This window comes from Microbispora sp. H11081 (genome assembly GCF_012999535.1).
Taxonomy (GTDB): domain Bacteria; phylum Actinomycetota; class Actinomycetes; order Streptosporangiales; family Streptosporangiaceae; genus Microbispora.
Genome location: NZ_JABBWV010000020.1, coordinates 1 through 56,519, shown reverse-complemented (window position 1 = coordinate 56,519; position 56,519 = coordinate 1). Strand labels below are relative to the sequence as shown.

Genomic DNA, 56,519 nt, shown 5'->3' with positions numbered 1-56,519 from the left:
GCGAGGTCGTGCCAGGCGGCGACGGCGGACCGTTCGCCGATCCAGTCGGAGCGCGCCCCCACGGCGGCGGCGACCGCGTTCAGCCCGTAGAACGCGAACGCGAGCTCACCGAACGTGGTGAGCACGCCGGACACGCGGCCCTTCCCCGCCTCGTGGCGGCGGCCGAAGTACCACTTGACCATGTAGGCGACGATCATCGCGACCAGGGAGATCTTCGGGTCCAGGCTGACGAGCCCGGCCATCACGCCGCTGTCCTGACCAGTGCCCGCCTCGATGAAGATGAGGTCCGGCTGCCTCATCAGGTCGATGTCGGCGAAGTCGCGGGCGTCGGCGGCGACGAACCCCCAGGTCATGTAGATACCGGCGAAGACGAGCGCGGTCCGGTTGAGCGCGTTCAGCAGGCTCTCCTTGGCCTCGCCGCCCGCGCGCCGCGCCCGCGTCTCCAGCAGCGCCTCGCGGACGACATACAGCATGCCCACGGTCGTGGCGAGCGACGTCATCACGACGAGCGTGAAGAGGAACATCACCAGGATCAGCCGGGCCTGGTACCACGAGCCGTGCGAGACGGTCGCGGCCAGCAGGAGCAGCGCCCACCGGACGAGCCGTCCGGCCGAGAACCAGAAGATCAGCGGGAGGGCGCACTTCGCGAGGATCCGCAGGGCGTTCAGCGGCAGCGCGTACGGCGACAGCGTCCAGGGGACCCGGCGCGGTGCGACATCCTGGCGAGGGGTGGCAAGTGCGGACGTTCCGGACACCTGCCGCATGTTATCGGCTCCCGCCCCTCCCTACGGCGCGATGAGCTCGACTGTGGGGAAGTAGGTCTCATACCGGGCGGTGTCACGGGTGAGCAGCCGATATTTCCGCACCGCAGCGTGCGCGCCGATGAAGAAGTCGGGCAGCGGCGACCTTTTCCCGCCCCCACGCCTGCGATAGGCGAGAAAGGCCTTGCCGGCCAGGAAAGCCGCCTCGAAGGGAAGATCCTCACGCTCGTAGTCCTCGGGTGGCAAAGCCTCGTCAAGGCTCTCGATGCTCTCGTAGCCGACCGACACCTCGGAGTACACGACCGGATTGACGATCAGCCGTCCTTCGTCCAGCACCCGAGCCAAAGCGTCGGCGGACCAGGCCCCCCATTCGGGATCATCGGTGGCGATGTCGAGCAGAACGCAGGAGTCCACGAGAGTGACCTGCTCGCGGACGACACGCAAGGTGCTACTCGTCACGCAGCAGTCCCATGATCTCGTCGGTGGTCATGGACGTCGTCGCACTGCCTCGGAGTCGCTGCGCGGCGCGCTGCCCCCGCGTGCTGCTGCTCTCCCGGCGCACGATCCGCAGGGTGTCGCCCACTTCGATCACGTCGACCTCGTCGCCGGGGTGCAGGCCGTACTTCTCGCGGATCTCGGCGGGAATGGTCACCTGTCCCTTGCTGTTCAGTCGCATCGCGCCCGTTCCCATCACGTATTACGTGTAGCACGTAATACTAGCCGTCCACAGGAAAACGCAGAAGGCCGGCGCGTCCGCGGGACGCGCCGGCCTTTGTGCCTCGGTGGGTCAGACAGCGACCGAGAGCTGGGCGACCTCGCCGAGCTTGGCCTCGACGGGGACGTCCTTGGTGACGCCGCCGCCGGCGATGATGCGGACCGTCCACTGACCGGGAGCGGCGAAGAACCGGAACACGCCCTCGTCGGAGACGACGACCTCGCCGGTGAACTCGCCGCTGTGGTCCAGCAGGCGGGCGTACGCGGTGCCGGCGCCGGACACGACACCCTGGATCACGGCCTGGTTGGACAGGTCGACACCGGCCGGTAGCGCGATGGTCTGCTCAGGAGCAGCGCAACCCTGTGTGGTCATCAGCGGGCCTCTCCCAGCTCGATCGGCACGCCCACGAGCGAGCCGTACTCGGTCCACGAACCGTCGTAGTTCTTGACGTTGGGCTGGTCGAGCAGCTCGTGCAGCACGAACCACGTGTGCGCGGAGCGCTCGCCGATGCGGCAGTAGGCGATGGTGTCCTTGCCGAGGTCCACGCCGGCGCCGGAGTAGAGCTCGCGGAGCTCGTCGTCGGAGCGGAAGGTGCCGTCGTCGTTGGCCGCCTTCGACCACGGGATGTTGCGGGCGGTCGGCACGTGGCCGCCGCGCAGCGCCTGCTCCTGCGGCAGGTGGGCCGGGGCGAGCAGCTTGCCGGTGAACTCGTCGGGCGAGCGCACGTCGACCAGGTTCTGCTTGCCGATCGCGGCGACGACCTCGTCGCGGAAGGCGCGGATGTCGTTGTTGGGCTCCTTGGCCACGTACTGCGTGGCCGGCCGCGCGGCGACGTCCTCGACCAGCTCGCGGGACTCGAGCTCCCACTTCTTGCGTCCGCCGTCGAGCAGCTTGACGTTCTCGTGGCCGTAGACCTTGAAGTACCAGTAGGCGTAGGCGGCGAACCAGTTGTTGTTGCCGCCGTAGAGGATGACCGTGTCGTCGTTGGCGATGCCGCGGGACGACAGCAGCGCCTCGAAGCCGGCCTTGTCGACGAAGTCGCGGCGGACCGGGTCCTGCAGGTCGGCTCGCCAGTCGATCTTCACGGCACCGCGGATGTGGCCCTTGTCGTAGGCGCTGGTGTCCTCGTCGACCTCGACGAGCACGACACCAGGGGTGTCGAGGTTGGCCTCGACCCAGTCGGCGTCCACCAGAACGGCGGAACGGCTCATTGGATTCTCCCAGGTTGTAGACGGCGAATTAGCAGGTACGTTTCGCAGCCCAGGCAGAAGCCGAACGCTGCGTTGAGGAAGGCGGCCAGCAGTGCCGCTGCTGTCGCACCCAAGGCCAGAGCGGTGATCCCCGCCGCGAACCCGATCAGTCCCATCACCGCGAAACCCAGACCGACCGCCTGCGCGAACCGCGGCGGCGCCGCGTCCTCGGTCTCGGCCGGCCGCCCCAGCCTCGGCCGCACGAACCGGCGGAAGACCAGCGTGTACGGCGACGCGTCAGCGGCGCCGAGCGCGAAGACGACCGCCTGGGCGGCGAGGACCCAGGGATTCCGCGTGACCAGTGCGACCGCCAGGACCACGCTGGTCACGGCCGCGCCGAAACGGGGGCCACGGGAGTCGATCTGCATCGTGGGGATGCTCCTGAAGGATTCTCGGAATGCGGCACGACGCCGCAGGAATCATCCTCAGGCCATGCGACAGAGCGAAGTCGCGACGCGGCAGAAGTCGACCGCGCGCCGCTTCGTCAGCAGCTCTGTCGTGGGAGTCATGGCCATGACAGTACCTTCCGTCTCGGCATCTGTCACACCTTGTCCGATGGATGAGATGGCCCGTGAGACGCGCCGTCCACGGCCGCGCCGATGGCCGCGATCACGTCGGCCTTGCGCGGCTGGCCGGACGCCCGCTTCACCACGGCGCCCGCCTCGTCGAGCACGAGCACCGTGGGAGTGCGCAGCACGTCGAAGCGCCTGACCAGGTCGAGGCGCGACTCCGCGTCGATCTCCACGTGCCGGACGCCGGGCACCACGGCGGCCACCTCGCCCAGAATCCGGCGGGTCGCCCGGCACGGCTGGCAGAACGCGGTCGAGAACTGCACCAGCGTGGCGCGCTCGCCGAGTTCTGCGCCGAGATCCGCGCTCGTCACCGGGGCGTGTTCCACGGCCCGCATCCTTCCGTCGCGCCGTCTCAGGGCAAGTCCGATCGCCACGCCCAGCACGAGCGTGACCACGAGCACCGAGACACCTGCCATCACGGGGTGCAACCGTACGCCCCGTGCGGCCGATTCCCGGCGCCGGGTAACGCGAAGGTCACACCTTGGCGGTCACCAGGACGTGGCCGCCCGAGTCGGTGAGCTCGATCCGGTCGATCTCGCCGGGACGCGACGCCGTCGAGCCTTCGAGGACCATCTTCTGCCCGCCGAACTCCCCCGCGCCCACCGTCCAGCTCCCGAGCACCGAGACCGCGCCGTCCTTCGCGACCGCGCGCAGGGTGCAGACCGTGCCCGCCGGGACTCCCGCGACCCTGGCGACGACCTGCGTCCCGCCGTCGTGCGGGACGAGCCGTACGGCGATGCGCGCGTCGCCGACGCGCCCGCGCGCCTCGTGCGGCGCCGTGGCGGTCGCCTTCACTCGCGGGTTCTGCGCTGCCGGGTCCTGGGCTGCCGGGTCCTGGGCTGCCGGGTCCTGCGCTGGCGGGTCCTGCACCTTCTTCGCCACTGCGCCCGGGGACGGCGCCTGTGACGGCGCGGCGGACTCCCGCAGTTCGAAAAGCTGCGGCTCCTGCGGCGTGTCCTGCTCCGCCGCGGGGGCCTGGCCCGCGGCGGCCGCGTCCGCGGCCGAGTCCTCGGCGCTCCGCGTGGCCGGCGCCGCGGCGACCGACGTCATTTCGTCCGAGGCGGTCCGCGCTCCCGAGACCCACGCCGTGCCGCCCACCGCCGCGACGACGACGGACGCGGCGAGCGCCAGAAGCACCTGGGACCTGCGCCCGCGCCGGGCGGTGCGGGCCGTCGCCACCGCACCGGTTTCAGCGCCCGCGCCCGCGCCGGCACCCGCACCGACGCCCGCGACGACGCCGTCGAGCACGGCGCGCGGCGGCGCGGCGGCGCGCTCGATGTCCTCGGCCGTCACGCGGGCCAGCAGCGGCGGCAGGCCGGACAGGTCGGCCAGCTCCGCCCGGCACGCCGCGCAGGTGTCCAGGTGGGCCTCGACCTCGGTGGTCTCCTCGGCGTCGAGCGCCCCCAGCACGTAGACGCCGAGCGAGATCCGCACCTCCTCGCAGGTCATGGCGCCAGCCCCCGTTCCTCCAGGGCGAGTTTCAGCGCCCGGAGCGCGTAGTAGGTCCGCGACTTCACCGTTCCCGGCGGGATGCCGAGGATCTCCGACGCCTCCTTCACCGATCTCCCCCGGTAGTACGTCTCCAGGAGCACCTCGCGATGCTCCGCCCTGAGCGAGGCCAGCGCCTCGGCCACCCCCCAGGACTCGACGGCGCGCTCGAGCTCGTCGTCGGCAGGCAGCACGGCGAGCGCCTCGTCGCCCGCCTCCTGCGGCCTGGACTTGCGGGCCCGGTGCTGGTCGACGACGAGGTTGCGTGCGACGGTGAAAAGCCAGGCGCGAACCGGGCGTCCCTGGAGCCCGGAGGGATTCCGCCAGGCCCGGAGCAACGTCTCCTGCACCACGTCCTCCGCCCTGCCAGGGTCACCGGTCAGCCGCAGCACGTAGCCGTACAGCGGCCCACCGTGATCCTCCCAAAGTGCGCGTATGAGCTCCTCGTCGGCGGTTCCGGCTGGACTCACATCCTCATCACGTACGCCAGGACCCGGCGGTTCAGCGGTGTGACGATCGTCACGCCGGCCCTCAGCGGAGGAGGACATCGGACGCGGTGCCCTGGACCGCGAGCCCTTCGCTGGTCGAGGTCACGCGGGTGACCCTGAGGTTGAGCGGCAGGTCCTTCACCGGCACGGTGAACGAGATGAGCCGCTCGGCGTTCGGCACGGGGATACTCCCGGCGAGCTTCACGTTGGTCGGGGTGAGCCGGATCGCGCCCTGCACCACCTGGATCTTCATGTCGGCGGTGACCGGCACCTGGTTGCCGAGCACGGACACGTTGCCCGAGACGCGGACCGCGTCGTCTCCTGTGCCCTCGACCTTGATGCCGCGCGGCGCGCGGGCCGACAGGGTCTCCCGCGAGATGATCACGGTGCCCGTCACGCGCTCGGCCCTGATCTCGGTGGCGGCGGCGTTCTGGACCAGATCGGACAGCGGGGCGGTGACACCGTGCAGCGTGGCGTCGATGCGTTCGAGCCGGATGCCCTCCCGCTCCACCTCGCCGATGCCGATGGCGATCTCCTCGTATCTGCCCGAGACGGCCTGGGTGAGGAAGGGAATGCCTTTCACCTGCACCGACGGCGCCTGCGCCAGGTCGTACGTCGCCTCGATCTGCCGGGCGATCTCACGCTGCACCCCGACCACGGCGACCCGGTCGAGCACGACGAGCAGGATGGCCAGCAGGGCCACGGCCACGACCAACTTGCGCATCCGACTCCTCCGAAGGCGCCTTTGTGATCAGAGTAGTGCCTTGACCGGCGAGACTCCCCCGGGACCGGTGGCGGCGCTCCGGACGGCACGGGGGACGGGGATCAACGGGAGAGGCACGTGCAGCTCATCCCCCGGCGAAGGGGGGTAAAACCTCGACCACGGCACCCTCGTGCAGGTCGATCGTCGCCGGGTCGCGCGTCCCCACAGGGGCGCCGTCCACGAGGAAGGAGCACCGGCGCAGCACGCGCTCGACGGCCGGGTCGCGCGAGACCCACGCGAGCAGATCCCCCAGCGTCCCGGCGTCGAACGCCTCCTCCGGCACGCCCGCCGCCTCCTTCGCCGCCGCCCAGTAGCGGATCGTTCCTCTGGCCATGACGCGTCTCTCCCCTCGACCCTCCGCCCCCGCCGGGACTCTCCGTCACCGTCACGTTACGGGGATAAACCACGTGACGTGTTGTTCACACGGGTGACGCACATTGGACGCAAACTTCGTGTGGGCTACCCTACGAATTAATGGACTCGGGCGATGGGGCCCCCGGGTCCTTACGTGTTTGGATGGCTGTCGCGGTTTCCAGTGCTGCAAACGGCGCCGAGCCGACATGGTACGAGGAGGCTCATGTGAGCAATCTGCTCCTGCTGACCAACGCTCTGGAGCCGTCGGCGGAGGTGCTCCCGGCACTCGGACTGCTGCTTCACTCGGTGCGGGTCGCGCCCGCCGAGGCCTCCGCGTTGATCGACATACCACCGGCCGAGGCCATCCTGGTGGACGCGCGCCGCGAGCTCGTGCAGGCCAAGAGCCTGTGCCGGCTGCTGCGTACGACCGGCGTCACCTGCCCGCTGATGGTGATCGTGACCGAGGGCGGCCTGGCGGCGATGTCGGCGGAGTGGGGTGTCGACGACGTGCTCCTCGACACCGCGGGACCGGCGGAGGTCGAGGCCCGGCTGCGCATGTCCGTCGGGCGGCTGGCGCTGGCCGCCGTCGAGGAGGTCCCCGACGAGATCCGCAGCGGCGACCTGACGATCGACGAGGCGACCTACACCGCCCGGCTGCGCGGGCGTGCGCTGGACCTCACGTTCAAGGAGTTCGAGCTGCTGAAGTACCTCGCTCAGCACCCTGGCCGGGTCTTCACCCGGGCCCAGCTGCTGCAGGAGGTCTGGGGCTACGACTACTTCGGCGGCACCCGGACCGTGGACGTGCACGTACGGCGTCTGCGGGCCAAGCTGGGCGCCGAGTACGAGGCGCTGATCGGAACGGTCCGCAACGTCGGCTACCGCTTCGTCCCCGACCGCGGCGGCGAGCAGCAGGCCGAGGCGGAGCCGGCTCGGCGCTGAACGGCACGCACCGCAGTCCCCTGTCCGGGCTGACGGGTCCTCGTGTGCGGCGGCGGCGCGGGCGCGCATGCGTTCGGGGATCCGTCGAACGGCTGTCCGGCAGGATGAACACATGGCTGTGCAGACCCGCAGGCGATGGAACCACAACATCCATTACCACCCCCGCGTCCTGCGCGCGATCCCCGATGGCGCCAAGCACGCCCTCGACGTGGGTTGCGGCGAGGGCATGCTCGCCCGCGAACTGCGACGGACCGTGCCGCGCGTCACCGCCATCGACCTCGACGCGCCCAGCATCGCCCAAGCCCGCGAACACCCGGATGACGTCGGCTACATCGTGGGCGATTTCCTCACCCACCCCTTCGAGCCCGCATCGTTCGACGTCGTCACATCCGTGGCCACCCTTCACCACATGGACGCCGCCGCCGGGCTGGCCCGCATGCGCGAACTGCTGCGCCCCGGCGGGGTCCTGGCCATCGTCGGCCTCGCCCGTGGCACCATGCCCAACGACCTGCCGTACGAGCTGGCCGGCGTCGTCGTCGGCAACCTCTATCGCCTGGTGAAGGGGCACTGGGAGCATCCGTCCCCCACGGTTTGGCCGCCGCCGGTGACGTACCCGCAGATGCGAGCGTTGGCCGCCCAGACCCTGCCCGGCGCCCGGTATCGCCGTCACGTCCTGTGGCGCTACAGCATCATCTGGCGCAAGCCGCAGAACTGACTCAGTACGCCAGCTCTGGGGCACATAGCTGGTACAGGTGCGCCACAGAGGCCGCGTATGGCAGCGGGCCGCGCACGTGCTCGGGGGTGAGCCGCACGCCGGTGCAACGCTCGGCGAGCGCGAGCGCGGCCTCGACGAACTGTTCCGAACGCTCCATCCACTCCTCGTCCCACTCCCCGTCGTCATCGATCTCGTAAAGCAGGCCGAGGTCCTCCAGGTCCTCCAGCAACCAGTCCGGCTCGGCGCCCCATCGCGGCTCGTCGGGAAACATCGGGTCCAGACCGGTGATCAATTTTCCGTCGACGGCGTAGATGAACTTGGCGTGCGAGTCGATGTTGTTGTGCACGGTGGCCAGCCTGGTGCCGCGCGACAGCTCACTGACCACATCCCGCGTGATCCCGGCGTAGCCCGCGATGTCGACGATGACCGAACCGCCGTCAGCCGGCCCCACTTCGATGTAACCCCGAGGCTCTGTGATGTCGCCGGGCGCCGCCTTCAAGCGCTGAAGCACTTCGGCGGGCCGCATGTCGGCGACGAAGGTGAAGCAGAACCCGGAGACGGCGATGCCGCCCTCGAACTCCTGCCACCAGGCATAGTCCTGGGCTGTGGCGCTGTTCATCATGACCTCGCGAAGAGTGCCCGTGCATTTGCGGCGAGCAGTGACGATCAGGGATCTACTGATTGTGCTCGACCAGAGACCGGTCCACAGGCTGATCCGCCATCGACCCACCCGCACGCGCCGGGTATGGACGCTGTCGCCGGCCCGATCACGCCCAGCGGAGGCGAGATGTAGACGGCATGCGGCCACTTGGCCCGGGTCGATGGCCAAAGGTGGCGGCCGCTCTCTCTCCGCCACCGAGGTCTACCCTCCGGATGCGAACGCCAGGATGTCGTCCACCGCGTCGCTGAGTGCCCTGGCATAGCCATGATCGGAAATTGAGTGGCGCAGCGTCACCTGGCGGGAGTTCACTGGTGCGACCGTCCGCCAAGGGAGTCTCTTCAGTGATCGCGATTTCAGCCGCTTCCGGTGCGCTCGGCCGCCTCGTCGTCAGCGGTCTGCGCACCAGGGCGGAGGTGGTGGCCGTGGTGCGTGATCCCGAACGGGCTCCCGAAGGCGTTCCGGTACGGCGCGGCGACTACGACGACCCGGCAAGCCTGCGTGAGGCCTTCGACGGGGCCAGTCGTCTCCTTCTGATCTCCTCCCCGGAACTGGATTCCACCCGCAGGATCAGGCAGCACCTGGACGCCGTGGCCGCCGCCAAGGACGTCGGTGTCGGCGCCATCGTCTTCACCAGCTTCCTGGGAGCCGATACCGTCGCCACCGGCATGACCGAGGCCTATCACGCCACCGAACAGGCCGTCCTTGCCAGCGGCCTGCCGTACACGCTGTTGCGTCACCCCTTCTACAGCGACGCGTTCGTCCCACAGGTCTCCAGCGGAGAGATCACCAGCAGCACCGGCGGTCGCAGCCTGAACACGGCATTCCGGTCGGACTTGGCCGAGGCGGCAGCTAACGTACTGACGGGCGAAGGGCACTTGGGCCACGCGTACGACTTCACCGGGCCCCTGTGGAGCTATCCCGAGGTGGCCAGGGCGCTGGGAGTGACCTACCGCGAGGTGCCGGACGCCGGCCCAGGTCCCATGAGCTGGATCTCTGCCCAGGTGCGCGCGGGCGCGTTGGAACGACAGACCCCTGATCTGGAGCGAGTGCTCGGAAGACCCGCCAGAACGGTCATCTCTCATGTCCTGGACAGTCACTCGCCGCAGGCCCTCTAGGGCGCGTATCGGGTTGTGATCAATCCCCGGCGCCGCCTTCCGTGGGAGGGATCGCGGGAGGTCGCCCACAGGACCACAGCCCCCAGGCCGAGTAGGAGGCCCCAGCGGACATGCGCGGGACCCAAGTCCTGGGGCCGCAGGGTGAACATGGCGAGCGGGCCGGGCAGTGCGAAGATCACCAGCCAGCCTCCGACGACGGCCGTGGACGTCACCGTCCCCGGCTCGCTCTGGCCGTACCACCTCGCCATCAGGGCGGCCACCGACAGTCCGGCGGCGAACAGCGCGGCGAACTCCAGACTCGACCACAGCAGCCACACGGGGGCGATCCACGGAGCCATGACGAGAAGGGAGACGCCCCAGACCGGAACCGCCCAGGCGAGACTCAGCCCTAACCGGAAGAGCATCCGTGCGCGGAGCGTGGTGGGGGACGACGCGACAATCTCGGCCGCCGCGTCGTCCAGCGCGAAGCCGCCCCCCAGTGTCAGCAGGACCGCGATGGCTCGCAGGGACCAGACGCCGAGCTTCCAGGAGGCGTCGGCGTCCCACGGCCAGGCGAGCAGCAGCGCCACGATCACCGTGGCCCCCGCGGCCGGCTGCCACCGCGTCAGCCGCCCGCTCATCCGGGCCAACTGCAGGAACTGTGCGAACCGGGGCCCGCGAGAGGCGGGCGAAATCGACACGTTCACGGCATCGTCAGCGTTCCGGCGACGGCGGCGATCACCGCGGCCACCGCACCGACGGCCAGCCACAGCCACCGGCGGGAGGGGCGGGCGAGCATCGCCAGGGCGCCGGCTCCCAGGCACATGGCGAGCAGGTATACCGCGTGCCAGGCGGCGGATCCGGGGTTGAACCCGCTGGGCGCGAGATGGGGATAGGGCCCCCAGCGCGCGAAGTCGGCATAGAACCCGAGCAGGTGGAGGGGGCCGGCTTCCTCGCCGAGTCTGGCGGCCGTGTTCAGGTGCTGGTTGACGCGGACCAACGCGACCATGACGAGCAGCGGCACGCCCGGCCACGGCAGCCATCTCGCCACCGCGATCCCGAGCAGGCAGGCGCCGAGCAGGTTGATCGGCCCGCTCATCAGCTCCGGAATCGTCGGATACCGCTCCAGCGGGTTGTCCGTCACCACGTAGAGACCCAGCACCATCGCCTGTCCCAGGACACCCGCGAGGAATGGGGCTAAGGCGGCCAGGCACAGCCCGCCCGTCCGGTTGGCCCAGCCCCGGGGAAGCACCCCCAGGAGCTCCTCCGTACCGGCGCGGCGAGAGGCGGAGGTGACGAGATTCGCGGCGAAGAAGAGCGGCACCCCCCAGAACATCGTCATGGGTACGGTGATGGCGGTGAACGCCGGTCGAGGACCGTCCCACCCGCTGGTCGCCACGTCCAGGATCCACAGCACCATGCCCAGCAGGTTCAGCGGGTGGAACAGCAGCCGGCGGCTCTCGTTCAACGCGAGCGTCGGCAGGATCCGTGGGTGAGCACCGCCGCGGACGAGATGCGTCAGAGTGCTCATCGCGTCGCCCCCGCCGGGATGCCGCCGAGCAGCAGCAGATAGCCGTCCTCGATGGTGGGCTCGACCAGGCGGCTTCCGGCGGGCGCGTCGCCGAGATTGCGGAAGAGGCCTTCGCCGGTACGCCACGAGAGCACCCCGGACCTCTCGTCCGACAGCCAGGTGTGGCCATCGGCGAGGGCGCGCAGCTCGGCCGGCGTCCCCTCGAACACCTGACGGCCGCCCTTCAGCACGACCACCCTGGCGCACAGGGCCGTCACGTCCTCGGTCTGATGGGTCGAGAGGATCACCGTACGGTCCTCGCCGATCCGTGAGATGAGTTCCCTGAAACGGAGCCGCTGCTCGGGATCGAGGCCGACCGTCGGCTCGTCCAGGAGGACCAGCGCGGGCTCGCCGAGCAGCGCCTGCGCGATGCCCACCCGTCGCCGCATGCCTCCCGACAGCGCACGGATCTTCTTGTGGCTCACGTCGGAGAGACCGACCTCGGCGAGGACGCGGCGAACCTCGTCATGCCTCGCCCGCCGGTCCACCATCTCCTTCAAAATCGCCACATAGTCGACGAATTCGAAAACCGTGAACGCACGGTGGTAGCCGGTCTCCTGCGGGAGATAGCCGAGCCTGCGGCGGATCGCCGCCTGGTCCCTGGCGGAGTCCATGCCAAGGAGCCGGATCGTCCCCCCGTCGGGCGCCAGTGCGGTAGCCAGCATTCGGATCAGCGTGGTCTTTCCCGCGCCGTTGGGGCCGAGCAGTCCGGTAACGCCCTGGTACGCGCTGAAGGACAGCCCGTCCAACGCACGGCTCCGGCCGTAGGCCTTCGTCAAACCTTCCACGACAACGCTCATGAGAACTCCTCGCGCCCCAGGAACAGGAGCCCTCCGGAAACGACAGTGATGATCAGGTACGCGAGTTGCTCGGCGCCGCCGAACATCGCCAGGCTCGGCGCGTGCAGATTGGTCCAGAGGACCCCGGCGAGCCAGAGTGCCGACACGCCGCCCGCGGCGTGCACCGGCTCGAACCATCTGGACAGCAGAAGCGACAGGGAGGTGAGCGCGAGCGCGGGCAGCAGCCAGCCGACCACCGTCCACGTCTGCCCCAGCAAGGCGACCCCGATGACGAGCGCCGGAACCACCGAGGTGATCAGCACGGCGGCCGCGCGCAGCAGCATCACCTTGAACGCGGAGTATGGAGCCGCTAGCCCGATCTCGTACGTCGGGTCCGCGCCCCGGCCGTAGGCCAGGCTCACCCCGAGGGCCGGCACGATCGGCGCCAGGGCGAGGAACACGATCCCGCCCCACCTCGTCGTCTCCCCGGCGGCGAGCGCCGCGAAGAACAGCGTCAGCGAAGTACCCGCCAGCCACGGCAGGCGGAGAGATTGCGCGGCGGCCAGCAACCGGGCGACGTGATGGCGTACGCCGGCCAGGCGGAGCAGCCGTTCGAATGGTCCAGGCGCGGGGGCGTCCACGACGTCGACGATCTCGTCCCAGATCCGGTCGAGCCGGGGCTGGGCGACCCGGGGCTTGAGCAGTTCCCGGCACCTCGCGCAGGCCAGCAGGTGCGCCTCGACGGACGCGGCCGTGGTGGGGGAGAGCAGGCCCTCGGCGTACATCGCCGTCATGTCGTCGTCCATGTGCCAGCCCGTTTGCATGTACCTGTCCCCGGGCCGATCGGTGTGCTGGTTCATGCCAGTTCCTCCCTCAGCAGGGACTTCGCGCGCATCATGCGCGTCTTTACGGTTCCTGCGGGGATGCCGAGCAGCTTCCCCGCCTCCCGGGTGGTGAGGCCGTCCAACACGGTCGCCTGGACCACGGCCCGCAATTCCGGCGAGAGCGTGTCCAGCGCCCTGCCCAGCTCGCCGTACTCGACCCCGAGCAGAACCTGCTCCTCGGCGGACACCATGGTCGGCTCCAGGGTCGGGGACACGACGTGGGGCCTCTTGCGCAGCAGATCCAGCAGCCGGCGGATGCCGATCCCCCAGATCCAGGCCGCGACCTCGCCCTTGCCGGTCCACGTGCGGGCGGTCCGCCAGATCGCCACGAAGGTGTCCTGCACCGCCTCGTCCACGACGGCCTGATCGGCGCACCGCCTGGTGAGCCGGATGACCAACCACGACGCGTGCCGGGCATAGATCACTTCCAGGGCGCGCCGGTCGCCGTCCGCGATCGCACCCACCAATCGCGGGTCATCCCATCTCTCGTGTTCGTCCATTACTCCTGCCCGGCAACCGGTGTCTCGACAGTCTCTCGGCCACTTGTCGCTGCGACACGCGCAAGCGGTTCATTCCGGGCTCGTGCCTTCGGCACCCGCCCGGATTCGGAGCGCCCGAGCAGGCGGAAGAGAAGGGGAGGACGGCTTCCACGAAGGGCCCGCAGCCGCTCGCCGGGCCGATCACGCAGGTGCTGCCCAGTGCGGCGGCGCGTTCGCGCGTCAAGGCGAGTCCCATCCCCCAGCCTGGGTACGCGAGCAGTCCGTTCAGCGAGCCACCGTACCGGGCGTCGTCCGTACGCGTGCCCGGAGCGACGCCCTGCGGCCATCAGCAGGATGAGACATCACCCCCCGTATCCGCCGCGTCCGTGATGACGCGCCCGGCTTGACGGCCCGCCACTAGCGCAGATGCCGGGCGAAGAACCCGGCCGCGTCCTCCCCAGCAAACTGCGGGACGCCCGTGTGCCCGCCCATGTTGGCGTGCAGTGTTTTCTCCTTGGAGCCGAAGGCGTCGAACAGGTCCAGGGCCGCCTGTCGGTCGTTCCCTTCGTCATCCCACTGCAGCAGGACATGCAGCGGAATGGTGACCTGTCGGGCCTCCTCGAACATGGTGCGAGGCACGAAACTCCCGGCGAAGAAGCCGGCGGCCACGATGCGCGGCTCGACCACCGCAAGCCGGATGCCGATGGAGATCACTCCGCCGGAGTACCCGACCGGGCCGCCGATCTCGGGCAGCGCCAGGAGGGCGTCCAGGGCGGCCTGCGATTCCGGGACCGCCTTGTCGACGAGCGGGAGGATAAGGGCGTCGATGATCTCGTCGCTGACCGGTTTGCCGGCCTCCATAGCCCCGCGCAGGTCGGCGCGGGCCTGCTCGGCGGCGGCCCAACGGGGCCGGTCCCCGCTCCCGGGGAGCTCGATGGTGGCCGCAGCGAAGCCCTCTGCCGCACAGTGCCGGGCCCGCGCCACCAGCCGGGGGTACATCTTTCGCAGTCCGAGCGGTGGGTGGCCGAGCAGGATCAGCGGGACCGGTGCGGATGCGGATACGGGCGTCCACAGGATGCCGGGGATCTCGCCGAGGGTGAATTGGCGTTCGAGGACGACGTCATCGAGGCGCCGTTCAGAAGTGAATCGCATGGTCGTGCCTTTCGGGAGTGCTCTTGAACGGCGCTCCCGGACGACCTATCGCCCGACCGTGACCCCAGAGGGGAGCACCCATGTCGATACTGCATTCACGGGTACCACCTCCTCGTTCTCTCGCACGGCCACTGGAAAGCTAGCAGTGGTCGCCATGGCCCGCCAACAGGTTTGGTCACCATGCGCACCGCGCGCTCACGAAGCTCTGGGGTACTTCCCTCAGGGCTGGAATCGTGTCGTGAATCTCCCATCAGCCGGCAGATGATGCTGCTTCAGGGCCTCCTGAAACTCGGAGTGGTTCAGGCACGGCCACCGTGTCCCTGACGCTAGCGAGATCGCAAGCGTAGACTCGGAGGATGAGCGCTGGGCATGCGCATGAGGAGCTTCATCACCTGGTTGACCGGCTGTCGCCGGACCAGGCGGGCCGGCTGCTGCGGTTGGTCAAAACAGACCCAGAACTTGCTGAGGCCGCGAACGAAGATCTGTCGGAGCCGGTACGGCGTCGCCGACTGTCGATCGCGGGGATCGGCGCATCCGGAGAGGGCGATCTGTCAGAACGGGTCGAAGATCTGCTGGCGGAGCGATTCAATCGGTCGGTGTGATCGCTACGCTCCTGGACACAGGGCCGCTGATCGCCGTTGTCGATCGCGATGACAAGCACCATGCCTCGTGTGTGGGACTCCTTGAACAGCTGGAAGGGCCGTTGCTTCTTCCCTCAACCGTCCTTATCGAGGCCGGTTGGACGATCAACAGGCACATGGGATCGGCCGTACACGCGCAGTTCCTTGATCTCGTCACGGAAGAGTTCGAGCTGGTCGATCTGCTCGCCGCTGACGTACGACGTATGGCCGAACTCGTCCGGCTTTACGAAGATGCTCGTCTCGACCCTGCCGATGTGTCCGTGGTGGCAATCGCCGAGCGTCTGGGAATCACACAGATCGCGACGATCGACCGGCGCGATTTCGGCCTGATCCGGCCCCGGCATGTGGCGGCGTTCAGGCTCCTCCCGGAGGTGCTCGCTTAGATCTTGGAGCGGGTGACGGGAATCGAACCCGCGCTGTCAGCTTGGGAATAGGCTACTGATCTTGCCCTGCTGAGCTGGGAAAGCAGGGGTGCAGGTCAGTGCGGGCCGAGTGACCGTGAGTCTCCCTGATTCACCGCTGATCGCCGTCCGTTCTGGCACGCATCTGGCACATGATCATGGCTCTGACCTCTTCCTTATCACCGGTAGGGGGCAAGGTGGTCGATGGGTCCCATCAGGGCGGGGCCGGCGTAACGGGAGGAAGACAAGTGGACTCCCGTGGCGCGTTCGGCAAGGGCGAGAGCGCGGGAGATGGGGTTCTCGGGGAATCCAAACTGATCACCGTCGATGTTCATGCCAAGGTCCTCAACATCGCTCTGGAGCCGGTCAGGGTCAGAGCCTTCCCTAAGGGAATAGGAGTACAGGCTGAACGTGGTCACTAACTGATCATTGACGCAGTAGGCGAAGTCTTCGTTCTTGATGGTGGCGAAAACTGCGGCTGCGGACGTGCCCACGGACAGCGGGCCGGCCATGTCGTAGACGATCCCCGCCCAGCCACATTCGATCAGGACGATTCCGCCGTCAGCCGCGTAGGCCGCGATGCCGAATCCGGAGTCGCCCAGCGGCCCAGGGGCGACACCGATCCGCCGCAGGGCCTCTTGAGGGGACAAGTCCCGTACGAAGGTGGCGAAGAGCCACGTGTCATGGGTGTCATCGGTGAACTCCCGGTAGAGCCACTCATAGGTTTCCGCCGTCGCGCCACTCATCCCATGTGCCTTTCGTTGGGGCGTATCGCGGGATCATTGCAGAGGGCACCGACATCTTCGCCTGTGGTCCATGCGCTGTCAGCTTGGAAATAGGCTACTGATCTTGCCGAGCTGAGCTGGGAAAATGTGGGTGCAGGTCAAGGCTGGCCGAGTGACCGTGAGTCCCCGTGGTTCACTGCTGATCAGCGTCCGTTCTGGCACGCATCTGGCACGCGATCCTCGTCTTTACGTCTGCGGCGATAGCGTGCGGCTGTGACATACGAACACCGTTTGTTCGACAACCCTCCTGTAGAGGAGCACGACTTTGCGTCCACGGTGTTGGAAGGGGCGCTGTACAACGCGACACCAGAGGGCGAGGCCGCTGACGTGCTGGTGGGCTTGGCGCTCCATGATGAGGATCCGGCGTTCGTGGAAGGCTGGTGCATGAAGCTCGGCCGACAGCTTGCCCCTGGAAGTCCTCTACTCGGTCTCGTAGGACTCTGTGTCGGCCACCTGGCTCGACGTTTCGGTTACGTGAGCGACGAGGCTGCCTCACTTGCCCTCGACCTCGCGAACCGCTCGAAGGCCGACCCTTCCGATGTAGACGCCCGTGCGGTGGATGGCCTAGATGACGTCATCTTCTTCGGAGGACGGACTGTCTGACCGGGCCTTTCGCCAACCACTCAAAGAGCGAACCAGGGTCTACGGTCAGTCCGGACCTGGCCTTGCAGCATGGAGCGGGTGACGGGAATCGAACCCGCGCTGTCAGCTTGGGAAGCTGATGTTCTGCCATTGAACTACACCCGCGTGACCGGCAGTGAGAGCCGGTCGCTGCCCCTACTGTAGCGGATCCCGGCCGTGCTGCTGCAGTCCCGACGCGAAGATCCCCGATGCCCGCCGGTCAGGGCGCCCACTAGCCTTGCATCCGTGCTGCTTTCCGATCGTGACATCCGTGCCGAGATCGAGTCGGGCAGGGTGAAGCTCGACCCGTACGACCCGGCGATGATCCAGCCTTCCAGCATCGACGTGCGGTTGGACCGCTACTTCCGCGTGTTCGAGAACCATCGCTACCCGCACATCGATCCCGCGATCGAGCAGCCCGATCTCACCCGGCTGGTGGAACCGGACGGCGACGAGCCGTTCATCCTGCATCCTGGCGAGTTCGTGCTGGCGAGCACGTACGAGGTGATCAGCCTGCCAGACGACGTGGCCTCGCGGCTGGAGGGCAAGTCGAGCCTGGGCCGGCTGGGCCTGCTGACGCACTCGACGGCCGGTTTCATCGATCCCGGCTTCGAGGGGCACGTCACGCTCGAACTGTCCAACGTCGCCACGCTGCCGATCAAGCTGTGGCCCGGGATGAAGATCGGACAGCTCTGCATGTTCCGGCTCAGCTCACCCGCCGAGTTCCCGTACGGCTCGGACCGGTACGGTTCGCGTTACCAGGGGCAGAGGGGCCCCACGCCTAGTAGGTCGTTCCTGAACTTCCACCGCACCAAGATCTGAAGCGGCTCAGGCAACAAGTGTGTCACGGGCCACGTTCTGGGCAGCGGGAAGGGGAAGAGTAGGTTACAAGCGGCTTGCATGGCCTGAACTTCGCATTTCCACTGGTAACCCGTACCCTTCTCTGCGGACCGTCCCCGCACATCTGGAGAAACGACGTGCGCCTGCGTCTCACGCCCCGTGAGGACAGCTATTACGACTTGTTCGCCGACTCGGCGAACAACCTCGTCACCGCATCGCGTCTGCTGGTCGAGATCATCAGCGACGGTTCGGACCGGGAGGCCCTGGCCGAGAAGATGCGTGCCTGCGAACACGCGGGTGACGAGCGCACTCACGCGATCATGAACCGGCTCAACGAGAGCTTCATCACGCCGTTCGACCGCGAGGACATCTACCGCCTCGCGTCCAATCTTGACGACGTGATGGACTACATGGAGGCGGCGGCCGACCTGATCGTCCTCTACCAGATCGACCACCTGCCCAAGGAGGTCGTACGTCAGGTGGAGGTCCTGGAAAGGGCCGCCGAGCTCACGGCGGACGCGATGCCGCGCCTGCGCTCGATGCAGCACCTCAACGAGTACTGGATCGAGATCAACCGGCTCGAGAACCAGGCCGACCAGATCTACCGCAGGCTGCTGGCGAAGCTGTTCAGCGGCGAGTACGACGCGCTGACCGTGATGAAGATGCGCGAGGTCATCGAGCAGCTCGAGCTTGCCGCCGACGCCTTCGAGCACGTCGCGAACACGATCGAGTCGATCGCGGTCAAGGAAAGTTAAGTGGAGCTCGCGCTTGTCATCGGCGTAGTCGTCATCGCGCTGGTGTTCGACTACACGAACGGCTTCCACGACGCCGCCAACGCCATCGCCACCTCCGTCTCGACCCGCGCCCTGACGCCGCGGCTGGCGCTGCTCATGGCCGCGGTCATGAACTTCATCGGCGCGCATCTGGGCACGTCGGTCGCCTCGACCGTGGGCAAAGGGATCATCGCCCCACCGGACGGCAAGCACGGCCTGATCATCGTCGGTGCGGCGCTGATCGGCGCCATCGCGTGGAACCTCATCACCTGGTACTTCGGCCTGCCCTCGTCCTCCAGCCACGCGCTCATCGGCGGCCTGATCGGCGCGGCCCTGGCGGCGACCGAGGCCGTGAAATGGGACGGGGTGGTGGAGAAGGTCGTCCTGCCGATGGTGCTGTCCCCGGTCGTGGGATTCCTCCTGGGGGCGCTCATCATGATCGCCATCTTGTGGATCTTCCGCAGAGCCAACCCGCACAAGGCGGGTAAGGGCTTCCGGTACGCCCAGACGCTGTCGGCGGCGGGGATGGCCCTCGGCCACGGCCTGCAGGACGCGCAGAAGACAATGGGTGTGATCTTCCTCGCCCTGGTCGTCGGAGGGTACGTCCCCAAGGACGCGAGCATCCCCGAATGGGTCATCACCTCGTCGGCCCTGGCGATCTCCCTCGGCACGTACGCCGGCGGCTGGCGCATCATGCGCACCCTCGGCCGCAGGATCATCCACCTCGACCCGCCGCAGGGCTTCGCGGCCGAGTCGGCGGCGGCCGGTGTCCTCTACACGGCGGCGATCGGGTTCGGCGCGCCGATCTCGACCACGCACACCATCACGACCGCCATCATGGGCGTCGGCGCCACCAAGCGGATGTCGGCCGTGCGGTGGGGCATCGCCGGCAACATCGTGACCGCGTGGGTTCTGACGATCCCGGCCGCGGCCGTCGTCGCGGCGATCTCCTACTTCGTGCTCAACTTCATCCTCGGGTAGAGAACCCCTCATCGAAAACGGGCCGGTCCTCGGCAGAGGAACCGGCCCGTCGGCGTCACCGCCGGTACATCACGTCGGTCTTCCACCGGCTGAACCCGAGCGACTCGTACAGCCTGACCGCCGCGGCGTTCTCCTCGTCCACGTAGAGCATGACGTGACCGAGGCCGAGCCCGGCCAGATGCGCGAGCCCGGCGAGGGTCAGCGCGCGGCCGAGGCCGGTGCCGCGCTCGCCGGGCGCGACCCCCACCACGTAGACCTCCCCGATCGGCTCGTCGCCGTCGTGCACCTTGGTCCAGTGGAATCCCGCCAGCGTGTCTCCCCGTACGGCGAGGAAGAAGCCGGCGGGGTCGAACCAGGGCTCGCGCTCCCGCAGTTCGAGGTCGTCCAGCGTCCAGGAGCCCTGCTCCGGGTGGGTGGCGAAGGCCACGGCGTTGAGCGCGAGCCACGCCTTCTCGTCACGCCCCGGCTCGAAGGCGCGCAGCCGTACGCCCTCGGGGATCGCGGCGGCGGGCAGGGGCTCGGACAGCGGGCGGCGCATCTGCCACAGCGACCGCACCCGGGCCAGGCCGGCGCTCTCGGCGAGACGCGCGGCGCCGGGCAGGTCGCCGTGCGCCCACAGACGCAGCCCGCCGCCGCTCGCCTCCAGCGCGGCGTCGAGCAGCCGCCGGCCCAGGCCGCGCCGGCGGAAGGCGGGATGCACCACGAGCTCGCCGCTCGGCCCCTCCTCGGGGTCGGCCGGGTCCAGGTGGGCGAAGCCCGCGACGTTCCCGTCCGCGTACAGCAGTACGGCTCTCGCACCCGGCTCGGCGCCGTGGCGCACCTGGAGCATCACATGCTCGTTGAGCGCACCGACACCATCGGTCTCGGCCGCCGCCTCCGCCAGGGCGAGCACCGCCGCCGCCTGCTCGTCATCGAGCCGTTCCGTGATCTCCACGCGTACGTCCATGTCTGGCACGATAGGTGAAGGTCAGGCGACCGGCGCACCGGCCTTCGGCAATAGACGCCATGCGTTCGCCCCTCGAATCGTTATCTCTGGGCAATTTCCCGCTCAGATCCCCGTTCTACTGTCGGGGGTCATGACCCGAGCATCCCTGACGCGACTGGCCGTCGCCGGCGCCGCCGTGGTAGGCGTCGCGGCCCTCACGATGGGCACGGCCGCCGCGGCTCCTCCTCCCCCGCCCGGCAAACCCGACAAGAAGCCCGGCCCCTCGGTTCCCGTACGGTTGCTGACCATCAACGATCTCCACGGCAACCTCGAACCGCCGACCGGGTCCAGCTCCCGGATCCTCGACCCCAATGGCGCGCTCACCGACACCGACGGCTCGCTGACCGGCATCGCCGGCGCCAAGTACTCCATCGCGGGCGGCGCCTCCTACCTGGCCGCCCACCTCAAGCAGCTCCGCGACCCGAACACCCTCATGGTCGCCGCGGGCGACCTCATCGGCGCCTCGCCGCTGCTGTCCGCCGCCTACCACGACGAGCCGACGGTCGCCCTGCTCGACAAGCTCGGCCTGACCGCCTCCTCGGCCGGCAACCACGAGTTCGACGAGGGCATCGACGAGCTCAACCGCATCATGAACGGCGGCTGCCACCCGGTCGACGGCTGCTCCCCGGCCGGCACGTGGAAGGGCACGAAGTTCGACTACCTCGGGGCGAACGTGGTCAAGGAGGGCAAGGGCGACTACGCCCTGCCGCCCTACTTCATCAAGAAGATCAAGGGCGTGGACATCGGCTTCATCGGCCTGGTGACCCAGACCACCCCGAACATCGTCACGGCCGCCGGCATCAAGGGCCTGCAGTTCACCGAGGAGGTCGCGGCGGCCAACAAGGTGTCGAAGGAGCTCGCCAAGCGCGGCGTCAAGGCGCAGATCGTACTGGTCCACGAGGGTGACAACATCACCCCGAACCAGGACCCCAGCTCGTGCCCGGTCGTCCCCGGCAACGGCTCGCGCATCGCCACCGGCCTCGACCCCCAGATCGACCTGGTCATCAGCGGCCACAGCCACCAGGCGTACGTCTGCAAGGTGAAGGACCCGGCCGGTCAGGACCGCGTCTACACCCAGGGCTCGTCGTTCGGCCGCGCGATCACGCAGATCGACTTCCTGGTCGACCACAAGACGAAGGACATCGTCCGCTCCAGCGTCGTCGCCAAGAACAACGTGGTGACGCGCACCATCGCCCCGGACCCCGACACCGAGGCGTACATCAAGACCTGGCAGGAGCGGGTCTCGACCGTCGCCAACAAGCCGATCGGCCAGATCACGGCCAACATCGGGCGCGGCAGCAACGTGGGCGAGACGCCGCTCGGCGACCTCATCGCGGACGCGCAACTCGAGGCGACGAAGGACGGCGGCAACGCGGAGATCGCCCTGATGAACCCGGGCGGCGTACGCACCGACCTGACCTTCGCGCAGAGCGGTTCCGAAGGCGACGGCGTCGTGACGTACGGCGAGGCCTTCCAGGTGCAGCCGTTCAACAACCTCATGCAGGTCGTCACGCTCACCGGGGCCCAGCTCAAGGCGCTGCTGGAGCAGCAGATCTGGACGGTCGACCCGGTGACGGGCGGCATCACGCAGCGGATCCTCCAGCCGTCCGCGTCGCTGACCTACACCTTCGACACGACGAAGGCCGTGGGCTCGCGGGTCTCCGATATCAAGATCAACGGAACCGCGGTGACGGACGCGCAGCAGATCCGGGTGGCCGCCAACAACTTCCTCGTCGGCGGCGGCGACGGCTTCAGCGTCTTCACCCAGGGCACCGACCTGTGGAGCGGCCCGCTGGACATCGACGCGTTCGTCGCCTACATGGGCGCGCACTCGCCGGTGGCCCCGCCCGCGACCGGCCGGATCAACCTCATCCGATGACCATCCAAGTCAGCTGACGAAACGCGCCGGCCCGCCCCTCGGGGCGGGCCGGCCTTGGTCTTCACGATCAGGCCGGGCCTGCTTCCGACACTCGATACCGGAGCACCTGCGCGTCGCGGATCATCGCCATCTGCCCGTCGTCCGGGCCGGATCTCCGGAAGGCGTGGAGCGCCTCCTCGGACTCCCACCGCTCATAGACGTTGACTCGCGCGGCGTCGGCGAGATCGGCGCCGAGCACGAAGTCGAGGCAGCCGGGGGCCTCGCGCGCCTGCTCGACCACACCGAGACAGCCCTGTAGATAGGCGTCCCGGGCGTCGGGGTCCACAGTCAGCCAGCCCGCGATAATGATCACGCGGTCATCGTAGGAGCCGCCACTGACAAAACAGCGCCCGCAGGGCGCTCACTGGTGCGGGCGCACCGCCATCCAGATCGCCACGGTGTTCTCGTCGCCGGGGTTCCGCCAGAAGTGCGCCTGCTGGGTGAGGAAGTGGAGGGCGTCACCCGGCTTGAGCACATGCGTCACGTCGCCCACGCGGAACTCGAGTTCGCCCGACACCACGTAGACGAGTTCCTCGCCGCCATGCCGCAGCGGCTTGCCACCGCTGCTCGCCCCCGGGATCACCGTGGCCACCGCCGCGGCGGCCTGGAACTCGCCGTAAGGCCCGCTGATGCCGTCGAGCGTGATCCCGGCATGTGAGGTGAAGATCGGGCGTCTGCCCTCCGCCGGAGTGAACACCGTCGGGTGCTCGTCGGCGTCCTCTTCCTCCACGAAATAGGAGACGGGCCGCTCAAGGGCCGTGGCGATCTTGAGCAGCGTGGTGATCGTCGGCACCATGCCGGACTGCTCGATCTTGTGGATGGTGGCCGCCGAGACGTCCGCCCGCTCCGCGAGCGACTGCAGCGAATAGCCCTTCCCCGTGCGCAGCGCCTTGATCTTGGGGCCGATGCCGGAGACGACGGCGGCGACGCGTCCGCTCACTTCACGCCTCCGATGCGTAGGCCGGGGTTCGCACGCGACGACGAGTACCCATCCACACCTTGACGGCGACGATCAGCTGCGTCAAGCATAGTGAACGGATGATTTCGCATACTCAATGCTAGCCCCAGCGCCCAAAGCAGGACAAAGGAGCGACATGTCCTCCATGACCGTGACCATCCCCACTCTCCTGGGCGCCCGGATCTCGTGATGGCGAAGGGACCGTCGCGCCACATCGACGCGCACCGCCACATCGGCGTGCTGCCCGCGTTCCCGTTCTACGGCGGCCCCCCGGTCAGCCCGGACGTGAACGCCCGTGCCACGATCGAGGAACTGATCGCCGACATGGACCGGGAGGGCACCGAGCGGGCGTTGGTGATGCCCAACTACGGGGTCCCCGACCCGAGCCATTCGTTCGCGCTCAACGAGATCGTGCTCGACGCGGCGTCCAAGAGCGATCGCATCAGCGCCGCCCTGTGGGTCTCGCCCCGGCCGCAGGACGCCGAGCCGACCGACAGGGCGCTCGCGCTCGCCTCCGAGAGCGCGGTCAAGGCACTCAAGATCAGCTTCCTGCTCGGGGGGTCCGCCGACGACCCCGCGTGCCGCCCCCAACTCGACAAGGTGTTCGCCGCCGCGAAGGCCAACAACCTCGTCGTCCACGTGCACACCTCGCCGGGCGCGGCCTCGGACATCGACAAGGTCGGCCTGCTCGTGGAGCGGTACGCGGACGAGACGCCGATCCACCTCGTCCATTTCGGCGGCGGGGTGAGCGGCCACATCAAGCTCATCGGCAACCGGTTCTTCGACTGGATCGAGGCCGGGAAGAAGGTCTACACCGACCTCACCTGGTCGGTGGGCTTCGCTCCGCACTGGCTCGCCCGCGAGATCGACCGGCGCGGCATCGGCGGCGACCGCGTGCTGTTCGCCTCCGACCAGCCGTGGGGCGAGTTCGCCGGCGAGTACGCCCGGATGGTCGACGCCACGGGCGGCGGAGAGCTGACCGGGCTGGTCTTCCACGACAACTACGAACGGCTCTACGGCTGAACTCAGCGTGATCAGCCCCGAAGCGAACTCGCATCCCCCTGTGAAGTCGAGGTGGAGAAGTCCCGGTGCCCCCACACAGCGTTCATGATCTCGAAGCGCTCGCGCGCCGTCTCCGCGGCCTGCCGGGTGTCACGGCCAAGGCCTCCATCGGAGTGGTCGCCGACGTCTTCGGCGGCGGGGACTGGTGGGCCGGTCCAGGTGACGACGGCGCCGTGGTGCACGACCGTGGCCGCGACCTGATCGCGTGCGGCGAGGCGATGCTGCCCGCCTTCGTCGCCAAGGACCCGTACGGCGCGGGCGTCGCCGCCGTCCTCGCGAACGTGAACGACCTCGCCGCCATGGGAGCCCGGCCCCTGGCGATCGTCGACACCTTCACCGGCCCGCGCGACGTCGCCAAGGCCGTGCTAGAGGGCCTGAAGTGGGCCGCCGACGTGTACGACGTGCCCGTCGTCGGCGGGCACCTCACCGAGACGGACGGCCCGCCCAGCCTGTCGGCGTTCGGGCTCGGCTCCGCCGGCCGGGTGCTCTCCGCGACGCACGCCGAGCCGGGGCAGGCACTCGTCCTCGCCTGCTGCCTCGACGGGAAGATGCGGGACGACTTCCTGTTCTTCCCGTCGTTCGAGGAGCGGAGCGAGCATCTCGCGGGTGACGTGCGCACCCTGGCCGAGGTCGCCGAGCGGGGCGCCGCCGTGGCCGCCAAGGACGTGAGCATGGCCGGCATGATCGGCTCGCTGGCCATGCTCCTGGAGGCACGCAAACTCGGCGTCCTGGTCGACCTGGACGTGCTCCCCGTTCCCGCGGGCACACCGGTCGAAGACTGGTTGTCCTGCTTCCCCTGCTTCGCGTTCCTGCTGACGACACCGGCCGCGAAGGTGGAGGAATGCGTCACGGCCTTCACCTCGCGCGGCCTCACGGCGCGGCGGATCGGGACGCTGGACGACACCGGCGAAGTGCGCGTGGGCGACGCATCAGGATCGGTGGTCGTCTTCGACCTGAAGCGGGAGTCGGTGACCCGGCTCGCACGGGACCCGGCGGATCCTGATCGCGGCGGGCGGCGTTCGACCGGCACTCCCTAGACTTGCGCCATGCCGATCGACCTGATCCTGCTCGCCGGGGTGCGGTGGCGCGGGCGGCCGGTGGTCGGAGAGAGGGCTCAGGCGCTGCTCGCGGCCCTGGCGTACGCGCGCAGGACCGTGAGCGCGGACCGGCTCGTCGCGGAGGTGTGGGGAGACGACGAACCGGTCAATCCGGCGAAGGCGCTGCAGGTCCTGGTGTCCAGGACCAGATCGGTCGTGGGACCGGAGGCGCTGGTCACCCACGAGGGCGGCTACCGGCTCGACGTTCCGCCCGACCTGGTCGACGTCGGCCGGCTGCGCGCGCTGACGGACCGGGCACGGGCGCTGCTCGCCGAGGATCCGGCCGCCGCCGCCGCGACGGCGCAGGAGGCGCTCGCGCTGGGAGCCGGGGCGCTGCCGCCCGAGGGCGGCGGTCCGCTGGCCGAGGTGCGCCGCCGCGCGGCCCGCGACCTGGCCGCCGCGCGGGTCGTGCTCGCCAGGGCCAGGAGCCGGAGCGGCGACCACGCCGCCGCCCTGCCCGGGCTCGAGGAGGCCGGGCGCGCACACCCCGAGGACGAAGGGCTGCTCGCCGACCTGCTGCGCAGCGAGGCCGCGGTGCGCGGGACCGGCGCCGCGCTCGACCGCTTCGAACGCTACCGGTCCGGCCTGCGCGACCGCGTCGGCGCCGACGTCGGCCCGGAGCTGCGACTGGTCCATCGTGAGCTGCTGGCGCTGGACAGCCCCGTGCGCGCCGGCGTGCGGTTCGACACGACCCCGCTGCTCGGCCGCGACGACGACCTCCGGCGGGTGCGGGCGCTGCTCACCACCTCCCGGGTGGTCTCGATCCTCGGTCCCGGCGGGCTCGGCAAGACCCGGCTCGCCCACGCCGTCGCCCGCGACGCCCCGCAGCCGGTGGTGCACTTCGTCGAACTGGTCGGCGTGACCGCGCCCGAGGACCTGGTCAGCGAGGTCGGGTCGGCGCTCGGCGTCCGCGACTCGGTGACAGGACGCCGCACGCTCACCCCGCGGCAGCGCGCCGACATCCGCGCCCGGATCGCCCAGCAGCTCGATCCGTCCCCTGCGCTGCTTGTGCTCGACAACTGCGAGCATCTGGTGGAGGCGGTGGCCGACCTGGTCGCCTATCTGACCGCCACCACACGGGAGCTGCGCGTTCTCACCACGACCCGCTCGCCGCTGGCGATCGCCGCCGAACACGTCTATCCGCTGCCCCAGCTCGGGATCGGCGACGCCGTCGCGCTGTTCCGCGACCGCGCGACCGCGGCCCGGCCCGGTGTGCGCCTCGACGAGGACGACGTACGCGCCGTCGTGGCCCGGCTGGACGGCCTGCCGCTCGCGATCGAGCTGGCCGCCGCGAAGGTGCGGGTGATGTCACCGGCGGAGATCGCCCGGCGGCTGGAGGACAGGTTCGCGCTGCTGCGCGGCGGCGACCGCAGCGCGCCCTCCCGGCACCAGACGCTGCTGGCGGTCATCGACTGGTCCTGGAACCTCCTGGGCGAGCCGGAGCGCCGGGCCCTGCGCCGCCTGTCGGCCTTCCCTGACGGCTTCACCCTCGACGCGGCCGAGGAGGTCCTCGGCGGCGACGCTCTCGGCGACGTCGGGGAGCTCGTGGAGCAGTCCCTGCTCACCGTCGCGGAGACGGCCGGCGGCGTCCGCTACCGCATGCTGGAGACGGTGCGCGAGTTCGGCCGGGTGCGGCTGGAGTCGGCCGGCGAGACCGCCGACGCGCGGGCCGCCGTACGCGCGTGGGCCGTAGGTCACGCCGACCGGCACGGCGCCCGGCTGTACTCGCCGGAGCAGGTCGACGCGATGGACCGGCTGCGCGCGGAGGAGACCAACCTCGCCGACGTCCTGCGCGAGGCACTCGCCGACCCGGCCCCGGAGACGGTCGTGGTGCTGTTCTCCGCTCTGGGCGCCTACTGGACCATCTGCGGGGACCACACGCGCACCGTCGTACTCACCCCGGCCGTCGCCGCCGCCCTGAGCGACTGGACCCCTCCGCCCCCGCTCCTCGACCGGACCCGGCTGGCCCTGAGCATCGCGCTGTTCACCACCAGCGTCATCTCCCTCGACGAGACCGGGAGGCTGAGGCGGCTGCTGTCCGGGCTGGGCGCCGACTCGGCGAACCCGGCCGTACGGGCGCTGGTGACCGCACTGCTCATCATGGTGTCGGACGGGGAGCACGGCCTGGTGGCGCTGGCCGCCGACCCCGACCCGCTGACTCGCCGCATCGCGCTGCACTGGCTGAGCCACGGCCGGGAGAACACCGGCGACCCGGCCGGCGCCGTCGACGCGGCCCAGGCCGCCCTCGCACTCGTCGGCGACGAGGGCGGTCCCTGGCACCGGGCGGTGCTGCACGCCCAGCTCGCCTCTCTGCACGCACACCTCGGCGACTCCGCGTCGGCCTCCCGGCATGCCACCGAGGCGATCCCCGTCCTCCAACGCCTCGGGGCGATGGAGGACGCCATCCAGATCCGCGCCACCCTCGCCATGGCGGCGCTCAACGAGGGCCGCCGCGACGAGGCCGCGAGGATGCTCGACGAACTGGAGACGCTCGCCTCGCAGGGCACCTACGGCGAGGTCCTGGCGGTCGCCTCCGGCAGGGCCCAGCTGGCCCTCGTCGACGGCGACATCGCCGAGGGACTGCGGCGGCACCGCGAGACGGCCGAGACGCTCAGGAAGCTGCGCATGCCGGGCGTGCCGGACGGCTCCACGATGTGGGCGATCGTCGGCGAGGTCGTCGCGGTCTCGGCATACGCGGAGTACGGCGAGGGCGACGACGGCGCGGACCTCTTCGAGTCGCTGCGGGCCAAGGTCCTGAGCGTGTTCGACTCCGAGCAGGCTTTCAGGGACTACCCGCTGGTGGGGATGGTGCTCGCCGGGCTGGGCATCTGGGGCCTGCGCAAGGGGGCGCTGCCCGCCGAGGAGGCGGTGCGGCTGCTCGTGCTCGCAGACCGGTTCGCCTACAACCGGTTCGTCCCGACGCTGCAGTGGTCGTTGCTGTCCGCGCACGCCGAACGGATCGCCCCCGGGGCCATCTCCCGGATCGAGGCCGAGTACGGCGAACGGCGCGGTCCCGGCCTGCTGGCCGAGGTTCGCGCCGTCCTGCGGCAGGTGGTCTGACGCCGGCTACATCTTGCGGGAGTACGAGCGGACCGCCAGCGGGGCGAAGACCGCGACGACGGCCGCGCACCCGATGACCGCCCAGCCGACCTCGGCCGTCACGGCGCCGTCGTTGCACAGGTCGCGCACCGCGGAGACGACGTGCGACACCGGGTTGACCTTCACGAACGCCTCCAGCCAGCCGGGCAGCGTCTCGGCGGGGACGAAGGCGTTGGACAGGAAGGTGAGCGGGAACATGATCATCATCGAGATGCCCTGGACGCTCTGCGCCGAACGCGCCTTCGTGCCCAGCCAGGTGAAGATCCACGCCAGCGACCAGCCCGCGATCACGGTGAGCGCGACGCCGCCGACGCAGCCGAGCACGCCGCCGCCGGGGCGATAACCGATGAGCAGGCCGGTGACGACCGTCAGCACCGACGCGACGCCATAACGGATCAGGTCGGCGATCATCGGCCCGGCGAGGGGGGCGATCCGCGCGATCGGCAGGGACTTGAAACGGTCGAAGACCCCCTTGTCCATGTCCTCGCGCATCTGCACGCCCGTCGCCATGCAGACGGTCAGGGCCGTCTGGGCGAGGATGCCGGGGATCAGCACAGGGAGGTACTCCGACACGCTGCCGGAGATCGCGCCGCCGAAGATGAACGCGAACATCGCCGTGAACAGCAGAGGCTGGATGAGGACGTCGAAGAACTGCTCGGGCTTGCGGCGCATCTTCTTCAGGGCCCGCCACGCCATGGACAGCGTCTGCACCCGGGTCTCCCCCAACGAGGGCCGGGACGTCGTACGGGCGACCAGGGCGGACGGGTCGACGCTCCGGGCGTCGGCAGTGTCCGGGTTCAGGGTGTGCACGGTCATCGGGCCGCCTCCATCTGTGATTCGTCGTCGGCGCCGTGGCCGGTCAGTGCCAGGAAGACCTCGTCGAGCGTCGGCTTGGCGACGCTGACCGAGGAGATGCGCAGGCCCGCCTCCCGCAGGCCGATCAGCACGTCCGCGGCCCTGTCGGGGTCGGGGAGCGGGATGTTCACGCGGCCCGACTCCGGCGTCAGCACCGGATCCTCGCCCAGCAGCCGGCGGACGACGTCCGCGGCCAGGGCGATGTCGGCGCCCTCGGCCAGGCCGAGCTGCAGGGTCGATTCGCCGACCTGGCTCTTCAGCGCGTCGGGGGTGTCCTCGGCGACCTTGCGGCCCCGGTCGATCACGGCGACGCGGTGGGCGAGCTGGTCGGCCTCGTCCAGATACTGGGTGGTGAGGAGGATCGTGGAACCGTCCGTGACCAGGTCGCGGATGGTGTCCCACATCTGGCCCCGGGTTCTCGGGTCGAGGCCGGTCGTGGGCTCGTCCAGGAAGATCAGGGGTGGGCGGGTGATCAGGCTCGACGCCAGGTCGAGCCGGCGGCGCATGCCCCCGCTGAACTGGGCCAGCGGACGGTCGGCCGCCTCCTGGAGGTCGAAGCGTTCGAGCAGGTCACCGGCGATGGCCTTGGCCCGGGCGCTTGTCACACCCTGCAGGCGGCCGAACAGCCAGAGGTTCTCCCTGGCGGTCAGGTCCTCGTCCACCGAGGCGTACTGGCCGGTGACGCCCACCAACTGCCGGACGCGGTGGGGCTCCCGCCGTACGTCGACGCCGAAGATCTCCGCGTGGCCGCCGTCGACGGGGAGCAGGGTGGCGAGCATCCGGAGCATGGTGGTCTTGCCCGCTCCGTTGGGGCCGAGCACGCCGAAGATCTCGCCCTGCCGTACGTGAAGGTCGACTCCGTCCACGGCCCGGAAGTCTCCGAATGCCTTGACGAGGCCGTCGGCCCGGACGGCACTGAGGTCCGCCATGGCGCGTCTCCTTTCTCCGCCGGGAACGTCCCGGCGTCTTGAGAAAGCGTCCGCGCCGCCGGATTCATCGTGGCTTCACGCCGGTTTCACCCCCGACCCCCGGTTTCACGGCTTGTCCCCCGTGCGAGCTACCCGCGAATGTCCACCGCGCGGTGACGATTCCCGGCCGCCGGATCCCTAGCGTTCTCGGCGTAGCCGCGGCGCTCCGGTCGCGGAATCTCCCAGTGGTGTCTCCCAAGGAGTGTCATGCGACTGTTGAAGCAGCTCGTGCCTGTCGTGCTGGTCGCCTTGGCCGGCGGCGCGGTCGTGGGCGCGGTGCAGGGGAACGCGTTCCTGACCCTGGTCCTAGGCGTCGCGACAGCCGTCCTCGCGGTGCTCGTGTACGGCTGGGCGGTGCGATGGTCCGAGCGCCGCACGCCGGTGGAGGTGGCCGGAGAAGGCGCGGTCGCCGCCGTCGGCCGAGGGCTGCTGATCGGTGCCGGGATGTTCGCGGCCGTCATCGTCAACATCGCCTTCCTCGGCGGCTACCGAGTCGACGGTCTCGGGTCGGTGGCGGGTGCGGCCGGACTGCTCGGCTTCATGGTCGCGGCCGCCGTGACGGAGGAGCTGATCTTCCGCGGCGTCCTGTTCCGGATCGTCGAGCAGTGGGCCGGCACGTGGATCTCGCTGACGCTGACCGGCCTGGTGTTCGGCCTGATGCACCTGGCCAACCAGCACGCCAGCCTGTGGGGCGCGATCGCCGTCGCGATCGAGGCCGGAGGCATGCTCGCCGCCGCCTACGCCGCCACCCGCACCCTGTGGCTGCCGATCGGCCTGCACTTCGGCTGGAACTTCGCCGCGGCCGGCATCTTCAGCACCGAGGTCTCCGGCAACGGCGCGACGCAGGGGCTGCTGAACGGTGTGACGTCGGGCCCCGCCCTGCTCACCGGCGGCGACTTCGGCCCGGAGGCCAGCCCGTACGCGGTGGTGGTCGGCCTGCTGCTGACGGTCGCGTTCCTGTGGCTGGCCCACCGGCGCGGCAACCTGGTCCCCATGCGGCGCGGCGCCCGGGCGGACGCGGCCGCTACGCTCGCCCAGTGATCGACTTACGGCGGGTCAGCGACCTGTGGCGGCGGTGCGACGTCGTCGTCCGGGATGCGCCGCTCGGGCTGCTGATGGCCGTCGTGTCGCTCCTGCCGGCGCTCCACGGCAAGGGGACGCAGGTCGGGGACCTGCCGATCCGTCCCTTCGACGCACTGACGTTCGTGGTGATCGCGCTTGAGTGCCTTCCGCTCGCCGTGCGCCGCCGGTGGCCGGCCGTGTGCCTGGCCCTGGTGTCGCTCGGCTTCGTCCTCGACCAGATCCGCGCCTACCACGTCTTCGCGAGCAACTCGATGTCCATCGCGCTCATGAGCGCGGGCGCCCATCTGGAGCGCCACCGGCGCGCCACCGCGCTCCTCCTGTCCGCGGCGTACCTGCCGTTGGCGGTCGCGCTCGGCCGGCTCGGCGCGACCGAGAAGGTGGAGGGCTACGTGGTGTTCTACCTGACGCTGGTCCTCGCGTGGGGCATCGGGGCCTGGCTGCGCTCCACCCGGGCGGCCGAGGCCGAACGCCGCCGCCACATCGCCGAGGCCACCCGCGCCGCCGAACGCACCCGCATCGCCCGCGAACTCCATGACGTCGTGACCCACCACGTGACGGCCATGGTCGTACAGGCCGAGGCGGCACGCTATCTGACCGCCGCGCCCGATCGCCTCGACGCGGCGCTGAGCGCCATCACCGACACCGGCCGGCGGGCCATCGCCGACCTGCGGCACCTGCTCGACCTGCTCAATCCCGACCACGACGACGTCAGGACGCCGTCCGTCGGCGAGCTTCACACGCTCGTGGAGCAGACACGCCAGGCCGGGCAGCCGGTGGAGTTCGCCGAGGAGGGCAAGCCGGCGGAACCGGCCGGAAGCGCCGAGTTCGTGACCTACAGGGTCGTGCAGGAGTCCCTGACGAACGCCCTCAAGTACGCGCACGGCAGCCCCACCGTGGTCCGGGTGCGCTACGGAGACAAGGAGATCACCGTGGAGGTCGGCACCGATGACCCCGGGTCGCGGGCCGGCTCACCCGGCGGGAGCGGGCAGGGCCTCGCCGGGCTCCGTGAACGGGTCGACGCCCTGGGCGGCGAGTTCAGCGCGGACCGGCGGGCGGACGGCGGCTTCGTCGTGCGGGCACGCATCCCGGTCGGGAGCGCGTCGTGAACGCGCCGGTCCGGGTCCTGGTCTGCGACGACCAGGCGCTGATCCGCACCGGGTTCGCGACGATCATCGACGCGCAGCCCGACCTGGAGGTGGTGGGCGAGTGCGGGGACGGCCGCGCCGCGGTCGACCTCGCCCGCCGCCTGCACCCGGACATCGTGGTGATGGACGTGCGCATGCCGGTGCTCGACGGCATAGAGGCGACCCGTCTGCTGGCCGGCGCCGGGGTCGAGCACCCCGTCAAGGTGCTCGTGGTGACGACGTTCAACCTGGACGAGTACGTGTACGAGGCGCTGCGCGCCGGGGCGAGCGGGTTCCTGCTCAAGGACGCCCCACCGGCGCAGTTGCTGCACGGCATCCGCACCGTCGCGACGGGAGCCGCGCTGCTGGCGCCCGAGGTGACGCGGCAGCTCGTCGGCAGGTACGCGGCGCGGATTCGGCCCGCCGCCGGCACGCCGGACGACATCGCGCTGACCCCGCGCGAGCTGGAGGTGCTGCGCCTCATCGCCGACGGCCTGTCCAACGGCGAGATCGCCGTGGAACTGGTGATCAGCCAGGAGACCGTCAAGACGTACGTCTCACGCATCCTCACCAAACTCGGCCTGCGTGACCGCGTGCAGGCGGTCGTCTACGCCTACCGCAGGGGCCTGGTGACCTGAGACCCGCACGCCTCAGTGCGAGTGGCGCGGCGGGGCGCTGCCGCTCCCGCCGGTGAGGAAGTCGAGATCCGCGCCCTTGTCGGCCTGGAGGACATGCTCGCTGTACAGGCGCACCCAGCCACGGTCGGCGGGCGGCCGCGGTGGCTGCCAGGCGGCACGGCGGCGCTCCAGTTCCGCGGCGTCGACCAGGAGGTCCAGGCGGCGGGCCGGGACGTCCATCAGGATCAGGTCGCCGGTGCGCACGAGGGCGAGGGGCCCGCCCACCGACGCCTCCGGGGCCGTGTGCAGGACGCAGGTGCCGTAGCCGGTGCCGCTCATGCGGGCGTCGGAGATCCGCAGCATGTCGGTGACCCCCGCGGTGAGCAGCCGCCGCGGCATGGGCATGTTGCCCACCTCGGGGAACCCCGGATAGCCGCGTGGCCCGGCGTTCCGCACCACGATGACCGTGTCGACGGTGACGTCCAGGTCCGGGTCGTCGGCGACGGCGATGTAGTCCTCGATCCGGTCGAACACGAGCGCGGGCCCGGTGTGCCTGAGCAGGTGGGGCGAGGCGGCGGAGACCTTCAGCACGGCCCCGGACGGCGCGAGCGACCCGCGCAGCACGACGGTGCCCGACCCGGCGGGCTGGAACGGCTCCGCCATGGTGCCGATGACCTCCCGGTTCCAGCACTGGGCGGCGCCGATGTTGTCGGCCACGCTCTTCCCGCTGACGGTGACGTGGTCCAGGTTCAGCAGGGGGGCGATCTCCTTCATCAACGCCGGGAGCCCGCCCGCGTACGCGAAGTCCTCCATCAGGTACGTCCCGGAGGGCATCAGGTTCGCCAGCATGGGCACGTCGGCGGTGAGCGCGTCGAAGTCCTCGAGCGTCAGGGGCACACCGAGGCGGCCGGCGATCGCGAGCAGGTGCACCACGGCGTTCGTGGAGCCGCCGATCGCCGCGTTGACCCGGATGGCGTTCTCGAAGGCGTCGCGGGTGAGCACCGTGGACACCCGCTGGTCCTCCTCGACCATGGCCACGATCCTGCGCCCGGCGGCGTGCGCGAGCGCGTACCGGCGGGAGTCGACCGCGGGGATGGCGGCGGACCCCGGCAACTGGACGCCGAGCGCCTCGGTCACGCAGGCCATTGTTGAGGCGGTTCCCATGGTCATGCAGTGCCCGCGGCTGCGGGACATGCAGATCTCCGCCTCGGAGCAGTCGGCCGCCGTCATCCGGCCCGCGCGCAGTTCCTCGGTGAAACGCCACACGTCTGTGCCCGACCCGATGTCCCTGCCGCGGAACTTGCCGTTCAGCATCGGACCACCGGTGACCATCAGGGTGGGCAGGTCGACGCTGGCCGCGCCCATCAGCAGCCCGGGGGTGGTCTTGTCGCAGCCGGACAGCAGCACCACCCCGTCGAGCGGGTTGGCCCGGATCAGCTCCTCGGCCTCCATCGCCAGCAGGTTGCGGTAGAGCATGGTCGTCGGCCGCATCAACGGCTCCCCCAGGCTCATCGCCGGGAACTCCAGCGGCAGGCCGCCGCTCTCCCACACGCCGCGCTTCACCGACTCGGCCAGGTCGCGCAGGTGGGCGTTGCACGGCGTCAGCTCCGACCACGTCGAGGCGATGCCGATCACCGGCCTGCCGTCGAATACGTCGTCCGCGAACCCCTGGTTGCGCATCCACGACCGATGGATGAATCCGTTGCGGCCCTCCGCCCCGAACCACTCCTGGCTGCGCAGCGGGCGATTCGTCATCGACATCGGCTTACCTCTCTGTCATATCTGTCGGCTGCGTATCTGTCGGCTGCTGGACACTCGGCCGCGGCTATCTCAGGCCGCCGACGGACAGTCCGCCGCGCCAGTGCCGCTGGAGGGTGAAGAAGGCGATGACGAGCGGGATCACCGACACGAGAGCGCCCAGGATGATGAGGCTCCAAAGGGAGGTACTACCCGAGTTGTTCGCCGAGGCGATCCCCTGCCAGAGGCCGAGCCCGACGGTGACGGGGAAGAGGCGGTTGTCGGAGAGCATGGCGAGCGGCAGGAAGTAGTTGTTCCAGGACGCCACGGCGGACAGCAGCAGCACCGTGACCACCGCCGGCCGCATCAGCGGGAAGGCGACCTGGAGGAACGTCCGCAGTTCGCCCGCGCCGTCGACCCGCGCCGCGTCCAGGATCTCGTCGGGAACCGCGTCCCGCGCGTACACGTGCATCAGGTAGACGCCGAACGGGTTGAGCAGCGACGGGAGGATCACCGCCCAGATCGTGTTCGTCAGGCCGAGCCCGGAGAACATCATGAACGTGGGGATCACCAGCGCGGTCGCCGGCACCATCAACGCGCCCAGCAGGACGGAGAAGCTGAAGCGCCTGCCGGCGAAGCGGTACTTCGCGAATCCGTAGCCGGCCATGACGGCCAGGATCGTGGCCCCGATCCCGCCCGCGAACGCGTACAGCGTGGAGTTGAGTATCCACCTGCCGTAGATGCCGCCGTCGTAGGTGAACAGCCGCTGGAGGTTGCCGATGTAGTCGATCTCGCCGGCGAACCACAGGGTGTTGCTGCCGCCGAACAGGCCGGGGGCGTCCTTGGAGCTGTTGACGATGACCCACCAGAACGGCACCAGGAAGTACACGACCAGGAAGCCGAGGAAGATCTGCAGGGGGAGGTGGCGCTGGGCACGGCGGCGTGCGCCGGCGCGGGAGCTGCCGGTCATCAGAAGAAGCTCCTCCGCTTGCGGGTGAAGAACAGGAAGGCGTAGACGCAGACGAACACGACCCCGCCGAGCGCGAAGGAGATCGCCGATCCGTAGTTGAAGTTCGCGAGCCCGAACGCCTGCTGGTACGCATACATGTTGGGGGTGAATCCCGGTGCGATCGTGCCGGCCGCGAGGTATCTCAGGATCTGTGGTTCGTTGAAGAACTGCAGGGTGCCGATGAGCGAGAAGACCAGGATCAGGAGCAGCGCGGGGGCGATCAGCGGGATCTTGATCCGCAGCGCGATCTGCCATTTGCCTGCGCCGTCCATGCGGGCGGCCTCGTAGAGCGTCGGGTCGATGCCCTGGAGCGCCGCGTACAGGATGATCATGTAGTAACCGGCCCACTGCCAGGTCACGACGTTGACCAGGCCGTAGAAGATCAGGTTCTTGCTGAAGAAGTCGGGCGCGGGCGCGCCGAACAGGCCGAAGATGTCGGTGAGCGGCCCGAAGCTCTTGCTGTACAGGAACCCCCACATGACCGCCCCGATGACCGTGGGAATCGCGTAGGGAAGGAAGATCATGAGGCGGGAGAACCGGGTGAACAGCGAGGTCACGGCGTCCACGATGAGGGCCATCGCGAGCGCGACGAGGATCTGCAGCGGGATCGCGACCAGGGAGAAACGGACGACGAACCACACACCGGACAGGAATGTCGGGTCGGTGAACGCCTTCACGTAGTTGCCAAGGAAGACGAAGCTGGTGCCGCCGATCAGCTTCTTCTGCCACAGGCTGAGATACAGCGCGTACGCGAGCGGCGCGATGAGCAACGCCAGGAAGACGAGCCAGAACGGCCCCACGAAGACCCACCCCATCAGGTGCTCGCGAAGTCGCACCTTGCCGCGGATCTTGGGCGCTTTCTCCTGAGTGCTCGCTGCGCTCTCCTTGACCAGGAGGGTCATTGTGGGCTCCGGGGAGGTCGATGCCGGGGGGTACGGTTGGGTGGGCCGGAGACACCCGGCCCACCCGCGTGTGTCACTGGACGGTGAAGCCTTGCTCCTTGGCGTAGCCCACCACGTCCTCCTGGAGCCGGTCCGCTGCCTGCGCACCGCTGACGGAGCCGTCGATGACCGCGCTGATCTGCTTCGTCATGGCGTCGAAGTAGTACTGGCCGAACGGGGCGTAGGTCATGCCCTTGTAGGCGTTCGCCGCCGGGACGTAGACCTCCTTGTTCGCCTGCTGGCCGTCGAAGAACCCCACCTTCAGGTCCACGAACTCGGAACTGTTGAGCGCCTTGAGGTTCAGCGGGAAGATGATCTGGTTGGTCCAGCCGTCGGTGAGCGACTCGTCGTCGGCGTATAAGCCGTACGCCACCTTCGCCGCGAGTTCTGGGTTCTTCGCCTGGCTCGTCACCGAGAAGGCCGACCCGCCCCAGTTCACCTGCACCGGGTTGGCGGAATCCCACTGCGGGAGCGGCGCCACCGCCCACTTGCCGGTGTCCTCGCCCTTGCCGACGCCCGCGCCGGTGAGGTAGCCGGGCGCCCACGCCGCCGAGATGTACGTCGCGTACTTACCGTTGACCACACCGGCGATGTACTCAGGCGTGAACTGGTCCTGCGTCCCGACCAGGCCCTTCTTGGCGAGGCCTCCCCAGTAGTCGAGCACTTCCTTGGACGCCTGGTCGTTCAGCTTGATGCCGATCGACTCGGGCTGCGCCGGATCGTAGGTGTACGGAGAGGCGCCCTTCTGGATCTGCAGCGCCATCATGACGGCCGGCACGTTCGCGCCCAGGTCGCCGAACAGCGGGCCTCCCGCGTCCTTCACCTTCTGCGCCGCCTGCTCGTACTCGGCCCACGTCTTCGGCGGCGTGATCTTGTACTTGTCGAAGACGTCCTTGCGGTAGATCATCGCCATCGGGCCGCCGTCGACCGGCACGCCGTAGACCGCGCCGCCGATCGAGACGTCCTTCCACGCGCCGTCGCTGTAGTTCGCCTTCACCGCGTCGAAGCCGTACTGCTTGATGTCGACGAGCGCCTTCTGGATCTGGAAGGTCGGGATCCGGTCCGCCTCGATCATGATCACGTCGGGGGCTCCGGTGCCCGCCGAGATGGCCGTCTGGAACTTGTCGTACTCGTCACCGCCCTGGCCGACGTTGGTCCAGCAGACCTGCACCTCGTTGTTCTGCTTGTTGAAGTTGTCGACGACGAGCTGCATGTTGGGGTACCAGCCCCAGAAGGTCACGACCGGCAGGTCCTTCTTGCTGATCGTGTTCGTGCAGTTGCTCGCGTTGTTCCCGCCCGCGTCGTTCGCGGCCGGGGCGCTGCCACCCGCGGCGCCGCCACCCCCTCCAGCGTCGGGGGCACAGGCGGCGAGGGCACTCGCGGCAGCGAGCATGGCCGCCGTGACGAGCAGTCTTTTCGTCTTCATTGACATGATCTCCCCTTCGGGGTCACAGCGCACGAGGGTCCATGCGCCGCCGCTGAGGCCGGGCGATCGGCCGGTGCGGGACGCGGATGCCGGACCCGCGCCCCACACCTCGTGCCGATCTTCGATGTGAGCGCTCACACGCCCACGTGCTTGGCGGTCCTGGTCAGCGCTTGAACAAGCGCGGCGCCAGGTCGATGAGGTTCTTCTGCCACACGTCCCAGCCGTGCGGCCCGGGGGTGACCCCGTCGAACTCGTAGCGGACGCCGAGGCTGTCCATCGTGGTCAGCCCCGCCATGAACGACGGATAGACGAAGTCGGTCACATCGCCGACGTACATGCGCAGCAGCTTGGTGCCGTTGTTGATCGCCGCCACGTCGACGCCCGCGCTGCCGCCGAACCCGGCCGAGAACGCCGCGATGTAGGCGAACCGGCCGGGGTACGCCTTGAGCACCCCGATCGTCTGTCCACCGCCCATCGAGAGGCCGGCCAGGGCCTGCTGCGACGGGTCGCTTGAGATGTTGTAGCGGGCGCGGGCCGCGGGAACGATGTTCTCCAGCAGTTCCCTGGTGAAGTTGGAGCTGTTGCCGTTGCCCATCACGACGACCATCGGCACCAGATCCCCGTCGAGGAACTGGTTGTCGAGGATCTGCTTGGCTCGGCCCATCTCGACCCAGTCGGTGTAGCTCTGGCCGCTGCCGTGCTGGAGGTAGAAGACGGGGTACGGCTCCGCGCGGTCCGGATCATAGCCAGGCGGGGTCCACACCAGCGCGGTCCTGTCCTGGTTCGCCACCGTGCTGCGGTACGTCAGGCTCTCGACGTTCCCGCCCTGACCCGCGGGAACGTCCGACAGCAGGCGTGCCCTCTCGCCGGGGACGAGGAAGGTGCTCCAGGCCGGTTCGGAGGTCACCTTCGTCGGGTTGGAGGCGTCCTTGACCGCGACCCGGTCCACGATGAGCCGGTAGTAGTAGAACCACGGCTCGAACGGGCCGACGGTCGCCCGCCACCGGTCGCCGTCGCGGGACAGCGGGACGCGCAGCCAACTCCCGCCGGGAGCGATGTTCGCCCACACCGTGACGTGCTTGGCGTCCTTGAAGTCCGTCGTGGTCTCGAAGGTGACGAAGCCGTCCTTCACGAACGGCGTCGGGGTGGTGCCTGCCGCCGGTGGGCTGAACTCGCCCTTCAGCGGCCCGTGCCCGGCGCTCGGACCATGCTCCGGCGTCGTGCGGAACAGCCGCGGCAGGAAATCGGCCAGGTTCTCCTGCCAGGCGGTCCAGTTCGCCCCGCCGTCCGGGTTGACCCCGTCGAACTCGTACTCGATGCGCGCGCGGTCCAGCGCCTTCGTCAGGCGGACCGTCGCGTTGTACGCGGGATCGGTCACGTTCCCGGTGTACAACCGCAGCAGCTTGACACCGGGATTCGGCCCGGGACCTGGCTTCCCGCCGGCGACCTCCGTGAGGAGGCCGGAGAACGAACCGGCGTACGCGAACTCGCCCGGCTTGGCCAGCGCGGCGCGCAACGCCTGCGACCCGCCCTCCGCCACCCCGGCGATCGCCTGGTGCTCCCGGTCACGATGGACGCGGTAGGCGTCACCGACCGCCTTGCGGAGGTCCTTGAGTCCCTTGTCGTCGTCAGGTCCGCGACCATCGGTGATCACGACTACCATCGGCTCGATGGCGCCGCCGGCCGACAGGTTGTCGAGGATCTGCCTGGCACGACCGAGGTCGAGCCAGTCGCCGGCGCTCCGGTCCGCACCGGACTGCAGGTACAGCACCGGATACGGCTTGCCGCCCGCGGCCGAGTATCCCGGCGGCGTCCAGACCAGAGCCGACCGCTCCTCTTTCCTGACCTGGTAGGTCAGGGTCTCGACCCTGCCGCCCTGCCCCTCGGGCGCGTCCGCCAGCAGGCGGGCCGAGTCACCCGGGACGAGGAAGGTGCTCCACAGGGGCTTGGACGCCACGGTGGTGCTGTTCGTCGGGTCCTTGAGACTCTTCGTGTCGTCGCCCGTGACCTGGTAGTAGTACAGCCCGGGCTTGAGCGGGCCGAGGACGCCCGTCCAGGCGCTGCCCCCACGGCTCAGGCCGAACTCGACCCACGTGGAGGAGGGGCCGAAGTTCCCCTCGACGACGACCTGGGACACCTGGCCCATGCCGGCCTGGACGTCCGCCGCAGGGACGCTGAACGACGCGTAGCCGTCGTCCGAGACGCTCAGCCAGGGCGTGGCCGCCGCGACCGGCCGCGGCGCGAGCACCACCGCGGTGAGCGCCATGACCCCGGCGACGATCATTGCCGGGAGCCGTCTCGCGCCCGGAGGACGCGACCTGCCGTGATACAGTGACTCGTACAGTAAGCTCATACCGAAAACTCCTTTTCATGGTCGACTGCGGGTAGGGCCGCTTAGCCGACCGTGTTTTTCGGTGCGCGTGACGCGGTTTGTGCTGTCGTACCTCCGTTCGTCATCGTGTGATGTCTTTCCTGTACGCCGGGTGCACCTGGATGGTGCACCTGTGCGTGGTCTCAGGCTCCCTGTGTGATGTGCGGTGGCGCGGTGGATCCGCGGACCACCAGCCGGGTCGGGAGCAGGATCTGGCGGGGGCCCTCCCACTCACCGGTGACCAGCGACTTCAGCATGTGGGCGGCCTCGTATCCGAGGCGGTACATCGACTGGTCCACCGTGGTCAGCGCCGGCTCGGCCAGCGCCGACTCAGGGATGTTGTCGAATCCGACCACCGACAGGTCGCCGGGAACGCCGAGCCCCAGTTCCTTCGCGACCTCCAGGACCTTCAGGGCCATCCCGTCACTCGCCGCGAAGATCGCCGTCGGCCGGTCCTGCCTTTCCAGCAACGCGCGCGCCAGCGGGATCGCGGACTCGGGATTGAAGTCCCCCCTGCCGATCAACGTCGGATCGGCCGGGACTCCCGCCTCGGCCAGCGCCCTGCGGTAACCCTCCTCACGCGACCAGGCGGCCGCGAGGCTGGACCGGCCCGCGATGAATCCGATGCGCCGGTGGCCGAGGCCGAGCAGGTGCTCCACCACCTCAGTGGCGCCGGCGAGATTGTCGGCCGTCACGGACGGCACCGTCGAGTCCCGCACCGGATCGATGACGACGACGGGAGTGCTGCTCCGCACCTCGCCCCACGGCGTGACCACGATGCATCCGTCCGTGAGCGTGCCCGACAGCCGGGTGAGGTGCCGCTGCTCCCAGCCTTCCGAGTAGGTCCCGTAGAGATCGCTGTTGGCGTAGATGATCAGGTCGAACCCCGACTGGGACAGGCTCTCCATCACACCCTTGAGCACCTCGGCCGTATAGGACTGGAAGCTGTGGGTCACCAGGCCGAGGACGTTGGTGCGGCTGCGGCGCAGACTCGTCGCCACGAGACTCGACTCGTAGCCCAGTCGTTCGATGGCGGAACGGACCTGCGCGATGGTGCTGGCACTGACGCCGTAACGCCCGTTGACCACCCGCGACACCGTCGCGGTCGAGACGCCCGCGAGACGCGCGACGTCGCTCATCGTCACCGGCGTAGCGCCGTCGGCCATGCCACCCTCTCTATGTTGCAATCGTTATCGGTTACGTTTCCAACGTTTAACGTAGGCGATAACTAATGCCAACACAAGACCCATTTCGGGCTTGTCAGCTCGCGGCCCTGTGTCCGAAAAAGAGGTGGCGGGATCGCTCGGATTCCCCCGTCTCACCTGCCGTTCCGTCATCTCGGCCGCGTGAGCGCAGGCGGCGCTTCCACGACGCTGACGGTGCCCGTGTAGGCCTTTCGGACCTCGGACCCGTCCGCGCCGCCGGTTACGGCGAACGCGCCCGCGAGGGTAAGAGCGCCGGAGGAGAAACCGACATAGACCTCAATATGTCCGGCTTCTACGGTGTAGTCCATGGCGCGGTCGTAGAAACCGAGCTGACCTGTCGGCAGGCCGAACCGTACGGCGGTCCGCCGCCCCGGATCCGCGCCCACGCGGGCGAAGCCCTTCAGCTCCAGCACCGGCCGGGTGACCGACGCCTGCGGGTCCCTGATGTAGAGCTGGACGACCTCCTCGCCCGCGCGATCTCCCGTGTTGGCCACGGTGACCTCCACGGTGACGCTGCCACCCGCGGTCACCTCCGCGCGGTCCAGCGCGGCGTGTTCGACGACGAACGGGGCGTACCCGAGCCCGTGTCCGAAGGGGTATCGCGGGCCGACGGGCGAATCGACGTAGTCGCCGTGCCAGTGCGACCGCCCGCCGGAGACCTTGTGCGCGTAGAAGACGGGCAGCTGGCCCACGGAGCGCGGGTAGGAGATGGGCAGCTTCCCGCTCGGGTTCACCTCGCCGAGCAGCACCTCGGCGATCGCCCGCGCCCCGGTCTGCCCGGGCAGCCAGGCCAGCAGCACCGCCGCGCACTCCTCGTGCAGGAAGTCGCCGCCGACCGGCCGGCCGGCGACCAGCACCGCCACGACGGGGGTGCCGGTGGCCGCGACGGCGCGGACCAGGTCCTCCTGGACGCCGGGCAGCTCCAGGCTCGACCGGTCCCTCGACTCCCCCGTCGTAGCCCTGGTCGTCAGCCCGGAACGGTCCCCGAGGACCAGCACCGCGACATCGGCGGCCGCGGCCGCCGCGACCGCCTCGTCGAAACCCGCCCTCGACGTGTCGATCACGTCGCACCCGGGCGCGTAGCGCAGCCGGTCGCCCAGGCGGGCCGCGAGCTCGTCGCGCACCGTGGGCACCCCGTCCGTGCTCTCCTCCATCTCGAGGTCGTCGGGCACCGTCATCGCCTGGCCGAGCAGGCCCTTGCGCTCACGGGCCTCCAGCAACGACTCGACGTGCGCCGCGAAGGAGTAGTCACCGAGCAGATGCCGGGCGTTGTCGGCGTTCGGCCCGATGAGGGCGACCGTGCCGGCGCCGGGCCGCAACGGCAGGACGCCGTCGTTCTTGAGCAGGACGAGGCTGCGGCGAGCCGTCTCCAGCGCCACCTCCCGGTGCCGCTCGGCGTTCACCGTCGCCGCGACCGCCGTCTCGTCGACGTAAGGGTTCTCGAACAGGCCGAGCTCGAACTTGTGCCGCAGGAGCCGTGCGACCGCTTCGTCCAGCTCCGCCTCGCCGACCTCGCCGGCGTCCAGCGCGCCTGCCAGCGCCTCCGCGTACGCGTCCGTCGCGGGAAGCTCGACGTCGGTGCCCGCGGTGAGCGCGGAGACCGCCGCCCGCCGCTTGTCCTCGGCGAAGCGGTGGTAGGAGTGGAGATCGTCGACGGCGAAGTAGTCCGACACGACGGTGCCCGTGAAGCCCCACTCGCCGCGCAGGACGTCGGTGAGCAACTCCCGGTTGGCATGGCAGGGGATCCCGTCCAGCTCGTGGTATCCGGCCATCACCGACCGAAGGCCCGCCTCGCGGACCGCCGCCTCGAACGGATACAGATACACCTCCCGCAGCAGGCGGGGCGGCAGGTGCGCGGGCGCCCAGTTCAGCCCGCCCTCGGACGCGCCGTAGCCGACGAAGTGCTTGGCCGTCGCGATGACGCCGTCCGCCGGAGAGTCGCCCTGGAGGCCCCGGACGAACGCCACGCCCATGCGGGACACCAGGTAGGGGTCCTCCCCGTAGGTCTCCTCGGTGCGGCCCCATCGCGGGTCCCGCACCACGTCGAGCACCGGCGAGAGCCCCTGGTGGCCGCCCATCGCGCGCATCTGCGCGCGTACGGCGTCCGCCAGTCGCCGGTTGAGCTCGGGCTCCCAGGTGCTCGCGACGCCGATCGCCTGGGGGAAGATCGTCGCCTCGCGCGCCATCACGCCGGAGCACACCTCTTCATGCACGATCGCGGGGATCCCCAGCCGGGTCCGCGTCACCAGGAACCGCTGGATCGCGTTCGCCACCCGCGCCACCTGGGCGGCCCTGAGATTGGTGGCCCCGGCGATCCGGGTGACGTGCCCGAGGCCGTGGCGGAGCACCGCCCGCGCCCGCTCCTCGGAGTACTCGCCCCCGTCGATCAACGAGAACGCCCAGACGCTGCCGAGCTGCGCGAGCTTCTCCTCTCTGGTCATCCGGCCGAGCAGATCCGCCACGCGCTCTCCCACGGGAGCGGCCGGATCGGTGTAGATCGCCCCGGACTCCTGACGCACGTTTGTCACCCGATCCCCCATTCATTGCAAACGTAATCGGTAACGTTTACAACGCCACCGTCGCCGATTCACAATGACTTGTCCAGAGTTCGCATTGGAGCGGCCCGGACCGATGCCCGAGGTCGAGTACGTCACGACGGAAGGGAAACCCGGAGTGCACATCGTTAGGTATCGGCGGCCGGCCGACCACCGCCCGCGCGTCGCGGTGGCGAACGACGGCGTCCTGTCCACCCTGCCGGTCGACGGCGTCTGGGAGCTCCTGCAGCAGCCGAAGGACGAGATCGAACGGATCTGCGCGGAGGCCGCTCCCGACGGCCTGGTCAGCGAGGTGCGGCTGCTCGCGCCCGTGGACGGCGCCATCGAGGTCTGGGCCTCCGGTGTGACCTACCTGCGCTCCAGGGACGCGCGCGTGGAGGAGAGCGCGCTCAAGTCCGTCTACGAACTGGTCTACGACGCCGAGCGTCCCGAGCTGTTCTTCAAGTCGCCCGCCTGGCGGGTGGTCACCGACGGCGAACCCGTCGGCATCCGCTCCGACTCGGCGCTCAACGTTCCCGAGCCCGAACTGGCGCTCGTGGTCAACCGGTTCGCGGAGATCGTCGGCTACGTCGTCTGCAACGACATGAGCTCACGGTCGGTGGAGGGCGAGAACCCGCTCTATCTGCCGCAGGCCAAGACGTACGCCGGCGCGTGCGCGCTCTCCGCCGGGATCAGGCCCGCGTGGGAGATCGACGCCACCGACCTCGCCATCCGCCTGACCGTCACCCGCGAGGGCACGGTCGTCTGGGACGGCACGACCTCCACCAGCCAGATCAAGCGCCCGTTCACCGAACTGACCGCCTATCTGTTCCACTCGGAGAACCATCCCCACGGGGCCGTGCTCTCCACCGGGACCGGCCTCGTGCCCGAACTCGACTTCCGGTTGCACGCGGGCGACCTCGTCACCGTGGCCATCGAGGACGTCGGCGCGCTCCGCAACCGGGTCGTCGTGGGCAAGGACCACTTCGGCTTCCTGACGCCCCCCTGACGCTCCCTGACGCCCCATTGATGCGGCGACGGCTCACGGCGTCCTGAGCGACGGGGTCTCCTCCGGAGCGGGCCCCCCGCCGAGCGGAGCCACGTCGCTCCGGAAACGCGACATCCCACGCAGGAAGATCGTCGCCATCGGCACGGCGAACCCGGCGACCGCGCTGATGAGCAGCAGCGTCGAACGGCCGACCGCCGCGGCGACGGGACCGGTCAGCGTCAGGCCGAGAGGTGTCATGACCGAGGCGGCCAGCCAGTCGACGGAGGTGACCCGGGCGAGCCGCTCCGGCGGGATCTCCCTCTGGAGGTTCACCACCCACTGCACGGCGAAGATCTCCAGGCCGAGACCGGCGGCGACGTAGCACGCGTACACGAACTCCCGCGTCACCGGCCAGGCGAGCGCGAGCGGCACGACGCCGTAGAGGGCGAGCCCGGTGATCGCGGCCAGCCCCGGCCGGGCGGGCCGCCACGTCATGCCGATCAGCCCGCCCGCCAAGCCCCCGACCGAGAGCACGGCGAGGGCGGTGCCGTACACGGCGTCGCCGCCGAAGGTCTCCCGGGAGACGAGCGGCAGCAGGACCTGCGCCGGCGCGATCGTGAGCATCTGCTGGAGCGCGACGGCGACGATGACGCCCAGGACCCACCGCCGCCGTGAGACCTCGGACAGGCCGTCGCCGATCTCCCGCAGGGCCGACGCCCGCCGCGATGCCCTCACCACGGGCTCGCGCAGCGGCAGGAGCAGGGCGAGCCCGAACAGGTAGGCCGTCAGCACGGCGAGGAACCCGACCCCGGCCGACCACACCGTCACGACGTACGCCCCGATGCCGGGCCCGGTGACGGCGCCGAGCCGCCAGGAGACGGCGATCAGCGCCGCGCCGGCCGGCCGCTGCGCGGGGGTCAGCACGGAGGACAGGCACGCCTGGTACGCCGGCCGGTGGAACGCCTCCGCCGCTCCGACGAGGAAGACCAGGAGACCGAGGAACCAGGTGGAGGCCATGCCGGACAACCCGACGGCGGCCACCCCGCACTGGAAGCCCAGCGAGGCGACCATCACCGTACGGCGCGGCAGCCGGTCCGCCCACAGCCCGCCCACCAGCGCGAACACGATGATCGCGACCCACCGGCAGGTGAAGATCACCCCGACGGTCGAGGCCGTGCCGCCCGCGTCGAGCGCCGCGATGGTGACCGTGACCGGGAAGATCTGGTCGGCCGCCACCGACATCGTGAAGCTGCACCACAGCAGGCGGAACTCCCGGTTTCGCGCCAGGGAACCGTCACCGGGACGGCGCGGAAGGCCGGGCTTCCGCCAGCGACTGCGCATGGTTAGCAATGAATCCCGAGCGGGCGGAGCCCGCAAGAGCCCCGTTACGGACACCCCGTATCGGGCTTCCGTGCGGGCCTCAGAGTCTTGACAGCACGCGTGGGGCCGCTTACGTTCACGGAAGATCGCGGTTGTTACATCCAGGTAAAAATGTTAGCGCTAACACAATGAGGGAGTCTCGTCGATCGCTCGCACCACCAGCGCCACCAGCACCACCGAAGCCGCCGGTATCGCCGGTATCGCCGGTATCGCCGGTATCGCCGGTATCGCCGGTATCGCCGGTATCGCCGGCACAGCTAACACCGCCTCATGAAGCGCCCGTCTCCTGGCCCCATCACGACGACATCACCGACAACACCGCGAATCCTCACGCCAGGCATCGCCTGCCATCACCCCCACCCCGAGGAGTTTGTCGTGCCCGGAAAGCGCCGATACCCGGCGATACTCGCGACCGTCGGCGTGCTGCTCTGCGCCGCCCTCGTCCCCACCGGCGGCGTCGCGAACGCCGCCGCCGAATGGTCGCCCGAGTCGTCGTACACGTCGGCGGACAGGGGCGACGGCACGTACTCCGTCCCGATCCTGCGCTCCGACGTGCCGGATATCAGCGTGGAGCGCGTCCCCGCCGCGGAGCACAAGGAGCACAGGGACGTCTACTACATGATCAGCACGACGATGCACCTGAGCCCCGGCGCGCCGATCATGAAGTCCTACGACCTCGTCAACTGGCAGATCGCCGGCTACGTGTTCGACCGGGCGGACATCGGTGACGCGTTCTCCCTGCGCAACGGGCAGAACTCGTACGGCCAGGGCCAGTGGGCGTCGTCGCTCCGCTACCACGACGGCAGGTACTACGTCGTCTTCAACACCAACAACCTCGGCGGCGCCTACCTCTACAGCACCGACGACATCGAGAACGGGAAGTGGACGCGCACGCCGCTCGGCCGGGGCCTGCACGACCCGTCGCTCTTCTTCGACGACGACGGCACGCCGTACATCTTCTACGGCTCGGGCAGCACGAGCGCCGTCCGCCTCAAGTCCGACATGTCAGGCATCGACAGGGACTTTCCGAGCATCTTCACGGCGAACGACTACGCCGGCAAGCCGTTCATCGGCGGACTGTTCGAAGGCGCCCAGGTCTTCCACATCAACGGCTACTACTACGTGGTCATCATCACCTGGCCGTCCGGGCAGGGACGCCAGGTCGTCATGTTCCGCTCCAAGGACCTGCTCGGGCGCTACACCTCCGTGGACGGCTCGAACACCTACGAGGCGCGCGGGGTGCTCAACTCCAACGGCTTCGCCCAGGGCAGCCTCGTCCCGATCTCGCGCGCGGGCGGCGCGACCGACTGGTACGGCATGTTCTTCCGCGACACGTTCCCGATCGGGCGCATCCCCGCGCTCATCCCCGCGACGTGGCAGGACGGCTGGCCGACGTTCGGCGGCAACGGGGTCGTGCCGGTGGACGGCACGTTCCCCAAGCCGATCACGCTCAGCCCGCAGGAGGAGACGTTCGAGCGGCAGAAGAGCATCGTCGCCTCCGACGACTTCGCCAACGACGCCCCGCACATGCCGTACATGGACGAGACGTGGACGGTCCCGGCACCGCCCACGTACGACGAGTCGCTCATCGGCGTCGAACTGCTCCAGAACCCCGGCTTTGAGGCCGGCTCGGTCTCGCCGTGGGGCACGCAGTACGGCGCGACGATCAGCCGTGACACGACCGACCCGGCCTCGGGGTCGGCGGCGCTGAAGGTGAGCGACCGCACGCTCAACGGCTCCGGCCCCAACCAGAACCTCAACGGCAAGATGCAGCGCGGCGTGACCTACACCGTGTCCGCCAGGATCAAGTACACCTCCGGCCCGAGCAGCATCCGCTTCAACCTCGTCGCGGACTGGGGCGCCGGCGTCCAGACGATGACGTCGGGGAACGTTCCCGCCGGTCAGTGGACGACCGTGTCCGGCCGCTACACCGTCCCGGCGACGGCGAACGTGGACAACTTCAAGTTCGCGGTGGAGACGCCGTGGGCCAACCCCCAGCCGGCGTCGTCCAGCGTGGAGTATCTGGTCGACGACGTCTCGATCGTCGGGCAGCCGGTGACGATCGAGAGCCCGTCCGAGGAGGAGATCGCCCCCAACGGATCGCGGCTGGACCCGGTGTGGCAGTGGAACCACGCCCCCGACAACCGCTACTGGTCGCTCACCGACCGGGACGGATGGCTGCGGCTGACGACCGGCAAGGTGGTCACCGGCGCGTACGTTTACACCAAGCTCTCCGGCCGGGACGAGCTCGCCTGGTTCGAGGAGGCGCGCAACACGCTCTCGCAGCGTACGTTCGGACCTCGGCAGTCCGTCGAGACCAAGATGGACATCTCCGGCATGAAGAACGGTGACGTCGCGGGCCTCGCCGCCTACAACCGCGGGTTCTCGTACGCCGCCGTCAAGCGCGTCGACGGCCAGAACACGCTGGGCGTCGTCAACCGCGGGCAGCCGTTCGCGGCCGACCTGAACCAGGCGACGCTGGAGAGCTTCGTGCCGGGCACGACGGTGCCGCTGGGAGACGCCACCGAGGTGTACGTCAAGGCGGACCTCGACTTCAGCTCGCCGGTCGGCCAGCTGTGGACGACCTTCTACTACAGCCTCGACGGGCTGGAATGGACCCCGCTGGGCGGCCGCGTCGGCCCGCAGACGCTGGACGGCAGCCTCTCCCACTTCATGGGACACCGGGTCGGCCTGTTCAACTACGCGACGCGGGAGAAGGGCGGGCACGTCGACTTCGACTACTACCTGCTCAGCGACACGCTGACCGCGCAGAACAAGCCGCTCGACACGAGCGCGCTCGACGCCGCCATCGCGTACGCCGAGACGCTCGACGAGCGCGACTACCCTGCCGATGCCTGGACGGCGGCGCGGGACGCGCTCGCCGACGCCAAGGCGGCACGGGCCGGACGGTTCGGCACCCAGAACCAGATCGACGCGCCGGAGCGGGCGCTCAGCTTCCAGCTCGCCCGGCTCGGCACGCTCAAGACCGCCACGCCGGAGGTCGAGCTGACCGTGACGGCCTCCTCCCGCTGCATCGGCTCGTCCGCGTACGTCGCGGTCACCGCCGTCAACAACGCCGAGGCGCCGGCCACGATCACCCTCACCACCCCGTACGGCTCCACGACCGTGGCCGACGTGGCCCCGGGCAAGCAGGCGTACCAGTCCTTCAACACCCGCGCAGGACAGATCGACGCGGGCACGGCCACCGTGACCGCGACCGCGACCATCGGCGGCACGCGGGTCACCTCGTCCTACGACACGCCCTACACCGCGGCCGCCTGCCGCTGACACCCCCGCGGTGGCCTCGGTCCCCACGACGAGGCCACCACCCCGGCACAAAGGAGATATCGCGTGTTGCAGCGTGTTCGAAGGACGACCAGGCGGCGGATCGCCGCCCTGGCGGTGGCCGGCGCCATGCTGGCCACCGGGGTCGCCGCGCCGGCGGGGCCGGTCCAGGCCGCCGCCACGAACATCATCGTGAACGGCGGGTTCGAGGACGGCCTCACCGGCTGGTTCACCAACAACGGGAACGCGACCGACGGCGCGACGCTGTCGCCCACGACGGACGCGTACACGGGATCGAGCGCCGTGCTCGTCACCGAGCGCAAGACGACCGGCTCCGGTCCGATGCAGGACCTGTCCGGCAAGGTGCAGGCCGGCAAGACGTACGCCATCACGGCGCGGGTGAAGTACGAGAACCCGAGCAGCCCGGCGACCAAGCAGTTCTTCGCCACCATGCACTACGGCGGCTCCACCTACACGAACGTCGGCACGGTGACCGTGGCGCGCGGGCAGTGGGGGCTCATCCAGGGCACGTTCACGATCCCCGCGAGCCAGAGCGTCACGACCGCCAGGCTCTTCCTCGAGACGCCCTGGACGTCGAACCCGGCGAGCGACCCGAACACCCACCTGATGGATTTCAAGGCCGACGACGTGTCCGTCGCGGAGTTCACCCCGTCGACGACCATCGAGGCGCTCGGCAAGAACCCCGGCGAGGGCAACCCGCTCATCTCCCACAAGTTCGGCGCGGACGGCAACGCCTTCGTCCACGACGGCCGCGTGTACATCTACATGACCAACGACACCCAGGAGTACAAGCCGGGTCCCACCGGGGTCTCCCCCACGAACACGTACGCCGGGATCAACACCATCACGGTGATCTCGTCCGACGACCTCGTGAACTGGGTCGACCACGGCGAGATTCCCGTCGCGGGCTCGGGCGGCGTCGCCCGCTACGCGGGCAACTCCTGGGCCCCCGCCATGGAGAGCAAGGTCGTCGACGGCAAGGAGAAGTTCTTCCTGTACTTCGCCAACAGCGGCGGCTCCTCGGGCGTCATCGTCGGCGACACGCCGGTCGGCCCGTGGCACGACGAGCGCGGCAGCCTGCTCATCACGAGCTCGACGCCGGGCGCGTCCAACGGCATCAACTGGCTGTTCGACCCGGGCGTGTTCATCGACGACGACGGCCAGGCCTACCTCTACTTCGGCGGCGGCGGTGACGACGGGACGCGCAGCGCCGAGAACACCAACCACCCGAAGTCCACCCGGGTCATCAGGCTCGGCGACGACATGATCAGCACGAAGGGCTCGGCGGAGGTCATCGACGCGCCGCTCGTCTTCGAGGCCGGCCACGTGTTCAAGCGCGAGGGCAAGTACTACTACTCCTACTCGTCGAACTTCGGGTTCGGCGGCCCGATCGACCCCAACGGCCCGCCCACCGGGGCGATCGCCTACCTCATGGCCGACAGCCCGATGGGCCCCTGGACGCCCGAGACGTACAAGGGCGTCATCTTCCGCAACCCCGGCACCTACTTCGGCGCCGGCGGCAACAACCACCAGTCGGTGTTCAAGCTCGGCGACCAGTACTACTTCACCTACCACGCCCAGACCCTCAACAGCCGGATCACGGGCGGCGCCACCCAGGGCTTCCGCAGCCCGCACCTCGCCAAGCTCGACTTCAACGCCGACGGCACGATCAAGGAGGTGCGGGGCGACTACAAGGGCGTCGAGCAGGTCCGCGACCTCGACCCGTACCGCGTGATCGAGGCCGAGACGATCGCCTGGCAGCAGGGCATCGCGACGAAGAAGACCGACGGCGCGTCCGAGGAGTTCGGCGCGCAGGCGCCGAACCTCGTGCTGTACGACATCGACAACGGCGACTGGACCTCGCTCGCGAAGGTGGACTTCGGCGAGGACGGCGCCGCCCGCGTCACCGCGAAGGTGCGCCCGCTCGCGGCCGGCGGCAAGATCGAGGTTCGCCTGGACGGCCGCACCTCGCCCGTGGTCGCGACCATCCCGGTCGACGGTCCGCTCGGCGAGTGGACGAAGCCGAGCGCGACGCTCGGCGGCGTCACCGGCGTGCACGACGTGTACTTCACCTACGCCGGGCCCGGGGGCGCGGACCTCTTCGAGGTCGACTCCTGGTCCTTCGAGGCCGCCTCCTCGCCGGAGGTCGAACTGACCGTGACGGCCTCCGCCCGGTGCGTCGGCACCTCGGCGTACCTCGCCGTGACCGCCGTCAACGCCGGTGAGGTCCCCGCGACGATCACCCTCACCACCCCGTACGGCTCCAGGACCGTGGCCGACGTGGCCCCGGGCAAGCAGGCGTACCAGTCCTTCAACACCCGGGCCGGGCGGATCGACGCGGGCACGGTCACCGTGACCGGGACCGCGACGATCGGCGGCACGCAGGTCACCTCGTCCTACGACGCGGCCTACGCCGCGACGCCGGCCTCCTCCTGCGGAACCTGAGCCGGGTGCCGGCCGGCCACATGGCCGGCCGGCACCCTGCCAGAGGCCCGCAGAGACCCCAGCCGCCGAAACATTTCGGCCACGCTATCTGACTCCAGAGGGGTAGTTCACGGATTTCATGGTCGTAACGACCGAAACATTTAGAGATATGCACGCAACTTGCTATTAGACTGCGCCGTGTGACCGTTGTCGACGAGCCGTCCGCATCCGAACCAGAGCCGCTGACCCTCGCCCAACTCGCCGAGCTCGCGGGAGTGTCGAAGGCGACGGTCTCCAAGGTCGTGAACGGCCGCTCCGCGGTGGCGCCGGAGACCCGTGCGATGATCGAGGACCTCATCAGGGAGCACGGCTTCCGCAGGCAGCGACGGCGCTCAAGCCCCGCGGCCGTGATGGAGCTGGTCTTCCACGAACTGGCGGGCGACTACCCGACGGAGATCGTCCGTGGCGTCGGGAAGGTCGCCCGCGAGCACCATCTCGCCGTGGCGATCTCCGAGCTGCAGGGCAACCACACCCCCGGCGTCGACTGGCTGGAGGACGTGCTCATCCGCCGCCCGACCGGCGTCATCGCGGTCTTCTCCGACCTGACCGGCCTGCAGCGGGAACGGCTCGCCGCCCGCAGGATCCCCCTCGTCCTCCTGGACCCGACGGGCGACCCCGGCCACCGCACCCCCTCCGTCGCCGCGGGCAACTGGAACGGTGGCCTCAGCGCCACCCGCCATCTGCTGGAGCTGGGCCACCGGCGGATCGCCATCATCACCGGGCCGCCGCACGCGTTGTCCAGCCGGGCCCGTCTCGACGGATACCGCGCGGCGCTCGACACCGCCGGCGTGCGCGTCGACCCCGACCTCATCTGCCAGGGTGACTACCAGATCGAGGACGGCCTGACCCACACGCACCGCCTGCTGCGCCTGGCGAACCCGCCCACCGCCATCTTCGCCTCCAACGACGGCCAGGCCATCGGCGTCTACCACGCGGCCCACCAGCTGGGGCTGCGCGTCCCCGCCGACCTCAGCGTCATCGGGTTCGACGACATGCCCCCGACGCGCTGGACCATCCCGCCGCTGACCACGGTCCACCAGCCGCTGAGCGAGATGGCGGCGGCGGCCGCCAGGATGCTGGTGACGCTCGCCAGAGGCGAACCCCTCGCGCACAACCGTCAGGAGTTCGCCACGGCGCTCGTCGTACGCGGCAGCACCGCACCACCGGTCGCGAAAAGCATCAAGGGCATTTCCCGGTAAGTTTCGGCCGCCTTCCTCCCCAGCACGCTCGCACGCTGCGCCGATCGGATCGGGGAGTGCCGCACGTTTCCGCGGCTCCCTCGCGGACGCCTTCGACGGCCGCCGCCGCGCTGAACGTTTCAGTGGCGCCCGCTCTCCACGCGACGCGTCCGCGTCTCGCCGCGGCAGGTGGAACGGCCTGACCGCGCCGGAGGGCCAGGACGCCCGTGCGCGCGGCGCTTGACGAGGACTCTCCGCGTCGTATTTGCTCCGCGGCGGCAGAGATGGGTGGGCCGGAGGGTCAGATGTTAACGCTAACAAGACCTCGCGTCACGGCCCGACGATCCCGCCCGCCCCGCAGGGCGCCGTACGAAAGGACGATCCCGTGAAACGAAGGCTCAGAGCGATCCTGGCGGCCGCCGCCCTGCCTGTGGTGATCGCGAGCATGCTCCTGGCGGCCCAGCCGGCCACGGCCGCGTCGCTGACCCGCATCACCGGCTTCGGCAACAACCCGACCAACCTGAACATGTACCTCTACGTGCCCGACAGGGTCGCCGCCCGGCCGGCCCTGCTGGTCCTGGTCCACTACTGCGGCGGATCGGCCGGCGCCATCTTCAACGGCAACGGCCACGACTACGTCACCGCCGCCGACCGCTACGGCTACATCATCGTCGTCCCCGAAGCCACCCGCAGCGAGAAGTGCTTCGACGTGTCCACCCCCGCCGCCCTGCGGCGCGACGGCGGCGGCGACTCCACCGCCATCATGTCGATGGTCACCTACACCCGCCAGCGCTACAACGTCGACCCCGCCCGCATCGTCGTCAGCGGTTTCTCCTCCGGCGCCATGATGACCAACGTCCTGGCCGCCCAGTACCCCGACGTGTTCTCCGCCGGCTCGGCCTTCTCCGGCGTGCCCGCCGGATGCTTCGCCACCACCAACGGATCCCTGTGGAACAGCCAGTGCTCCGGCGGCAACCTCATCAAGACCGCCCAGCAGTGGGGCGACCAGGCCCGCGCCATGTATCCCGGCTACACCGGCCGCTACCCCCGCATGCAACTGTGGCACGGCACCACCGACACCACCCTCGCCTACCCCAACTTCGGCGAGGAGATCAAACAGTGGACCAACCTCAACGGCCTGAGCCAGACCCCGGCCTACACCGACCAGCCGCAGTCGTCCTGGACCCGCACCCGCTACGGCAACACCGGCACCCAGGCCACCGTCGAAGGCATCAGCATCTCCGGCATCGGCCACCAACTCCCGATGAACGGCCAGCTCGCCTACGCCATCTCCTTCCTCGGACTCGACGGCACCACACCATCCCCATCACCCAGCCCGTCGCCCAGTCCGTCGCCGTCGCCCAGCCCGTCGCCGTCACCCAGCCCTTCGCCCAGCCTGTCGCCGTCGCCGTCGCCGTCGCCGAGTAGCTCGCCGTCGCCCAGCGGCGGATCGGGCGCCTGCCGGGTCACCGCGACCGTCAACGCGTGGAACAACGGCCTGACGCAGAACATCGCCGTCACCAACACCGGCTCGTCCACCATCAACGGCTGGTCGATCGTCTTCACGCTTCCCAGCGGGCAGACGATCACCAACGGGTGGAACGCCACCTACTCGCCCACCAGCGGCCAGGTCACGGCGGCGAACGTCAGCTACAACGGCACGATCGCGCCCGGATCCACCACTGAGATCGGCTTCCAGGCCACCCACACGGGCAACGCCGCCAAGCCCACCGCGTTCACCCTCAACGGGAACCCCTGCACCGTCTCCTGACGACTCCCCCTATCCCTTGGAGATCTCCGTGCGCTTCATCAGACATCGGCGCTGGCTCGCGGCCGGGATGGCCGCGGCGCTGAGCGTCCTCGGAGTCGTGGCCGCAGGCTCCGCGCGGGCCGCCGCGGGCTGCCGGGTCACCTACACCGTGACCAGCCAGTGGCAGGGCGGCTTCGGCGCCAACGTCGACGTGGTCAACCTCGGCGACCCGGTCAACGGCTGGAGCCTGACCTGGTCGTTCCCCGCCGGGCAGACGATCAGCCAGCTGTGGAACGGCAACTACACGCAGTCGGGCGCGCAGGTCACGGTGACCAACGTCTCCTACAACGGCGGCATCTCGACCGGCGGCAGCACGTCGTTCGGCTTCAACGGCGCCTGGACCTCGTCCAACCCCGTGCCGGCGAGCTTCGCGCTGAACGGGACCACGTGCAGCGGCACCGTCACCAGCCCCTCGGCGAGCCCTAGCGCCAGCCCCAGTCCCAGCCCCAGCGCCAGCCCTTCGGCGTCGCCCTCGCCTTCGCCCTCGGTGTCCCCGCCGGTTTCGCCGTCGCCGTCCCCGTCGCCATCCCCGTCGCCGTCGCCGTCGCCGTCGGGTGGGCCGTGGCCGCCGTCGTCGACGTACACCAACCCGGTGTTGTGGGACGACCTGGCCGACATCGACATCTTCCGGGCCGGTGACACCTACTACTACTCCGCCTCGACGATGCACTACTCGCC

At 69.6% G+C, this 56,519-nt stretch carries 55 protein-coding genes, 1 tRNA gene and 2 pseudogenes (1 of these 58 running past the window's edge); 23 read left to right on the top strand and 35 right to left on the bottom strand.

What is annotated here, in order from left to right; translation table 11 throughout:
* From HHX31_RS31505 to HHX31_RS31455, 11 genes are all read right to left on the bottom strand, one after another.
* A protein-coding gene (locus HHX31_RS31505; RefSeq protein WP_169953084.1) for a hypothetical protein crosses the window boundary here: on the bottom strand, positions 1-755 show its 5' portion. The gene continues 571 nt to the left of window position 1, outside the view; 755 of the gene's 1,326 nt are visible here — the first part of the coding sequence; its start codon is at positions 753-755; its stop codon lies beyond the left edge, outside the window.
* 30 nt (positions 756-785) lie between these two features.
* Entirely contained in the window at positions 786-1,205 is a 420-nt protein-coding gene (locus tag HHX31_RS31500) for a type II toxin-antitoxin system VapC family toxin (protein ID WP_169953082.1), read from the bottom strand.
* A 4-nt stretch (positions 1,206-1,209) separates the two neighbouring features.
* Positions 1,210-1,437, bottom strand: coding sequence for an AbrB/MazE/SpoVT family DNA-binding domain-containing protein (locus HHX31_RS31495; protein WP_169953080.1), 228 nt, complete (start codon positions 1,435-1,437; stop codon positions 1,210-1,212).
* A 111-nt stretch (positions 1,438-1,548) separates the two neighbouring features.
* Positions 1,549-1,848 (bottom strand): DUF1416 domain-containing protein, encoded by a 300-nt coding sequence (locus HHX31_RS31490; protein WP_169953078.1) that lies wholly within the window; start codon positions 1,846-1,848, stop codon positions 1,549-1,551.
* Entirely contained in the window at positions 1,848-2,687 is an 840-nt protein-coding gene (locus tag HHX31_RS31485; RefSeq protein ID WP_169953076.1) for a sulfurtransferase, read from the bottom strand. The genes HHX31_RS31490 and HHX31_RS31485 overlap by 1 nt, the downstream gene beginning before the upstream one ends.
* Positions 2,684-3,094 carry a DUF4395 domain-containing protein gene (locus tag HHX31_RS31480; protein ID WP_169953074.1) on the bottom strand — a complete coding sequence of 137 codons (411 nt, stop codon included), beginning with the start codon at positions 3,092-3,094 and terminating at the stop codon, positions 2,684-2,686. The genes HHX31_RS31485 and HHX31_RS31480 overlap by 4 nt, the downstream gene beginning before the upstream one ends.
* A gap of 173 nt (positions 3,095-3,267) precedes the next feature.
* Entirely contained in the window at positions 3,268-3,633 is a 366-nt protein-coding gene (locus HHX31_RS31475) for a thioredoxin family protein (protein ID WP_249347221.1), read from the bottom strand.
* Between the two features lie 139 nt (positions 3,634-3,772).
* Positions 3,773-4,747 (bottom strand): anti-sigma factor, encoded by a 975-nt coding sequence (locus HHX31_RS35440; protein WP_169953072.1) that lies wholly within the window; start codon positions 4,745-4,747, stop codon positions 3,773-3,775.
* A complete protein-coding gene (locus tag HHX31_RS31465; RefSeq protein WP_311932400.1) occupies positions 4,744-5,256 on the bottom strand; it encodes a sigma-70 family RNA polymerase sigma factor in 513 nt (170 codons plus the stop codon). Before HHX31_RS31465 ends, HHX31_RS35440 begins: the two co-directional genes overlap by 4 nt.
* A 61-nt stretch (positions 5,257-5,317) precedes the next feature.
* Positions 5,318-5,998 carry a DUF2993 domain-containing protein gene (locus tag HHX31_RS31460; RefSeq protein ID WP_169953068.1) on the bottom strand — a complete coding sequence of 227 codons (681 nt, stop codon included), beginning with the start codon at positions 5,996-5,998 and terminating at the stop codon, positions 5,318-5,320.
* Positions 5,999-6,122: 124 nt separating this feature from the next.
* Complete coding sequence (locus tag HHX31_RS31455) at positions 6,123-6,371, bottom strand: MoaD/ThiS family protein (RefSeq protein WP_169953066.1); 249 nt, start codon at positions 6,369-6,371, stop codon at positions 6,123-6,125.
* A 245-nt stretch (positions 6,372-6,616) separates the two neighbouring features.
* Here HHX31_RS31455 and HHX31_RS31450 point away from each other — a divergent pair, with 245 nt between their 5' ends.
* On the top strand, positions 6,617-7,330 hold the full coding sequence (locus HHX31_RS31450) for a response regulator transcription factor (protein WP_169953064.1): 714 nt from the start codon (positions 6,617-6,619) through the stop codon (positions 7,328-7,330).
* Positions 7,331-7,442: 112 nt separating this feature from the next.
* The gene (locus tag HHX31_RS31445) at positions 7,443-8,045 is read left to right on the top strand and encodes a bifunctional 2-polyprenyl-6-hydroxyphenol methylase/3-demethylubiquinol 3-O-methyltransferase UbiG (RefSeq protein WP_169953062.1); all 603 of its coding nucleotides are present in this window, start codon (positions 7,443-7,445) and stop codon (positions 8,043-8,045) included.
* Between the two features lies 1 nt (position 8,046).
* Here HHX31_RS31445 and HHX31_RS31440 read toward each other — a convergent pair whose 3' ends face one another.
* Positions 8,047-8,667 carry a DUF6461 domain-containing protein gene (locus HHX31_RS31440; RefSeq protein ID WP_169953060.1) on the bottom strand — a complete coding sequence of 207 codons (621 nt, stop codon included), beginning with the start codon at positions 8,665-8,667 and terminating at the stop codon, positions 8,047-8,049.
* Between the two features lie 380 nt (positions 8,668-9,047).
* On the opposite strand from HHX31_RS31440, the gene HHX31_RS31435 reads away from it, so the two are divergent.
* Positions 9,048-9,821 carry an NAD(P)H-binding protein gene (locus tag HHX31_RS31435; protein ID WP_169953058.1) on the top strand — a complete coding sequence of 258 codons (774 nt, stop codon included), beginning with the start codon at positions 9,048-9,050 and terminating at the stop codon, positions 9,819-9,821.
* Here the strand turns inward: HHX31_RS31435 and HHX31_RS31430 are convergent.
* The 6 genes from HHX31_RS31430 to HHX31_RS31405 form a co-directional block, all read right to left on the bottom strand.
* A complete protein-coding gene (locus tag HHX31_RS31430; protein WP_169953056.1) occupies positions 9,818-10,441 on the bottom strand; it encodes a hypothetical protein in 624 nt (207 codons plus the stop codon). The two genes, HHX31_RS31435 and HHX31_RS31430, sit on opposite strands and share 4 nt — an antisense overlap.
* A 62-nt stretch (positions 10,442-10,503) precedes the next feature.
* Positions 10,504-11,331: a hypothetical protein gene (locus HHX31_RS31425; protein WP_169953054.1), complete on the bottom strand. Its 828-nt coding sequence runs from the start codon at positions 11,329-11,331 to the stop codon at positions 10,504-10,506.
* Positions 11,328-12,170, bottom strand: a complete 843-nt coding sequence (locus HHX31_RS31420; protein WP_169953052.1) for an ABC transporter ATP-binding protein — start codon at positions 12,168-12,170, stop codon at positions 11,328-11,330. Before HHX31_RS31420 ends, HHX31_RS31425 begins: the two co-directional genes overlap by 4 nt.
* The gene (locus HHX31_RS31415) at positions 12,167-13,009 is read right to left on the bottom strand and encodes a zf-HC2 domain-containing protein (protein WP_169953051.1); all 843 of its coding nucleotides are present in this window, start codon (positions 13,007-13,009) and stop codon (positions 12,167-12,169) included. Before HHX31_RS31415 ends, HHX31_RS31420 begins: the two co-directional genes overlap by 4 nt.
* On the bottom strand, positions 13,006-13,497 hold the full coding sequence (locus tag HHX31_RS31410) for an RNA polymerase sigma factor (RefSeq protein WP_311932398.1): 492 nt from the start codon (positions 13,495-13,497) through the stop codon (positions 13,006-13,008). The genes HHX31_RS31415 and HHX31_RS31410 overlap by 4 nt, the downstream gene beginning before the upstream one ends.
* Before the next feature lie 432 nt (positions 13,498-13,929).
* Positions 13,930-14,664, bottom strand: coding sequence for an alpha/beta hydrolase (locus tag HHX31_RS31405; protein WP_169953047.1), 735 nt, complete (start codon positions 14,662-14,664; stop codon positions 13,930-13,932).
* A 356-nt stretch (positions 14,665-15,020) separates the two neighbouring features.
* On the opposite strand from HHX31_RS31405, the gene HHX31_RS31400 reads away from it, so the two are divergent.
* Both HHX31_RS31400 and HHX31_RS31395 read left to right on the top strand, forming a co-directional pair.
* A complete protein-coding gene (locus tag HHX31_RS31400) occupies positions 15,021-15,266 on the top strand; it encodes a hypothetical protein (protein ID WP_169953045.1) in 246 nt (81 codons plus the stop codon).
* Positions 15,263-15,688: a PIN domain-containing protein gene (locus HHX31_RS31395; protein WP_211590593.1), complete on the top strand. Its 426-nt coding sequence runs from the start codon at positions 15,263-15,265 to the stop codon at positions 15,686-15,688. Before HHX31_RS31400 ends, HHX31_RS31395 begins: the two co-directional genes overlap by 4 nt.
* A gap of 197 nt (positions 15,689-15,885) precedes the next feature.
* Here the strand turns inward: HHX31_RS31395 and HHX31_RS31390 are convergent, their stop codons facing one another.
* Positions 15,886-16,452, bottom strand: coding sequence for a DUF6461 domain-containing protein (locus tag HHX31_RS31390; RefSeq protein WP_169953043.1), 567 nt, complete (start codon positions 16,450-16,452; stop codon positions 15,886-15,888).
* Between the two features lie 252 nt (positions 16,453-16,704).
* On the opposite strand from HHX31_RS31390, the gene HHX31_RS31385 reads away from it, so the two are divergent.
* The gene (locus HHX31_RS31385; protein ID WP_211590592.1) at positions 16,705-17,094 is read left to right on the top strand and encodes a hypothetical protein; all 390 of its coding nucleotides are present in this window, start codon (positions 16,705-16,707) and stop codon (positions 17,092-17,094) included.
* Positions 17,095-17,164: 70 nt separating this feature from the next.
* Here the strand turns inward: HHX31_RS31385 and HHX31_RS31380 are convergent.
* Positions 17,165-17,238, bottom strand: a tRNA-Gly gene (locus HHX31_RS31380).
* A 120-nt stretch (positions 17,239-17,358) separates the two neighbouring features.
* Between HHX31_RS31380 and dcd the strand changes: the two genes are divergently transcribed.
* The 3 genes from dcd (at position 17,359) to HHX31_RS31365 (ending at position 19,706) form a co-directional block, all read left to right on the top strand.
* Positions 17,359-17,934 (top strand): dCTP deaminase, encoded by a 576-nt coding sequence (gene dcd, locus HHX31_RS31375; protein ID WP_169953041.1) that lies wholly within the window; start codon positions 17,359-17,361, stop codon positions 17,932-17,934.
* Positions 17,935-18,089: 155 nt separating this feature from the next.
* Complete coding sequence (locus HHX31_RS31370) at positions 18,090-18,707, top strand: DUF47 family protein (protein ID WP_169953039.1); 618 nt, start codon at positions 18,090-18,092, stop codon at positions 18,705-18,707.
* Entirely contained in the window at positions 18,708-19,706 is a 999-nt protein-coding gene (locus HHX31_RS31365) for an inorganic phosphate transporter (RefSeq protein ID WP_169953037.1), read from the top strand.
* Positions 19,707-19,761: 55 nt separating this feature from the next.
* On the opposite strand, the gene mshD is transcribed toward HHX31_RS31365, so the two are convergent.
* Positions 19,762-20,652, bottom strand: a complete 891-nt coding sequence (mshD, locus tag HHX31_RS31360; RefSeq protein WP_169953035.1) for a mycothiol synthase — start codon at positions 20,650-20,652, stop codon at positions 19,762-19,764.
* A gap of 130 nt (positions 20,653-20,782) precedes the next feature.
* Between mshD and HHX31_RS31355 the strand changes: the two genes are divergently transcribed.
* Positions 20,783-22,570 (top strand): bifunctional UDP-sugar hydrolase/5'-nucleotidase, encoded by a 1,788-nt coding sequence (locus HHX31_RS31355; RefSeq protein WP_169953033.1) that lies wholly within the window; start codon positions 20,783-20,785, stop codon positions 22,568-22,570.
* A 67-nt stretch (positions 22,571-22,637) separates the two neighbouring features.
* Here HHX31_RS31355 and HHX31_RS31350 read toward each other — a convergent pair whose 3' ends face one another.
* Together HHX31_RS31350 and HHX31_RS31345 are read right to left on the bottom strand one after the other, a co-directional pair.
* Positions 22,638-22,922 carry an antibiotic biosynthesis monooxygenase family protein gene (locus HHX31_RS31350; protein WP_169953032.1) on the bottom strand — a complete coding sequence of 95 codons (285 nt, stop codon included), beginning with the start codon at positions 22,920-22,922 and terminating at the stop codon, positions 22,638-22,640.
* A 48-nt stretch (positions 22,923-22,970) separates the two neighbouring features.
* Positions 22,971-23,549 (bottom strand): helix-turn-helix domain-containing protein, encoded by a 579-nt coding sequence (locus HHX31_RS31345; RefSeq protein ID WP_169953030.1) that lies wholly within the window; start codon positions 23,547-23,549, stop codon positions 22,971-22,973.
* Positions 23,550-23,756: 207 nt separating this feature from the next.
* On the opposite strand from HHX31_RS31345, the gene HHX31_RS31340 reads away from it, so the two are divergent.
* The 3 genes from HHX31_RS31340 to HHX31_RS31330 all read left to right on the top strand — a co-directional run bounded on the left by HHX31_RS31340 (position 23,757) and on the right by HHX31_RS31330 (position 28,786).
* Positions 23,757-24,590 (top strand): amidohydrolase family protein, encoded by an 834-nt coding sequence (locus HHX31_RS31340; RefSeq protein ID WP_169953028.1) that lies wholly within the window; start codon positions 23,757-23,759, stop codon positions 24,588-24,590.
* Between the two features lie 65 nt (positions 24,591-24,655).
* Positions 24,656-25,666: an AIR synthase related protein gene (locus tag HHX31_RS31335; protein ID WP_169953027.1), complete on the top strand. Its 1,011-nt coding sequence runs from the start codon at positions 24,656-24,658 to the stop codon at positions 25,664-25,666.
* A gap of 9 nt (positions 25,667-25,675) precedes the next feature.
* Positions 25,676-28,786 carry a BTAD domain-containing putative transcriptional regulator gene (locus HHX31_RS31330; RefSeq protein ID WP_169953025.1) on the top strand — a complete coding sequence of 1,037 codons (3,111 nt, stop codon included), beginning with the start codon at positions 25,676-25,678 and terminating at the stop codon, positions 28,784-28,786.
* Between the two features lie 6 nt (positions 28,787-28,792).
* Here the strand turns inward: HHX31_RS31330 and HHX31_RS31325 are convergent, their stop codons facing one another.
* Both HHX31_RS31325 and HHX31_RS31320 read right to left on the bottom strand, forming a co-directional pair.
* Positions 28,793-29,641, bottom strand: a complete 849-nt coding sequence (locus tag HHX31_RS31325; RefSeq protein ID WP_169953024.1) for an ABC transporter permease — start codon at positions 29,639-29,641, stop codon at positions 28,793-28,795.
* The gene (locus tag HHX31_RS31320; protein ID WP_169953022.1) at positions 29,638-30,609 is read right to left on the bottom strand and encodes an ATP-binding cassette domain-containing protein; all 972 of its coding nucleotides are present in this window, start codon (positions 30,607-30,609) and stop codon (positions 29,638-29,640) included. Before HHX31_RS31320 ends, HHX31_RS31325 begins: the two co-directional genes overlap by 4 nt.
* Before the next feature lie 246 nt (positions 30,610-30,855).
* Between HHX31_RS31320 and HHX31_RS31315 the strand changes: the two genes are divergently transcribed.
* The 3 genes from HHX31_RS31315 to HHX31_RS31305 are packed head-to-tail and all read left to right on the top strand — an operon-like array spanning position 30,856 to position 33,493.
* Positions 30,856-31,689 (top strand): CPBP family intramembrane glutamic endopeptidase, encoded by an 834-nt coding sequence (locus HHX31_RS31315; RefSeq protein WP_169953020.1) that lies wholly within the window; start codon positions 30,856-30,858, stop codon positions 31,687-31,689.
* Positions 31,686-32,837 (top strand): histidine kinase, encoded by a 1,152-nt coding sequence (locus tag HHX31_RS31310; RefSeq protein ID WP_169953019.1) that lies wholly within the window; start codon positions 31,686-31,688, stop codon positions 32,835-32,837. The genes HHX31_RS31315 and HHX31_RS31310 overlap by 4 nt, the downstream gene beginning before the upstream one ends.
* Positions 32,834-33,493, top strand: a complete 660-nt coding sequence (locus tag HHX31_RS31305; RefSeq protein ID WP_169953017.1) for a response regulator transcription factor — start codon at positions 32,834-32,836, stop codon at positions 33,491-33,493. The genes HHX31_RS31310 and HHX31_RS31305 overlap by 4 nt, the downstream gene beginning before the upstream one ends.
* Before the next feature lie 12 nt (positions 33,494-33,505).
* On the opposite strand, the gene HHX31_RS31300 is transcribed toward HHX31_RS31305, so the two are convergent.
* The 7 genes from HHX31_RS31300 to HHX31_RS31270 form a co-directional block, all read right to left on the bottom strand.
* A complete protein-coding gene (locus HHX31_RS31300; RefSeq protein ID WP_249347184.1) occupies positions 33,506-35,233 on the bottom strand; it encodes an IlvD/Edd family dehydratase in 1,728 nt (575 codons plus the stop codon).
* 64 nt (positions 35,234-35,297) lie between these two features.
* Positions 35,298-36,179 (bottom strand): carbohydrate ABC transporter permease, encoded by an 882-nt coding sequence (locus tag HHX31_RS31295; RefSeq protein WP_169953016.1) that lies wholly within the window; start codon positions 36,177-36,179, stop codon positions 35,298-35,300.
* The gene (locus HHX31_RS31290; RefSeq protein WP_169953014.1) at positions 36,179-37,120 is read right to left on the bottom strand and encodes a carbohydrate ABC transporter permease; all 942 of its coding nucleotides are present in this window, start codon (positions 37,118-37,120) and stop codon (positions 36,179-36,181) included. The genes HHX31_RS31295 and HHX31_RS31290 overlap by 1 nt, the downstream gene beginning before the upstream one ends.
* Positions 37,121-37,193: 73 nt before the next feature.
* Entirely contained in the window at positions 37,194-38,585 is a 1,392-nt protein-coding gene (locus tag HHX31_RS31285; RefSeq protein ID WP_169953012.1) for an extracellular solute-binding protein, read from the bottom strand.
* Positions 38,586-38,748: 163 nt separating this feature from the next.
* Positions 38,749-40,938, bottom strand: a complete 2,190-nt coding sequence (locus HHX31_RS31280) for an esterase family protein (RefSeq protein WP_169953007.1) — start codon at positions 40,936-40,938, stop codon at positions 38,749-38,751.
* 161 nt (positions 40,939-41,099) lie between these two features.
* Positions 41,100-42,122 carry a LacI family DNA-binding transcriptional regulator gene (locus HHX31_RS31275; protein WP_169953004.1) on the bottom strand — a complete coding sequence of 341 codons (1,023 nt, stop codon included), beginning with the start codon at positions 42,120-42,122 and terminating at the stop codon, positions 41,100-41,102.
* Positions 42,123-42,289: 167 nt separating this feature from the next.
* Positions 42,290-44,689 carry a glycoside hydrolase family 3 N-terminal domain-containing protein gene (locus tag HHX31_RS31270; protein ID WP_211590591.1) on the bottom strand — a complete coding sequence of 800 codons (2,400 nt, stop codon included), beginning with the start codon at positions 44,687-44,689 and terminating at the stop codon, positions 42,290-42,292.
* A 103-nt stretch (positions 44,690-44,792) separates the two neighbouring features.
* Between HHX31_RS31270 and HHX31_RS31265 the strand changes: the two genes are divergently transcribed.
* The gene (locus tag HHX31_RS31265; protein ID WP_169952999.1) at positions 44,793-45,704 is read left to right on the top strand and encodes a fumarylacetoacetate hydrolase family protein; all 912 of its coding nucleotides are present in this window, start codon (positions 44,793-44,795) and stop codon (positions 45,702-45,704) included.
* 33 nt (positions 45,705-45,737) lie between these two features.
* Here HHX31_RS31265 and HHX31_RS31260 read toward each other — a convergent pair whose 3' ends face one another.
* On the bottom strand, positions 45,738-47,024 hold the full coding sequence (locus HHX31_RS31260) for an MFS transporter (RefSeq protein WP_169952990.1): 1,287 nt from the start codon (positions 47,022-47,024) through the stop codon (positions 45,738-45,740).
* Between the two features lie 414 nt (positions 47,025-47,438).
* On the opposite strand from HHX31_RS31260, the gene HHX31_RS31255 reads away from it, so the two are divergent.
* From HHX31_RS31255 to HHX31_RS36115, 4 genes and pseudogenes are all read left to right on the top strand, one after another.
* Positions 47,439-50,351, top strand: a complete 2,913-nt coding sequence (locus tag HHX31_RS31255) for a family 43 glycosylhydrolase (protein WP_211590590.1) — start codon at positions 47,439-47,441, stop codon at positions 50,349-50,351.
* Between the two features lie 63 nt (positions 50,352-50,414).
* Entirely contained in the window at positions 50,415-52,814 is a 2,400-nt protein-coding gene (locus HHX31_RS31250) for a family 43 glycosylhydrolase (protein ID WP_169952986.1), read from the top strand.
* Positions 52,815-52,993: 179 nt separating this feature from the next.
* Complete coding sequence (locus tag HHX31_RS31245; protein WP_169952984.1) at positions 52,994-54,052, top strand: LacI family DNA-binding transcriptional regulator; 1,059 nt, start codon at positions 52,994-52,996, stop codon at positions 54,050-54,052.
* Positions 54,053-54,476: 424 nt separating this feature from the next.
* Positions 54,477-55,178, top strand: a pseudogene (locus HHX31_RS36115) (alpha/beta hydrolase family esterase); the annotation flags it as partial.
* A gap of 134 nt (positions 55,179-55,312) precedes the next feature.
* Here the strand turns inward: HHX31_RS36115 and HHX31_RS36110 are convergent.
* On the bottom strand, positions 55,313-55,501 hold the full coding sequence (locus HHX31_RS36110) for a hypothetical protein (RefSeq protein WP_396712317.1): 189 nt from the start codon (positions 55,499-55,501) through the stop codon (positions 55,313-55,315).
* Here HHX31_RS36110 and HHX31_RS36105 point away from each other — a divergent pair.
* The gene (locus HHX31_RS36105; protein WP_396712315.1) at positions 55,428-55,802 is read left to right on the top strand and encodes a cellulose binding domain-containing protein; all 375 of its coding nucleotides are present in this window, start codon (positions 55,428-55,430) and stop codon (positions 55,800-55,802) included. The two genes, HHX31_RS36110 and HHX31_RS36105, sit on opposite strands and share 74 nt — an antisense overlap.
* 67 nt (positions 55,803-55,869) lie before the next feature.
* A pseudogene (locus tag HHX31_RS36100) lies at positions 55,870-56,172 on the top strand (cellulose binding domain-containing protein); the annotation flags it as partial.
* On the opposite strand, the gene HHX31_RS36095 reads toward HHX31_RS36100, so the two are convergent.
* Positions 56,124-56,459: a hypothetical protein gene (locus tag HHX31_RS36095; protein ID WP_396712313.1), complete on the bottom strand. Its 336-nt coding sequence runs from the start codon at positions 56,457-56,459 to the stop codon at positions 56,124-56,126. The pseudogene HHX31_RS36100 and the gene HHX31_RS36095 sit on opposite strands and share 49 nt — an antisense overlap.
* Between the last annotated feature and the right edge of the window lie 60 nt (positions 56,460-56,519).

Bases quoted from the DNA above. Each gene is read 5' to 3' on its own strand.
- HHX31_RS31495 (WP_169953080.1), bottom strand. From the start codon at position 1,437: ATGCGACTGAACAGCAAGGGACAGGTGACCATTCCCGCCGAGATCCGC.
- HHX31_RS31490 (WP_169953078.1), bottom strand. From the start codon at position 1,848: ATGACCACACAGGGTTGCGCTGCTCCTGAGCAGACCATCGCGCTACCG.
- HHX31_RS31485 (WP_169953076.1), bottom strand. From the start codon at position 2,687: ATGAGCCGTTCCGCCGTTCTGGTGGACGCCGACTGGGTCGAGGCCAAC.
- HHX31_RS31480 (WP_169953074.1), bottom strand. From the start codon at position 3,094: ATGCAGATCGACTCCCGTGGCCCCCGTTTCGGCGCGGCCGTGACCAGC.
- HHX31_RS31475 (WP_249347221.1), bottom strand. From the start codon at position 3,633: ATGCGGGCCGTGGAACACGCCCCGGTGACGAGCGCGGATCTCGGCGCA.
- HHX31_RS35440 (WP_169953072.1), bottom strand. From the start codon at position 4,747: ATGACCTGCGAGGAGGTGCGGATCTCGCTCGGCGTCTACGTGCTGGGG.
- HHX31_RS31460 (WP_169953068.1), bottom strand. From the start codon at position 5,998: ATGCGCAAGTTGGTCGTGGCCGTGGCCCTGCTGGCCATCCTGCTCGTC.
- HHX31_RS31455 (WP_169953066.1), bottom strand. From the start codon at position 6,371: ATGGCCAGAGGAACGATCCGCTACTGGGCGGCGGCGAAGGAGGCGGCG.
- HHX31_RS31445 (WP_169953062.1), top strand. From the start codon at position 7,443: ATGGCTGTGCAGACCCGCAGGCGATGGAACCACAACATCCATTACCAC.
- HHX31_RS31440 (WP_169953060.1), bottom strand. From the start codon at position 8,667: ATGATGAACAGCGCCACAGCCCAGGACTATGCCTGGTGGCAGGAGTTC.
- HHX31_RS31430 (WP_169953056.1), bottom strand. From the start codon at position 10,441: ATGAGCGGGCGGCTGACGCGGTGGCAGCCGGCCGCGGGGGCCACGGTG.
- HHX31_RS31425 (WP_169953054.1), bottom strand. From the start codon at position 11,331: ATGAGCACTCTGACGCATCTCGTCCGCGGCGGTGCTCACCCACGGATC.
- HHX31_RS31420 (WP_169953052.1), bottom strand. From the start codon at position 12,170: ATGAGCGTTGTCGTGGAAGGTTTGACGAAGGCCTACGGCCGGAGCCGT.
- HHX31_RS31415 (WP_169953051.1), bottom strand. From the start codon at position 13,009: ATGAACCAGCACACCGATCGGCCCGGGGACAGGTACATGCAAACGGGC.
- HHX31_RS31405 (WP_169953047.1), bottom strand. From the start codon at position 14,664: ATGCGATTCACTTCTGAACGGCGCCTCGATGACGTCGTCCTCGAACGC.
- HHX31_RS31400 (WP_169953045.1), top strand. From the start codon at position 15,021: ATGAGCGCTGGGCATGCGCATGAGGAGCTTCATCACCTGGTTGACCGG.
- HHX31_RS31390 (WP_169953043.1), bottom strand. From the start codon at position 16,452: ATGAGTGGCGCGACGGCGGAAACCTATGAGTGGCTCTACCGGGAGTTC.
- mshD (WP_169953035.1), bottom strand. From the start codon at position 20,652: ATGGACGTACGCGTGGAGATCACGGAACGGCTCGATGACGAGCAGGCG.
- HHX31_RS31355 (WP_169953033.1), top strand. From the start codon at position 20,783: ATGACCCGAGCATCCCTGACGCGACTGGCCGTCGCCGGCGCCGCCGTG.
- HHX31_RS31340 (WP_169953028.1), top strand. From the start codon at position 23,757: ATGGCGAAGGGACCGTCGCGCCACATCGACGCGCACCGCCACATCGGC.
- HHX31_RS31330 (WP_169953025.1), top strand. From the start codon at position 25,676: ATGCCGATCGACCTGATCCTGCTCGCCGGGGTGCGGTGGCGCGGGCGG.
- HHX31_RS31325 (WP_169953024.1), bottom strand. From the start codon at position 29,641: ATGACCGTGCACACCCTGAACCCGGACACTGCCGACGCCCGGAGCGTC.
- HHX31_RS31320 (WP_169953022.1), bottom strand. From the start codon at position 30,609: ATGGCGGACCTCAGTGCCGTCCGGGCCGACGGCCTCGTCAAGGCATTC.
- HHX31_RS31315 (WP_169953020.1), top strand. From the start codon at position 30,856: ATGCGACTGTTGAAGCAGCTCGTGCCTGTCGTGCTGGTCGCCTTGGCC.
- HHX31_RS31300 (WP_249347184.1), bottom strand. From the start codon at position 35,233: ATGTCGATGACGAATCGCCCGCTGCGCAGCCAGGAGTGGTTCGGGGCG.
- HHX31_RS31295 (WP_169953016.1), bottom strand. From the start codon at position 36,179: ATGACCGGCAGCTCCCGCGCCGGCGCACGCCGCCGTGCCCAGCGCCAC.
- HHX31_RS31290 (WP_169953014.1), bottom strand. From the start codon at position 37,120: ATGACCCTCCTGGTCAAGGAGAGCGCAGCGAGCACTCAGGAGAAAGCG.
- HHX31_RS31285 (WP_169953012.1), bottom strand. From the start codon at position 38,585: ATGAAGACGAAAAGACTGCTCGTCACGGCGGCCATGCTCGCTGCCGCG.
- HHX31_RS31280 (WP_169953007.1), bottom strand. From the start codon at position 40,938: ATGAGCTTACTGTACGAGTCACTGTATCACGGCAGGTCGCGTCCTCCG.
- HHX31_RS31275 (WP_169953004.1), bottom strand. From the start codon at position 42,122: ATGGCCGACGGCGCTACGCCGGTGACGATGAGCGACGTCGCGCGTCTC.
- HHX31_RS31265 (WP_169952999.1), top strand. From the start codon at position 44,793: ATGCCCGAGGTCGAGTACGTCACGACGGAAGGGAAACCCGGAGTGCAC.
- HHX31_RS31260 (WP_169952990.1), bottom strand. From the start codon at position 47,024: ATGCGCAGTCGCTGGCGGAAGCCCGGCCTTCCGCGCCGTCCCGGTGAC.
- HHX31_RS36095 (WP_396712313.1), bottom strand. From the start codon at position 56,459: ATGTCGGCCAGGTCGTCCCACAACACCGGGTTGGTGTACGTCGACGAC.